Origin of the sequence: Bacteroides sp. AR29 (assembly GCF_900217715.1) — a bacterium.
Lineage (GTDB): Bacteria > Bacteroidota > Bacteroidia > Bacteroidales > Bacteroidaceae > Bacteroides > Bacteroides uniformis.
In genome coordinates, this window is sequence record NZ_OBMS01000006.1 from 173,015 (window position 1) to 213,770 (window position 40,756).

General features: G+C 44.4%; 35 protein-coding genes and 1 pseudogene. 25 read left to right on the forward strand and 11 right to left on the reverse strand.

Features of this window, described 5'->3' with window-relative positions; genetic code table 11:
- Nucleotides 1-49 precede the first annotated feature (49 nt).
- The 21 genes from CSD97_RS05940 (at nucleotide 50) to CSD97_RS06045 (ending at nucleotide 21,492) form a co-directional block, all read left to right on the forward strand.
- Nucleotides 50-496, forward strand: a complete 447-nt coding sequence (locus tag CSD97_RS05940; RefSeq protein WP_098032111.1) for a serine acetyltransferase — start codon at nucleotides 50-52, stop codon at nucleotides 494-496.
- A 9-nt stretch (nucleotides 497-505) separates the two neighbouring features.
- A complete protein-coding gene (locus tag CSD97_RS05945) occupies nucleotides 506-1,201 on the forward strand; it encodes a glycosyltransferase (protein WP_098032079.1) in 696 nt (231 codons plus the stop codon).
- A gap of 5 nt (nucleotides 1,202-1,206) precedes the next feature.
- Nucleotides 1,207-1,539, forward strand: a complete 333-nt coding sequence (locus CSD97_RS19185) for an acyltransferase (RefSeq protein WP_098032080.1) — start codon at nucleotides 1,207-1,209, stop codon at nucleotides 1,537-1,539.
- Between the two features lie 19 nt (nucleotides 1,540-1,558).
- Nucleotides 1,559-2,245, forward strand: coding sequence for an acyltransferase family protein (locus CSD97_RS05955; protein WP_098032081.1), 687 nt, complete (start codon nucleotides 1,559-1,561; stop codon nucleotides 2,243-2,245).
- Between the two features lie 138 nt (nucleotides 2,246-2,383).
- Nucleotides 2,384-2,749, forward strand: a complete 366-nt coding sequence (locus CSD97_RS05960; RefSeq protein WP_098032082.1) for an HNH endonuclease signature motif containing protein — start codon at nucleotides 2,384-2,386, stop codon at nucleotides 2,747-2,749.
- A gap of 25 nt (nucleotides 2,750-2,774) precedes the next feature.
- A complete protein-coding gene (locus CSD97_RS05965; RefSeq protein WP_098032083.1) occupies nucleotides 2,775-3,965 on the forward strand; it encodes an AAA family ATPase in 1,191 nt (396 codons plus the stop codon).
- Complete coding sequence (locus CSD97_RS05970) at nucleotides 3,962-4,849, forward strand: DUF4435 domain-containing protein (protein WP_098032084.1); 888 nt, start codon at nucleotides 3,962-3,964, stop codon at nucleotides 4,847-4,849. The genes CSD97_RS05965 and CSD97_RS05970 overlap by 4 nt, the downstream gene beginning before the upstream one ends.
- Nucleotides 4,850-4,922: 73 nt before the next feature.
- Complete coding sequence (locus tag CSD97_RS05975) at nucleotides 4,923-6,236, forward strand: UDP-glucose/GDP-mannose dehydrogenase family protein (protein ID WP_098032085.1); 1,314 nt, start codon at nucleotides 4,923-4,925, stop codon at nucleotides 6,234-6,236.
- Entirely contained in the window at nucleotides 6,237-7,406 is a 1,170-nt protein-coding gene (locus CSD97_RS05980) for a glycosyltransferase family 4 protein (RefSeq protein ID WP_098032086.1), read from the forward strand.
- 150 nt (nucleotides 7,407-7,556) lie between these two features.
- Nucleotides 7,557-8,789 carry a glycosyltransferase family 4 protein gene (locus tag CSD97_RS05985; protein ID WP_159461925.1) on the forward strand — a complete coding sequence of 411 codons (1,233 nt, stop codon included), beginning with the start codon at nucleotides 7,557-7,559 and terminating at the stop codon, nucleotides 8,787-8,789.
- A 21-nt stretch (nucleotides 8,790-8,810) separates the two neighbouring features.
- Nucleotides 8,811-9,128, forward strand: a complete 318-nt coding sequence (locus CSD97_RS05990) for a hypothetical protein (protein WP_098032088.1) — start codon at nucleotides 8,811-8,813, stop codon at nucleotides 9,126-9,128.
- 200 nt (nucleotides 9,129-9,328) lie between these two features.
- A complete protein-coding gene (locus CSD97_RS05995) occupies nucleotides 9,329-10,630 on the forward strand; it encodes an AAA family ATPase (protein ID WP_098032089.1) in 1,302 nt (433 codons plus the stop codon).
- Nucleotides 10,627-11,244, forward strand: coding sequence for a hypothetical protein (locus tag CSD97_RS06000; protein ID WP_098032090.1), 618 nt, complete (start codon nucleotides 10,627-10,629; stop codon nucleotides 11,242-11,244). The genes CSD97_RS05995 and CSD97_RS06000 overlap by 4 nt, the downstream gene beginning before the upstream one ends.
- 91 nt (nucleotides 11,245-11,335) lie before the next feature.
- Complete coding sequence (locus CSD97_RS06005; protein ID WP_098032091.1) at nucleotides 11,336-12,508, forward strand: glycosyltransferase; 1,173 nt, start codon at nucleotides 11,336-11,338, stop codon at nucleotides 12,506-12,508.
- A 20-nt stretch (nucleotides 12,509-12,528) separates the two neighbouring features.
- Complete coding sequence (locus CSD97_RS06010; RefSeq protein WP_098032092.1) at nucleotides 12,529-13,533, forward strand: radical SAM protein; 1,005 nt, start codon at nucleotides 12,529-12,531, stop codon at nucleotides 13,531-13,533.
- Between the two features lie 11 nt (nucleotides 13,534-13,544).
- Nucleotides 13,545-14,627 (forward strand): glycosyltransferase family 4 protein, encoded by a 1,083-nt coding sequence (locus CSD97_RS06015; RefSeq protein WP_098032093.1) that lies wholly within the window; start codon nucleotides 13,545-13,547, stop codon nucleotides 14,625-14,627.
- A 482-nt stretch (nucleotides 14,628-15,109) separates the two neighbouring features.
- Nucleotides 15,110-17,293 carry a P-loop NTPase fold protein gene (locus CSD97_RS06020; protein ID WP_159461926.1) on the forward strand — a complete coding sequence of 728 codons (2,184 nt, stop codon included), beginning with the start codon at nucleotides 15,110-15,112 and terminating at the stop codon, nucleotides 17,291-17,293.
- 338 nt (nucleotides 17,294-17,631) lie between these two features.
- Nucleotides 17,632-18,333 carry a YjbH domain-containing protein gene (locus CSD97_RS06030; RefSeq protein ID WP_173675099.1) on the forward strand — a complete coding sequence of 234 codons (702 nt, stop codon included), beginning with the start codon at nucleotides 17,632-17,634 and terminating at the stop codon, nucleotides 18,331-18,333.
- Between the two features lie 85 nt (nucleotides 18,334-18,418).
- Complete coding sequence (locus CSD97_RS06035; protein WP_173675101.1) at nucleotides 18,419-19,657, forward strand: YjbH domain-containing protein; 1,239 nt, start codon at nucleotides 18,419-18,421, stop codon at nucleotides 19,655-19,657.
- A gap of 40 nt (nucleotides 19,658-19,697) precedes the next feature.
- Nucleotides 19,698-21,023 (forward strand): carboxypeptidase-like regulatory domain-containing protein, encoded by a 1,326-nt coding sequence (locus tag CSD97_RS06040; protein ID WP_098032097.1) that lies wholly within the window; start codon nucleotides 19,698-19,700, stop codon nucleotides 21,021-21,023.
- A 46-nt stretch (nucleotides 21,024-21,069) separates the two neighbouring features.
- Nucleotides 21,070-21,492 carry a hypothetical protein gene (locus CSD97_RS06045; protein WP_098032098.1) on the forward strand — a complete coding sequence of 141 codons (423 nt, stop codon included), beginning with the start codon at nucleotides 21,070-21,072 and terminating at the stop codon, nucleotides 21,490-21,492.
- A gap of 187 nt (nucleotides 21,493-21,679) precedes the next feature.
- On the opposite strand, the gene CSD97_RS06050 is transcribed toward CSD97_RS06045, so the two are convergent.
- From CSD97_RS06050 to CSD97_RS06080, 7 genes are all read right to left on the reverse strand, one after another.
- Nucleotides 21,680-22,441 carry a creatininase family protein gene (locus CSD97_RS06050; protein WP_098032099.1) on the reverse strand — a complete coding sequence of 254 codons (762 nt, stop codon included), beginning with the start codon at nucleotides 22,439-22,441 and terminating at the stop codon, nucleotides 21,680-21,682.
- A 62-nt stretch (nucleotides 22,442-22,503) separates the two neighbouring features.
- Nucleotides 22,504-23,382, reverse strand: a complete 879-nt coding sequence (locus CSD97_RS06055; RefSeq protein WP_098032100.1) for a helix-turn-helix domain-containing protein — start codon at nucleotides 23,380-23,382, stop codon at nucleotides 22,504-22,506.
- Between the two features lie 74 nt (nucleotides 23,383-23,456).
- Nucleotides 23,457-25,781, reverse strand: coding sequence for a TonB-dependent receptor (locus tag CSD97_RS06060; protein ID WP_098032101.1), 2,325 nt, complete (start codon nucleotides 25,779-25,781; stop codon nucleotides 23,457-23,459).
- Between the two features lie 151 nt (nucleotides 25,782-25,932).
- On the reverse strand, nucleotides 25,933-26,271 hold the full coding sequence (locus CSD97_RS06065; RefSeq protein WP_009036859.1) for a hypothetical protein: 339 nt from the start codon (nucleotides 26,269-26,271) through the stop codon (nucleotides 25,933-25,935).
- 45 nt (nucleotides 26,272-26,316) lie between these two features.
- Nucleotides 26,317-28,062, reverse strand: coding sequence for a bifunctional metallophosphatase/5'-nucleotidase (locus CSD97_RS06070; RefSeq protein ID WP_057097967.1), 1,746 nt, complete (start codon nucleotides 28,060-28,062; stop codon nucleotides 26,317-26,319).
- 23 nt (nucleotides 28,063-28,085) lie between these two features.
- Nucleotides 28,086-30,020 (reverse strand): HAMP domain-containing sensor histidine kinase, encoded by a 1,935-nt coding sequence (locus CSD97_RS06075; RefSeq protein WP_244284017.1) that lies wholly within the window; start codon nucleotides 30,018-30,020, stop codon nucleotides 28,086-28,088.
- Complete coding sequence (locus CSD97_RS06080) at nucleotides 29,989-30,552, reverse strand: hypothetical protein (RefSeq protein ID WP_098032103.1); 564 nt, start codon at nucleotides 30,550-30,552, stop codon at nucleotides 29,989-29,991. Before CSD97_RS06080 ends, CSD97_RS06075 begins: the two co-directional genes overlap by 32 nt.
- A gap of 133 nt (nucleotides 30,553-30,685) precedes the next feature.
- Between CSD97_RS06080 and CSD97_RS06085 the strand changes: the two genes are divergently transcribed.
- Nucleotides 30,686-32,821 (forward strand): Tex family protein, encoded by a 2,136-nt coding sequence (locus CSD97_RS06085; RefSeq protein ID WP_098032104.1) that lies wholly within the window; start codon nucleotides 30,686-30,688, stop codon nucleotides 32,819-32,821.
- A 67-nt stretch (nucleotides 32,822-32,888) separates the two neighbouring features.
- Here CSD97_RS06085 and CSD97_RS06090 read toward each other — a convergent pair whose 3' ends face one another.
- Nucleotides 32,889-33,785 (reverse strand): type II CAAX endopeptidase family protein, encoded by an 897-nt coding sequence (locus CSD97_RS06090; protein ID WP_098032105.1) that lies wholly within the window; start codon nucleotides 33,783-33,785, stop codon nucleotides 32,889-32,891.
- 112 nt (nucleotides 33,786-33,897) lie between these two features.
- On the opposite strand from CSD97_RS06090, the gene CSD97_RS06095 reads away from it, so the two are divergent.
- A complete protein-coding gene (locus CSD97_RS06095) occupies nucleotides 33,898-34,950 on the forward strand; it encodes a leucine-rich repeat domain-containing protein (protein ID WP_098032106.1) in 1,053 nt (350 codons plus the stop codon).
- A gap of 236 nt (nucleotides 34,951-35,186) precedes the next feature.
- On the opposite strand, the gene CSD97_RS06100 is transcribed toward CSD97_RS06095, so the two are convergent.
- The gene (locus tag CSD97_RS06100) at nucleotides 35,187-36,806 is read right to left on the reverse strand and encodes an ATP-binding cassette domain-containing protein (RefSeq protein WP_005827934.1); all 1,620 of its coding nucleotides are present in this window, start codon (nucleotides 36,804-36,806) and stop codon (nucleotides 35,187-35,189) included.
- 221 nt (nucleotides 36,807-37,027) lie between these two features.
- Here CSD97_RS06100 and CSD97_RS06105 point away from each other — a divergent pair, with 221 nt between their 5' ends.
- Nucleotides 37,028-37,660: a nucleotide exchange factor GrpE gene (locus CSD97_RS06105; protein WP_005827933.1), complete on the forward strand. Its 633-nt coding sequence runs from the start codon at nucleotides 37,028-37,030 to the stop codon at nucleotides 37,658-37,660.
- Nucleotides 37,661-37,671: 11 nt separating this feature from the next.
- Complete coding sequence (gene dnaJ, locus CSD97_RS06110; RefSeq protein ID WP_098032107.1) at nucleotides 37,672-38,844, forward strand: molecular chaperone DnaJ; 1,173 nt, start codon at nucleotides 37,672-37,674, stop codon at nucleotides 38,842-38,844.
- Between the two features lie 64 nt (nucleotides 38,845-38,908).
- Here the strand turns inward: dnaJ and CSD97_RS06115 are convergent, their stop codons facing one another.
- Nucleotides 38,909-40,411 (reverse strand): DUF4434 domain-containing protein, encoded by a 1,503-nt coding sequence (locus CSD97_RS06115; protein WP_173675100.1) that lies wholly within the window; start codon nucleotides 40,409-40,411, stop codon nucleotides 38,909-38,911.
- A 58-nt stretch (nucleotides 40,412-40,469) separates the two neighbouring features.
- Nucleotides 40,470-40,756: pseudogene (locus CSD97_RS06120) on the reverse strand (IS4 family transposase); the annotation flags it as partial.

A 40,756-nucleotide genomic window follows, 5' to 3' on the forward strand; every position in this document is an offset into this window, starting at 1 on the left:
ATATATTTACTATGTGATATTTATTCCTGAATACAAAGTTGTATTTTGGATGAGAATCGTCTCGTATTTCAGGCAAAAAAAAGCGTTCTTTATCATCTATTTATTAGCGAAACTAATGCACTATCATTATTATAATAAATATGGTATAGCACTCCCCATCGGACAAAAAATTGGTACTCCATTCATGATAGGTCACATACCAGGCATCATTATCAATGGCAATGCAACTATTGGCAATAATGTTTTAATAATGCAAAATGTCACTATTGGAAGCACACGAGGCAAAGGTGCGCCAAGAATAGGCAACAACATACTACTGTGTGCCGGCGCAAAAATAGTAGGAAATGTCAACATAGGAGACAATGTAGTAGTAGGAGCAAACGCAGTTGTTGTTCATGACATACCAAACAATTCTATTGTAGCAGGCATACCGGCAAAAGTCATAGGGAATGACCCCGAAAGAATTTTGAAATTCTATTTACCAAACTATAAATAATTATCAATCATGATTCCAAAAATTATCCACCAAACAGCAAAAAACAAAAAGCTCTCATGGGAAGAGCGAATGCTAAGAAAACGTGCTATGAAATTGATGCCCGACTATGACTTCAAACTTTATGACGACCAAGAGAATAGAGCCATTGTTGCAAAGCACTTTCCTGAGTACCTTTCAAAATACGACAACATCAACAAAGGCGTTGCCAAAGCGGACGTTATTCGCCTGATTTACATGTATTTATGGGGGGGGTACTATTGCGATACCGACTACAAATGGTTAGCCTCTCCAGACAAATTCAGCCTGAATGAGTGTATTTGCATTTTACCAATTTCAAGAGGACAAAAAGATAATATAGAGTGTTTGGGAAATGCGGTATTCGGTTCTGAACCGAAAATTGAATTTTGGAAAGACTTTATCGATTACTTGTTTCAAGATAGCGAAATTTCACAACTACAAGAAAATAGAATTGAAAAAGTAACCGGTCCGGAAGGACTTACCAAGTTTTTCTTGGCCAACAGAACCAAGTACCCATACATCACCCTCCCGCAAAGCAATATGTTTCACCCACGCCTCAAAGGAGTATCCGCATTAACAGACAGTTCAAGCATCGGGATTCACCACTGCTGGTCATCCTGGAGAAGCGGTAGTTTCAAAGACAAATTAAAAATATACATCAAACGAAAAATCACAGCTATTAATTAAAGCCTATGACAACTCGTAAAGATATTTATCATAGAATAGAATGGATTGACCAATGTAAAGCCTACGCCATCTTCGCCATGGTGTTTGCTCATTGTGGAGGCAGGATGGTGAATGCCGATGCGCAAACTGACCACTGGATTCATCTATGGCACATGCCACTGTTCTTTATCGTCAGTGGTATGGTGCTGAACGAAAAGAAGTGGATGGGGTGGAGCAACTATGGTCGCTTCGTGAAGAGCAGGCTGAAGACCCTGATTCTCCCCTTCTTATTTTGGGGAACAGTGTGCAATGTATGGATTTATCTAATTCTCAATTATTTACACATGGGGGGGGGGTAAATCCGCAGATTTAGGCCTGATGCTTGAAAAATATTACAATTTCCACGTAACGACCATCAGCGCCACGGGATGGTTTCTACCGGCCATATTCTTGACAGAACTGCTGTTTGTAGCAATGGCCAATGTAATAGGTGCCGGCAAGCGCACGACAATCTTCTATCTTGCATTGGTAGCAGCGGGACTTTTCTTCCTCGACTTCGACCGAACCCCACTGCTGTTCTCGCTCGACGTGGTGCCTTTCACTATAGCTTTCTTTGCATTCGGCTTTCTCTTCAAGCAACAGCTGACTGCAAACAAGCGTTTATCCCCTATCACGGTGATTGCACTGGCGGCAGCAGTGGCGGCTTGCTACTGGCTACCGGTGGAAGCCAACATCCGCGTGTGCCATTACAGCCCACGGTATATAGCATGGTTGGTCTGCCTGCTGGTGAGCTTCGCCTTGATTTACATCATAAAGAACAGCGAAGCCCTCATAAAACACTTTCCGGGTTATAAATGGATAGGTGAAACGGGCAAAAACACGCTGGTCATCTACCTGTTGCATGGAGAGATTCTCCGTGTATTACCCTTTGGAAGCATCGCAATAAACAGCCCACTTGCAACAACCGCCTGCCAACTGATGGTTACGGCAGGAGTAGTGGCACTTTGCCTACTGGCTGCACACTTCATCAACCGATTCCTACCGTGGAGTCTCGGAAAATTCTAAGAATAAGAACACAAAACCGATAAATGAATGCGAAATAGAAAAACGTCTTCTTGAAGCACTGTAGAAATAATGCAGGAAATTAGGAAAAGCAAAGTGAAATTCGTTTCTTTGCAAGAAGAATAGTTTCAAAATAACAAAATGGCGTTTACAGAACAAGAAAAACGGGCAGCTTGGAACAAGGCACGCGAAGTGGACGGGTATGATAAGAATATGTTCAGAAAAGACGCGTGCGGCGCATGGATAGCTTGGAGCAAATATGGCGCAAGAGACAATGATTACGGATGGGAAATAGACCACATCTACCCAGTGGAACGTGGTGGAGACAACCATCCGGAAAACTTACGTGCCCTTCACTATCGAAACAATACGAGCAAGGCCGATGATTATCCATCGTATATGGCAGCCGTACAAGCAGATAGCAATAGAAACGTGGTTTACGAGCGCCCGCTGACAGTAAACAAAGCCAAACAAAAGAGGCTATCCGACATTTATCATATAGACTGATAATACATCAAAATCTCAATAGAGTATGCTTCGTTCGTTACATATCATTTCATTATTCGGCATCTATACTTACACCATAGACTTTGCCGACTCTCAAGGCAAAGGTTTGAAATTCATTACCTCCCCAAACGGGTATGGGAAGACAACTCTTTTAAATCTAATTCATGCTTTTTATTCACAAAATTGGAGTTTATTTTTGCAAACCCCTTTCAAGAGTATCACCTATACGCTTGACGAATGTGTTATCCGAATCACCCGACTTCAAAACAATGAAGAGGAAGAGAATTCTGATGAAGAACCGGGCTATGACAAATACATGGAAGTAACCATTCTTTCGGCAGACGGACAATCCCCCATCGAAAGTATCAGATATGACTTGGAGAAAGAAACGAAAGAACAAGAAAGGCACAAGCAAGCAAGCAACTCTTTATTACAAATGTATTCGAACATACAGCCGTGCTACTTCATCCATGACAACCGCTTGCATAAAACAAACACTCCTCTCTTAATAACCGAAGCGAACTCCAAAGAGCAAACTTCGATTACAGCTGATGCAGAAGACTTAACAGTCAAATTGGCTGAAACAAGAAACGGGATTTCGCAAATGACCACGGATTTGGAATTCACTGTCTCCATAAGCCGTGAAGAGTATCAAAGTGCCACGAAAGAGCTAGCTGAGTTCAATGCCCTATTAATGAAATACGGGCTAATGGAAAAAAACCTTATCACGGATTACCGAGAAGACAACGCCTTGTACTTAGGTGCCTTGATTAAGGCTCTTCGCGCAGCCCAAAAAAAATATGGTTCTTTTGTCCAAAAGTTAGCACTGTTTGAGAGAATTATCATCCGAAGCGAATTAGCATATAAACAGATGGAAATCCATCCACGCTATGGTTATCGGTTCATTGCCGAAAACAAGGAGCGAACCATTTTACGCTCAGATACCTTGTCCTCGGGCGAACAGCATCTGATAATCATGACCTATGAACTATTGTTTAAAGCTCCGGAAGAGTCGCTGATACTGCTTGATGAACCTGAACTTTCGTTTCATTTCCTTTGGCAATCCAATTTTCTGAATAACCTGCAAGACATTCGCGAACTGCGCCCTCGACTGCAATGGATAATCTGTACCCACTCTCCACAGATATTCGGAAGAAAATGGGATTTGTCTGTAGACCTCTATGAACTGCAACAGCACAAAGATTCAGTAGAATGAACACTTTACAAAATTCTATATCCGATACCGGCACCGCCTATACCGTTGACACCATATTGATGCAACAGAGGACACCAGCGGCAGCCACACATACATGGATAGTGGCAGAAGATATAGATGACGTGCGAGTGTATGAAAAACATACGGACAGAAACAAAGTCAGCGTACTTCCGTCAACCGATTATCCGGCTGGTGACAAAGGATGCGAACACGTGGAGAACATTGTAAGCCTCGTCTTGACTTCATATCCCAACGCTCATGTATTGGGTATTCGAGATTGTGACTACACACGATACGAAATACCGGAACACATCCATCCTGCGAATATCCTTGCGACAGACGAACGTGATGTGGAAATGATGTTATTCAATGCACCTTCCGTCCGGAATTCTCTGATGGATTGGTCAGAAAAGTTACTCCCGAATCTGAATTTGGCTATTTCCCATACCCGGTTTATGGGTTATCTTAGGATATGCAACCATGTCTGCAAATTGGGATGTAAATTCAAGAAAAAAGTAAAACTATCCGGGACATGGGATGACAATACGCATCGTTTTTCTGAAGACTGGCAAGAGACTCTGCTGCAAAGATTCATGAGTAATTGTGGCAACGAGGAACCGATGCTATACATCACAAGCAAAGAAGACCTCAATGATTTTATCAATGGCTGGGAACTAGAAAAAGAACCTTGGGGAAATATTTGCCAAGGGCACGACACCGTCTGGACTCTTTCTGTCCTGATGAAAAAAAACAGCATCTTCAGCGAAACAAGCATCATGAAACGCATGACCGAAAGTTATTCCACAGAGGATTTTAAAAGAACCCAACTCTATTCCAATATAGAATCATGGGCTGTATTGAAAGGAGTCGGCATCCTAAAATAGTCATTTGATTTCTGCAAGTTGTTTAACGCAGAAAATCAGATTGTTTTGCAAAATTTTCAAATCAATATCACATATGAATGTAGCAATTGTTGGCACCGGTTACGTCGGCCTGGTGTCCGGTACCTGTTTCGCGGAAATGGGAGCGCACGTCACTTGCGTGGACGTGGATAAAACAAAAATAGAATCATTGCAGAACGGTCAAATACCTATTTATGAGCCGGGGCTGGACGAAATGGTAGCCCGCAACCATCACGAAGGGAGACTGAACTTCTGCACCGACCTGACTTCCTGCCTGGACGAGGCAGACATCGTGTTCAGTGCCGTGGGGACACCGCCCGACGAGGACGGAAGTGCGGATTTAAAGTATGTACTTGCCGTAGCTGAAAAATTTGGTCGTAACATCCGGAAATATACCATCCTCGTAACCAAATCGACCGTTCCGGTAGGTACGGCAAAAAAGGTGAAAGCCGTTATCGAGGAAGAGTTGAAAAAACGGGGAGAGAATATTCCGTTTGACGTAGCAAGTAACCCGGAGTTCTTAAAAGAAGGCTCGGCCATCAAAGACTTCATGTCTCCCGACCGCGTAGTGGTGGGAGTGGAATCGGAGAAAGCCAAAGATGTGTTAAGCAAACTCTACCGCCCGTTTCTACTGAACAATTTCAGGGTGATTTTTACTGATATACCCAGTGCGGAAATGATAAAATACGCAGCCAACTCCATGCTTGCCACCCGCATCAGCTTTATGAACGACATCGCCAACTTATGCGAACGAGTAGGCGCCGATGTAAACATGGTGCGCAAAGGTATCGGTTCGGACAGTCGAATAGGCAACAAGTTTCTCTATCCCGGATGCGGCTACGGGGGCAGCTGTTTTCCAAAAGACGTGAAGGCCCTGATTAAGACTGCGGAGCAAAACGGGTATTCTATGCAAGTGCTGGAAGCTGTGGAGAAAGTGAACGGACTACAGAAAGAAATTCTCTTCAACAAACTGGACAAACACTACAACGGTGAACTGAAAGGTAAGACTGTAGCCATCTGGGGATTGGCTTTTAAACCGGAAACTGATGACATGCGCGAAGCGACCGCACTAATCACCATACAACAACTGATTGAAGCAGGATGCAGGATAAAAGTATTCGACCCTGTAGCAATGGACGAGTGCCGGCGGCGCATAGGCGAGCGAGTGACGTATGCCACCGACATGTATGATGCCGTATTGGATGCAGATGCCTTATTGCTATTGACGGAATGGAAACAGTTCCGCCTGCCCAGCTGGGGCGTGATAGCCAAAAGCATGAAGACTCCTTTGGTAATAGACGGGCGAAATATCTACGATGCCGAGGAGATGAGAGTACACGGATTTGAATACTATTGCATCGGTAGATAAATGATGAAAAAACAAATACACTTGGTAATTGTACGCTCAGGCGGCAGCATCATCAATTTCAGCTCTTACAACTGCCAGGAACTGGGTTTGGCAAAAGCATTGAGTAAAAAAGGCTGGAAAGTAAGCATCATACTGGCCGGGCACACTTATCGTGAAGAACGAATAGAAATAATGGGGGGCAAAGAGGTAACCGTCTACTCCATGACCTTCAAGGCACTAAACCAGCAACTGGCACAATTTGAAGGTATGGAAAGATTGCTGGAAAAGCTGCATCCCGACTTGATACAGATTCATGAATTCGGCATGTGGATGTCGTTCACCGTAACGCGATGGGCACAAAAGCACCAAGTAAAGACCTGCTTGATTCAAGGCAGCTATCGCCCCACACAAAAACCGATATTCAAGCAACTTGAACTGCTGTTCAACGCTACTTTTGGGAAATATGTACTGAACCGCGTTCAAGGCATAGGATATAAATCTCCGCAAGCTGAAAAGTATATCCGCCAATACACCGGCAAGAAATGCCTACCTACCTATATAGGACTGGATGAAGAGCGTTTTTACCACACAGAAAGCAAAGAGTGGAGAAAAATGCCGGAAACAGAAAACAAGCACCTATTACTTTATGTCGGTACTTTGGAGAGCAGACGAAATCCTCTTTTTCTGCTCGACGTGATGGAACGCCTGCCCGACAACTATCTTCTGATGATTGCAGGCGATGGTATCCTAAAAGAAAAATTAAAAAAAGACATCCAAGACAGAAATTTGGAACAAAAATGTGTCATACTCGGCAAGCTAAGACAAGAGGAACTTCCTGCGCTCTACAAAGCGTCTGATTTATTTCTGTTGGCTTCGGACTACGAAATATACGGCATGGTGATTCTTGAAGCGATGTACTTTGGCACACCGGTCATCAGTACTCTAACAGCAGGTGCTGAAGTCCTGATTACATCCGGAGAAGACGGAATGATTATCCCAAACAAAAAAGCCGACACATGGAGCCACGTCATTGCAGAACTCTGTAACGACACAACAAAGTTGACAGCCATGAGCAGCCGCGCTTCCAAAAAAATAACGGATGAACTGGTTTGGGACAAAGCGTCCGAAAGGTTTATTGAACTCTATAATAATATAACAGAAATGAAAACAAAAGGCTTCTACCCCCATTGATATTTGTTAATGATACATATCCCGATCACTGGCTTTCTTGGTGAATACGCGCAAAGACAGAAGCTGTCGAACTTCCATCAGGCACAATGCTGATTGGCGAATATGATAGATACAAATAATGAGAACAAACTAATATACAAAAGCACAATTATGAAACAAAAAAAAATACTGCTGGTGACTTATGACATTTCTCCTTATAAGGGCAGCGAAGCATCGGTCAGCTGGAACTATGTGTTCAGCATGCAACACTATCACAAGCTGACAGTGCTCTATGGCAAAGGAAAAGAAGACATAGAACATTACTTGCAAACCAATAGTATGAAAAATGTGACATTCTACAACCTTTCACCACTGCCTACTACAGGAAACAAACTGGCACACCATATCAGCTACAACCTAAACTACATGAAATGGCAGAAAAACGCATACCATCAAGTTAAGAAATGGCTAAAGGACGGAAGAATAGACATTGTGCATTACCTGAATCCTATCGGATTCAAAGAACCAGGCTTCCTATGGAAACTTCCCATACCCTATATATGGGGACCTTTACAAGCAGTGGAAAACCGCCCTCTTTCCCTTTTCCCGGCATTAAGCTTTAAGGAAAAAATCAATGTGCTATTTAGGAGAATTGTCCATAATGGGGCTTTTGTTCTGCTGCCTCGCGTCCGCCAAGCCATGCACCGGGCAGATTATCTGTTTGCAGCCACACCAAACACTGTACGGATGATAAAGAAATTCTACGGTCGGAAAAGCTTTTATCTCCCCGAAAACGGTATCTTACAGATGAACCGCACGCAGCCCATTGAACGCCAAAAGGAAGAGATATTGCAAATAGTCTGGATTGGCGCCCTCTGCCCGCGCAAGGCACTCATCATCCTACTGGATGCACTGAGCCACACACGTAGCCGCCAATGGCATTTGGATGTCATAGGGGTGGGTAATTTATTTCAACAATTAAAAGAGAAGTCCGAGCAACTGGGTATTGACTGTCACATCACATGGCATGGAAGTATCCCTCGCACAGAAGTATTGCAACTGATGAAAACAGCACATCTGCATGTCATCTCATCGCTGGGCGAAGCCACTACCACTGTACTTTGGGAAGCTATGTCGTGGGCAGTGCCTACCATGACTCTGGACCACTGCGGCATGGCAGGCGTGGTGTGCGAGAAATGTGGCATTAAAATTCCCATACATTCATACAAACAGGTAGTAACAGATATGGCCGAACATATAGATTATCTGATAGAGCAGCCTGAGATAATCGGTCAATTGTCACAAGGAGTTATAGAGTGTTCGGAAAAATTCATGTGGAGCAACCGGATAAAAATATTCAATGAGGTATATGAAAGAATCTGCAACAAATATTCTATTCATTAATAAAAAACAACATTATCAGATATGGAACAATCAGAAGAACTAAAAGAGTTAAAAGACGCATTGGAGATATTAGAGTATCATTATTCAGAATATAAGGAATACAAGTCCAAGTCCAAACGTGGTAGGTCGAAAGACAGAGAATATGCACTGTCTGAAATGATGGCACATGCAAAGTTCTTGCAGAATTGCCTGTCAACCCCCACCATATTTCCCCTTATTGCAAACGGCAGTCCATTCCAACTTGAAAGCTTTTGGAAATTCGCCGACAGTGATATGCCGGAGTACTTAGAAAAAATAAAGAGACGAATAGAGGAGCTTGAAAAACAATTCCCAGTTTGAGCTTGTTGTTGTCAGAAAAAGATGTATTTTTGTAAAGGATTCCATCAATTGCAACAATATGCAATCACATAATTTCAACTTTGAAGAAGAAAAGGCCGAGCCGTAAAATTTAAAAAAACAAGAATAACACCGCCTATTAACCGTTTTTTATTACTAAATTCGCAAAAAAGAATAAGAACGGAACCCAAACAAATAACAGTATGGCACAATTAATCATCAAGAATATAGGCCCCATTAAGGATGTAGATATTACACTGAATAAAGTGAATGTCATCATCGGACCGCAAAGCTCCGGCAAAAGCACCATCAATAAAATTGCCTGCTACTGCACTTGGGTGGAAAAGAAGGTATCCCTTGACCAAAGCTTTGACTTCTTCCTCACAGGAACCAATTTCTTGGATAGACTTGTGGAATTCCATAAGATGAAAGGGTATTTCCGACAAGAATCGTACATCGAATTCAGTTCAGAAGTGATTAAGATTACCTATGCTTATCAGGCTGATGCCATTCCCACATTCGAGTGGGTTAATCAATACGGCTATCAACGTACCAAAATTTCATATATACCCGCCGAACGTAATGTGGTATCGCTCATTGCCGGATGGGAAGAGGTAAAATTGCCCAACAACAACATTTTCAATTTCATGATGGACTGGAACATGGCTCGCAAGGCGTACACACCTGCCCACAGTCTGCTCATCGACTATATCAAGGGTAATTATTACTATGATGAGGAAGCCGAAACGGACTTTTTGCAAATGGAAAACGGAGACAAAATCCAACTGACGAATGCTTCGAGCGGACAGCAATCAATGATTCCGTTGTATCTGCTGATACGCTACTTCACCCAATCCATCTATGAGAAAAAGGAAGATACCAATGTAAAAAATAAGGAGAGAGAAGTTAATCTGATTCAACAACTGTTTTTACATGCCTTTCAGAGCATAAAAAACAACACCTCCATCTTGAAGGAAAACGAAAGCATACAGGATTTTATAGAAACCAACTTGTTCAACGACAATAGCAGCAACAGTGAACTCACCGAAAAAGGCGCACGGTTCTTGGATTCATTGTCGAAAAGTTTTTCTAATTTCATCGACACCAAATTCACAAGTCTATTTATTGAGGAACCCGAACTGAACTTGTTTCCCTCCACCCAACGCCAATTGTTTTATTTCATTCTTCAAGCCATACAAAAAGGCGGTCATAGGCTCTTCGTCACCACACATAGCCCATATATACTCTACGCACTCAACAATTGCATGATGGGGGCGCTGGTGAAAGATGAAATGCCTGAAGAGATGGCGCAAACCTTGGAAAGCTGTCAAGCATGGATAGCACCCGAATTGGTGTCTGCCTGGCAGATTGAAAATGGACAGCTGGTATCTATACAAGAGGAACAAACACGTAACATCGGCAAGCACTATTTCAACCGCATCATGAACGATACTCTGGATGAATACTACACGATGCTGAACTTCTTCAACCCCCAAAAGAAATGAAAGAGAGAATCGTCCGTACATTTCGCCGGGTATACAATCGCCATTCTTTCATTGAAACAGATGGTCTGAAACTTTATGTGGTGGATAGAGCAGAGAGCGAAGATGGTGAGGTAGAAATAATGGACAAGGAAGATGATAGCATAAAAGCTGTGTGTTTGGAAAATGAAAACAACATAGAGGTGTTTTTTGATGGATTTAAAAAAAATGCACTACCCATTACAAACAAGCTGTATTCCAAACAGTGTGAATGTGCCATTTTACCTCGCGAAGCTGATACAGAGGAGTGGTTGCTGTTTATCGAAACAAAATATGCGACAGACTTGGCAAGAGCTCAAAAAGCAGAAGCTGATTATCCCAATAGGATGGTTGAGCAAATTAAAGCAACAGTGCAATATTTTCGTTCCAAGGGCATTATTGACTCAGAAAAAGTAGTGCATGCCATTATCTCTTTTCCTAATTTAGTGAATGAATTCAATTCATGGGTCTTTCCACTGATTCACAAAGACGGCACAGAAGAATCCGTTTTGGATATTCGCTTGAATGACAAGATTATTATCCGCGCCACTAATCATGCAAAGATTGTAAACGAAAAAACACTTCTCTTGTTATCCTAAAAATCTATTAGAAACTTTCTGTAAAAATACGCACATTTATCATCATGAGGAGAAATCAAAATCCTCATGACACTTTATCATATTGTTCAAAATGAAAATCTTACTTGCAAACAAGTTCTACTACAGACGTGGTGGAGACTGTGTGTGTACCATCAACCTGGAAGAGTTGCTGAAGTCACACGGGCATGAAGTGGCGATATTCGCCATGCAGCACCCCGATACGCTCCCTACTCCATGGAGCTGGTATTTCCCCAGTGAAGTGAAGTTTAAACCCGGCCCGGGAATGATTGAAGCCTTCCTGCGACCATTCGGTACAAGGGAAGTAAAGAATAAATTCAATGCACTGCTGGATGATTTCCAACCTGACGTGGTACACCTCAATAATATTCACTCGCAACTGTCACCGTTGATAGCCGAACTGGCACACCAAAGAGGCATCAAAGTCGTATGGACTCTGCACGACTACAAGCTGCTATGCCCACGCTACGACTGCCTGCGCGACGGGAAGAAAGCCTGTGAAGAATGCTTCACAAACAAGCATAAAGTACTGGAATACAAATGCATGAAAGGTTCGGCCGTAGCCAGTCTGCTCGCCTACAAAGAAGCCATGAAATGGAACAGGGAACGGATAGAAAAATGCACGGACATTTATCTTTGTCCCAGCCGATTCATGGCAAACAAGATGACAGAAGGAGGATTCTCTCCCGATAAGATACACAAGCTGTGCAATTTTATCGATGTGGAGAAATGCCGGAAAGACTCATACTCCAAAGAAGATTACTATTGCTTTATCGGAAGATTGTCTCACGAAAAAGGTATAAAAACACTGATAGAATCAGCCAATAGCCTTCCATACAAATTAGTGATTATAGGTGGCGGCCCTCTGGAAGAGGAAGCAAAAGCACAAGCCGGAAACAAGGTGGAATTTGTAGGGTTCAAACAGTGGGAACAAATAAAGGAAATAGTGGGTAAAGCGCGATTCAGCGTAATTCCATCAGAATGTTATGAAAACAATCCGCTATCCGTGATTGAAGCCCAATGCTTGGGAACTCCTGTGCTGGGTGCACGAATCGGAGGTATTCCGGAACTGATTGAAGAAGGTGTAAGTGGCATGACATTTGAAAGTCGCAATGTGAAGGACTTGAAAGAGAAGATAGAGAGCATGTTTGCTACTTCGTTCGACTACAGAGTAATCGCAGAATCCTCGCAAAGACGATATAATGCAGAAAATTACTATAACCAAATAGTAGAAATATATAAATAAAATTATCAATAAAACAAATTATGAGAACAGTAGTACAAGGAAGTCTGATTACAACTTTTCGTTGTAATGCAAAATGTAACATGTGCAACATCTGGAAAAACCAAACCAAACCGGAAGAGGAAATAGATTATCATTATTATGAAAAGCTTCCAAAAGGATTACGCATAAACATAACCGGTGGGGAATCGACCATCCGCAAAGATATTGACGAGATTTTTAGAGTGTTATATCCTAAAGCTTCTTTATTGGAACTCAGTACAAATGGATTCAATACCGATACAATTGTAAGATTGGCAAACAAATACCCCAATATACTTATTCGTGTCAGTCTTGAAGGTCTGCCACAACTGAATGATAGTAAAAGAGGTACAGTAAATGGTTTCGACCACGCATTGAGGACTATGCTGGAGCTAAAAAAAACCAAATGTAAAAATATAGGCTTCTCGGTAGTCATTTCTCCCGATAACTATAAAGATTTGCTTTATTTGTATGACCTATGCGTAGCCCTTGACGTAGAATTAGGTAATTCGGTTGTACATAACTCATGGTATTTCCATAAGGATGACAACCTGCTGACCAGCCAGAATGCTCTTACTGAACATGAAAAATTCGTAAAAGCTTTACTGACATCCAAAAGACGAACATTGAAAAGCAGACTGAAAGATTATGGCAGAGCCTATTTCAACAAAAGTATCCATAGAAGATTGAGAGGGGATGAACCGGGCTACAGACCGGAATGCGGAGCATTACATGACTTTTTCTTCATTGACCCGTGGGGAAATGTATCTCCCTGCAACGGTTCTTCTGAAGAATGGATAATAGGAAATATAAAGAATGATTCTTTTGAAAACATCATGAACTCAGACAAAGCCAAAGAGGTAGCACAGAAAGTAAAAGAGTGCAAATGCAATTGCGCTTTCATCGTAACTGAGCGACATGATATGGTACGCAAACCCTGGAAACCGATTTTATGGATTATCAAGAACAAGATAAGAATTGCACAAGGTAAAAACATCTGCTGGTAACACAAAAAGACATGAAAATATATGTTTTAGGAACCAGAGGATTTCCGCAAATACAAGGAGGCGTAGAAAAACACTGCGAATCCTTGTATCCTCTTTTTGACAATGAATTCAAGTTCACCGTATTTCGAAGAAAACCTTATATAAACTCATCACTGACTTACCCAAACATTAAGTTCATTGACCTCCCTTCTACCAAAATAAAAGGATTTGAAGCTGTATTTCATTCTTTTTTAGCCACCATATCAGCGTGCTTTGGAAAAAGCGATGTGGTGCATATTCATAACATTGGTCCCGCACTTTTTGCTCCATTACTCAGATTGCTTGGTAAGAAAGTGGTACTTACCTACCACAGTCCCAATTATGAACATGCCAAATGGGGAAAAGTGGCAAAACATATATTGAAATTCAGCGAAAGTATTGCATTGAATTGTTCGCAGGCAATTATTTTTGTAAATAAATTCCAAATGCAAAAATATCCGGCAAAAGTACAAGAGAAATCTGTTTATATTCCTAACGGAATACCCAATGTACAACCGACCTCGAAACATGATTACATTAGTAGTTTAGGATTAACACCCGGAAAGTATGTAATCGGCGTGGGACGTATTACTCCTGAAAAGGGTTTCGATGTATTGATTCAAGCATTCGAGAAACTGAATACCGACTATAAGTTGGTGATAGTTGGTGGTGTGGAGGCAGAATCGGATTACGAAGAAAAACTTAAGAAGTTGATAAAGTCCAACCGGGTGGTCTTTACAGGATATATCTTTGGCGAGAAACTCAACGAAGTGTATAGTCATGCCGGAGTGTATGTGCTTTCTTCGTATAACGAAGGATTCCCGTTGGTATTATTGGAAGCTATGAGTTATCAATTAGATGTACTGGTGAGTGATATTCCAGCCACTCACTTAATAGATTTGAAAGAGTCTGATTATTTCAAACCAGGTGATGTGCATGATTTGGCTTGCCACTTGCAACAAAAATTAGCGCCCCCCCAAAAACGTACATATAACTTGTCGGCTTTCGATTGGGAGAAAATAGCACAACAAGTAATGGAAGTATATAAAGAAGTAAGAATACGAAAAGGGACTTGATTACTCTCTACTTGTGAAAAAAACATCCTAAACTATGCCATTATGGAAGATTTTCAATATACCTTTGCCGTAAAATAAAATAAGAATCCATGTGTAACGATAAAGGCTTAAAAAGAATATACAACATTCAACATCATTATTTTCCGATTATAATACTGTTGTTATTGTTCTGCATGAGACATACTATTATTTACAGTTGGATGACGGTAATAGGCAATCCGCTATTTGGAAAAATTAAAGACACGCCATTTAATGACATTCTTTTTATACTTCTCGTACTTATTCCTTTAATAAGTTTTATATGTATTTGTAAGAACATCACCAAACGCTTCATCTGTAAAACAATCTACTTAATGCTTGGCATACTAACATTTTATATATATGTTCGAATAACACCTACATATAGGGAATTATGTACGCCTTTTTATAGTGAATACCTCAATGGTTTTTATTATGTCGACGCGAGCATGTTCTGTTTACTAATGCAAATAGCCATCTTATCGTGCCTTTCACACAAAAAAAGAGAGAAACCCTCTTCACCTCTGGCAGTACCCGCAATAACCCTGCACGATGACACTTGTCCATCCGATGATATTCTACATAGAAAAGAAGAAGCCAATCAACTGGTCGAATATTTGGAAAAGAATCCTGTATACTCCGGTGCGATAGGAGTGTCTGTAGAGGGTGAATGGGGATGTGGAAAAACCACTTTTCTACACTATATGGAGGAAGAATATATCAAAAGAGAAATACATCCTATTTGGTTTAATCCATGGAAAGACAATATCAAAGACATCAAATCGTCTTTCCTAAATCTATTGTACAGTAAATTTGAAAACAACGATGTAACAACTTCTCTACTGCGTAAGTATGAATCGAAAATCAAAGTGACCAACATCACCAATTGGTTCTCTTTAATAATACTTTCCGTGAAGCACTTATTGGGAAAAGAAGAGAAGGACTTTGCTGACATTAAGAAGGAACTAAATCAACAAATGTCAATGGAAAAATATACAACCGTAGTTTTCATTGATGACTGTGACCGACTGGAAAACAACATATTCGTGGAAGTAATTTCACTTATTCGAACCGTGGCTGACCTACCTCGCTTCACTATCATTGTAACTTTTGACCCTAACCAAGCCGACCGGGTTCTTGGAAATAATGGTGGAAAAATGTACTTAAAAAAGATGTTCAATGTAAGCCACAAACTTTTTACTCTAAGCAATGGAGAACTGAGTCTATATCTCTACGAAGAGATGAAAAAGATGAATATGCCTCTACCAGAGCAAGAGAATCCGTTTGAAACACTCTCAATCAAGGAATTCTTACCCACCATACGAGATGCCAAGCATTATCTCAATCTTCTCAGCCAAGATATAAAGAGCTATCTTGGCAAAGAAGATTTCAAGAATCTGGTATGGAGTAAATGGTATTTGGTAGAGTTACTAAAACACTGTGATTCATATCTCTATACCCAACTAAAAAGCACGCCTGCCCGATGGCTTGACACATCCAAAAAAGTATGCAAGAATTGGGAATTTGTAGTACCCCGGCAAGAATGGATAGAAGCACAAGATAAAGATATAAAAAGGATTCTCCAATCCCTGTTCTGCGACACGACTTCATCATTCAGACCATTCGACATTACCAATACCCTATACTATCAGCGTTATTTCACTCCATCTATGCCATCGTATTTTCTCTCTTATAAAGAGTTCGCCGAAATAGATACAGATAAAAATCTTCGCGACACTTTTGAAAGCCTAATAAAAAGTGGTAAACAGAATCTACCGCATCTTATTATGGAAACCAGTCAATCTCAAGGCTATTATTATGTGCTCCCTATTTTAGAAGCGTATGTATCCGCAAAACAGAAAATTTCACACTTCAATACAATAACATCCTTCTATACCAGTACCTATTACAGAGAAACTGCAAATATTATAAAAGATGAACCATGGCTATGTCAAATGACATGGGAATCATTGGGCAACACTGGATTTAATGAATATAAAGAAGAAGACAAAAAAGGAGTTCCCTTTTTTGAACATTACTTGAAAAACACAAAAGACATAACAGCACTTACGGCACTTTTCTGTTCTGTAATGCATCAATATAGTCCTACTGAATATTTAGATGCCAACCATTTCTTTTACCTATTACTGAAAAAAGAAATGACCAGTTCTTCTCCAGATTACGCAAACATGTTATGGATGATAGCGGATTGTGTAGATCCAAGCTTAAACGAACTATTTCTCGATAAATTTCTTGATGAGCACTTCCTTGATATATTACCTCATATCCTTACATTCGTAAAAAATGAAAATGACCTATACATCTTGGCAAAACACGACGGTTTAAGAGGTATCTTTGATACAAGCAGACATTTTAAACAGAAAATAAACAAATGGCAACAAGAAAAAAGATACCCGGAAGTATTGCTCGAAGAAGTGTCATCCCTTGTATTCTTCACGGGAATATATCGGAAAGGAAACTATCAAAACCTGCATGCTTCACATCATCCACAACTAATGAAGTACAAGCCTAATACTGTGTTAAACACTCCAATCACCTCCCTAAAGATAAAATATGACTTTTGGAATGCGGAAACACGTTTTAACCTAACTGAAAACTTTTACTTTGAGATTGACCCAAACAGTTAAGAAACAAAATTACAGGTACCAACCTCGTCGAACCTATTTCAAAAATATTTTCAGTGGGAATTAATACCCAATGTATACTCATAAAAAGAGGTAAAATGCAAAGTAGCAGAAGTATACAGAGGCTGTGTGTCACCCCGGTAATATGAAAAACAGCACTATTGGAGCAACAGTTTAGTGTTATTTCCCCTTTTTCTCTTGCATATCAAATACATTTGACGTAATTTTGTCACATATAAGATATATCCAGATGCCGGCACAAACCTCTTTTCCATGTGACCGGCAATAGCGTAGCGTACTTTAGACTCATCGGACAACAACGCTTTAAAATCAAGAATTACATGAAATTCAGACAAGGACTTATGGTCTGTTGCCTGTTGTGCTGTGCCCTCAAGGTACAAGCTCAATATTCCATGGGTAACACCGGGCAGCTAAACATACCCACTGCCGAGATGCAAGAGGCAGGTACTTTTATGGGGGGAGGAAACTATCTCCCGAACGGCATGACACCGTTTAACTTCAACACCGGAAATTATTTCGTCAACATCACATTTCTATCCTTTCTGGAGTTGAGTTATCGGTGTACACTATTGAAAACCAAACGGTATGACGGCAAGAAAGGCTACTTCCAGCAAGACCGCTCAATGACTGCACGCATACGACCCCTGAAAGAAGGAAAATACCGGCCCAGCTTGGTGGTAGGTGTAGATGACCCTTTTAAAAATACCGGAACCAACTACTTTGCCTCAGTTTACGGTACTCTGACCAAAGGTTTCTCCATCGTAAAAGGTGACCGCCTGGCACTGACAGCAGGCTACTATATCCCACTAAATGACCACAGCATAAAAGACGGCCCCTTCGGAGGCATCAGCTACTCCCCCGCTTTCTGCCGGGAGATGACTGTCATGGCGGAATATGATTCGGAAGGTTTCAATATGGGAGCTGCCGCCAGATTATGGAAGCATCTCTCCATCCATGTGTTTACCAGAGAATTCAACAGCATATCGGGAGGAATACGGTATGAATGCAGGCTGTTGCATTAGGAGAAGGATTAGGGATTAAATTAAGGAGAAGGATTAGGGATTGGAGAATAGAATGGATATTAAGAGAAAAGGCGGTTTGAAGTGGATGCTTGCGGCAGTGTTCGGTTGCTTTTTTGCAACGGCAGATGCTCAAGTGACAGAGAGCTTGAAAGCCATCGGGATGGAAAACATCCGATGTGTACAGACACCGGGGATGACTACCGTAAGCTTTGAGAACAATGTGTATAGAAGTTCCTGCACCGGGGTGGGCAAAGCCATAGATGCCTGCTTGGGAAGCAAGACGAAGGGAGATTTGCAGTTAGTGGTACTGGAAAACCTGATACCGAAGCTTTGCATCAATCTGCCGGACACGCTGACGGAAGCATACAGAAACGGGGAAATCAGCCTGATACAGGTATATCGGCAGATGGGGATTACAGCGGATACAGACCCTGCCATGAAGGTATTGAAAAACGCCGGTCGGGAAGAAGCGCCGTCTGCCTGGAAGGTGGATTTGGTGGTATATCCCGATTTGTTTTTAGAGAACAATACGTTTGACGAACTGTATACGTATGCCATCAACCTGAATCCGGCTGTGGAAATGGCTCTGTGGAAAGGCGGGAAAATGACCGCACAAGTGATACTGCCCGTAGCCACCAACCTGAGCGGAGAGATGAACCGGATAAGACCGGGAATCATCGCTTTATCTCAGGAAGTACGTTTCAGGCATAATATCTTCGGGAAAATGACGGTGGGCAACTTTACCAACAACCGCTACGGTGCGCAACTGGAAATAAAATACCGCACCGACAACGGACGCTGGGAACTGGGCGGAACGGCAGGCTCCACCGGTTTCTCCGCCGTCACCCGGGAAGACGGATGGTATATGGGCAGAAAACAACGTATCAATGCCTCGCTGAACGCTTCGTACTACGAACCGCACCTCAACTTGCAGTTCGACCTGAAAGCAGGGAGGTATATTTACGGTGATTATGGAGTGAGAGGAGACTGTACGCGGCACTTCGGAGAGTATGCCATCGGCTTGTATGCCCTCTGTACGGACGGAGAGATAAACGGAGGATTTCATTTTGCCATCCCCCTGCCGGGAAAGAAATGGAGCCGGAAAGGATTCTTCAGGGTAAAGCCTGCCGACTACTTTACATGGACATACGGCATGGTGGCAGATGGAGAATACATAGAAAAACGACTGGGAAGAAGTTACAGCACACGCCCTGACGAGAACCGGAGCAGCAACTTCTACCAGCCGGACTATATACGCTACTTCCTTATAAAAGAAATACAACGGGAACTATCAAAAGAAATACAACGGGAGTTATCAAAATAAATATTAATTAAACACTTGAATTTTATTAATTGACAAAGTTATGAAAAAGAAAAATTTGTTTTTTGGAGGTCTGCTGATGTTTGCCATGGCCTTTAGTACTGTAGCACTCATCGCCTGTGGTGACGATGACAAAGAGAATGAAGAAGTAGTAGATCCGCTGGAAACGGAAAAGGAATATTACATTGTGGGCACAGTGACAGCTACCGGCGGTGCATTGACCGGTGCCCAGGTAGATGCCGGAAACAACCTGACAGCTACTACCGATGCACAAGGCGTGTACATGCTGACCGTGAAAGAAACCGGTGAATATAACCTGAAATTCACAGCTACCGACATGGAAAGCATGGAAAGCAAAGTGACCATTGCCGCAAGCACCGCCAATCGTACACAAACCACTCTGAATGTGAAAATGGCGAAAGCCATCAGCTTTGAAAATGTAGAAGAAGTGACAGTAGAAGCTGACAAGGAAACCAACGTGGAAGCTGCCCAGAACGAAACCTCTGCGGAAGAAGCAGCCACTACCACAACCGTATCCGTACCGGCACAAGCTGCTGAAGAAGGCACGACTATTGCCGCCGTAACTTACGAAGAGCCGAAAGCCAGCACAAGCGAAGAGGTGGCAGAAACTCCGAAAGAAGAAGCGGTGCCCGTGACGGCAGTAGCCATCAAAGTGACACCGGAAGATGCGGTGGCCAAAGCTCCTATTGAAATAAAGACAGCGGTAACAGGTAGTGCAAGCACCGGCTCTTACTTTGACCCTGCCTCCATGGAAGCGTTGAAAGATGCTGTTGTCACAAGAGCTGCCGTACACTTTGGAGACGTAACCTACAAAGACGGCAACTACGTCATTACAATTCCCGAAGGCGAAAAAATACAAGGCAAGTATCTGACCAATATCCTGCCAAGCAAAACTGTAAGCAAAATACAGCAAGGCGGATATAACACCGTGAACGGAGAAAACGGTGTAATCAAGATTGAAAACAGAGATTACTCGGCACTGACCGCCACTCTGAAGGTAATCACCAAGTGCGGCTGGGACTACACCACTACCCCGGAAGCTGCATTGCAAGCCGTGGGAGCCTCTAAAGGACTGGCTTCTGTCATCGAAAAGTGTATCACCAACGCCGAAGGCAGCAAGAATGGCTATTACACCGTAGAAAAAGAATTGAAGACCGCCATCAGCGGAAACAACCAACTGGTTTTCGGCAGCCGCAGCAAAACCCAGACGAAGACATATACATTCCCCGTATTCGTAAACGGTGCGAAAAAACAGGTTGTTGTCCAACTGAATTGCTACACGGGCTATACCGAAGAATACAGCAATACCCCTATCAACAAGCATTCAGGCGGTACAACCGGAAAATAAAGCGAACGGCATAACCTATAATCCCCTTTAAGCAATTTATCTGCCTATGACCATAGCCATTGATTTTGACGGTACCATTGTAGAACACCGCTATCCCCAGATAGGAGAAGAAATTCCCTTTGCCACCGCTACGCTGAAGATGCTGATAAACGAGCGTCACCGGCTGATTTTATGGTCGGTACGTGAAGGGAAGCTCCTGGAGGAAGCTGTGGAATGGTGTAGGAAACGGGGTGTGGAATTCTATGCCGTCAACCGGGACTATCCGGAAGAAGACATCGCACACACCGGTTTTTCACGCAAAGTAAAAGCCGATCTCTTTATCGATGACCGCAACCTGGGCGGACTGCCCGACTGGGGAAGCATCTACCGCATGGTGCATGACGGGCTGACCTACGAAGAACTGTTTCGCGAAAACAGTGAACCGGTCCGGCAGAAAAAGAAGGGCTTTTGGGCACGTTTGAAAAAATAATATCCGAATGAGATTTTTGACTTATGTCAATTCATAACCCGCAAAAACCTTCTAATTTTGTACTCGAAATAGAGAAAGATTAGTTTTTATAAGAGTAAAGAGATTAGTTTTTAGGGTGCACTAAAAAAATAGGCAATATCCACAATGGTTATTGCCTATTTTTATATATAGCCGGAAGCCAAGTACATCAATACAGACTTCCTTGACCGACTTCCGTAAAGAGCTTCGACAACTTCTCCACCACCGGTTTCATATAACGTTCTCCTTTCTCGGCAGAAGCTTTTTTGGGGTTCCCTACCCCGCTGTCGACTGTAGCCTTATCCCAATGGCGAGGAGCCCAGCCAACCTTTTCATTCAAGGAAGGAATGGCAAACGGTTTGGATTCCCCGTCACCGGCCTCAGCCAAATTCACCAGCTCGGGATGGTAATGCATCATAACGGAAGTCTCAGACTCGCCGGCATGGTCGTCGACAACAGCCTCAAAGTAGTCTTTGGGAGGGACGATGCTGAACCAGTCGGCAGCGATAATCAGAAAATCGGGATACACAAACGCCAGGTCACGAATCATTCCCTTGAAGTTGTTGCCGCCATGACCGCTGAGAATAATCAGCTTACGCATGCCTTGTGCATAGAGGGAGGCAACTATGTCTTCCAGAATGGCCTGCTGGGTGGAATAGCGGGTATGGATGCAGAACGGAAGTTCGCGCTGCCCCGGATTGTGTGCACCGAAAGGTACGGGAGGCATCACCATACAGCGTACACCGGAATTCTGCAAAGCCAGTGCAGCCGCATCTACGGCAATATCATGCGGCAGAATACAATCAGTGAGATAAGGCAGATGCAGATTATGGGGCTCCGTAGCTCCCCAAGGTAGGATGACAACGTCATACTTCACTCCTTTCACCTTTCCATAGCAGGAAACAGTAAGGTCAATTTCTCTTTTTTCCATGATAGTTTATTTTGGGGGTAAATCTTTACCGCAAAAATAAACATTATTCCGTCACATTGAACCTATTGCCGGCGATATTCTTTAGGTGACATACCGGTGTGATGCTTGAAATACTTGCCAAAGAACGACTGGTTGGCAAAGTGCAGCTCGTCTGCAATTTCCTGAATGCTCAGCTCGGAAGACTTCAACAAGGCTTTGGCTTCCAAAACGACGAGACTGTCAATCCATTCGCCCGCCGTCTTTCCGCTGATTTCCTTCACTACGGTGGAAAGGTGCTTGGCAGTGAGGAACATCTTATCAGCATAGTAGGACACACTGCGCTCTTCCTTATAGGACTCGGAAATAGCACGGATAAAGCGCTCGAACAAGTCTTCCTTCCTGCTTTTGGGAATGCGTTCCTGGATGACATGTCCTTGATAGATATTATATATCTCATAAAAAAGGGCCAACAGCAACCCCTGAGTGATTTCCTTACGGAAAGGATTGTCTTTCAGCTTCACCTTGCTCCAAAGAAAAGAGTGATACTCCTGAAACGATTGGGATTCCTCCGGAGTGATGTGAACGAGGGGCCGCTCCTTAATCATGAAAAACATAGGGAAAAGCTGTTGCATGGTAGGTATCACCATATCCATAAAATCCCTTGAAACAGCAATGAAAAGTCCGGAAAAATCTTCGGAGCGTTCCCGTTGCAGAACAATCTGGTCGGGAAGAATAATGCCCAACATACCTTCCCGCATTTCACATTGCTGCAGGTTGAGTTCCAGTTTGCACCACCCTTTCAAACAGACAGTCAGGCAAGCAGCATTCAAACGGGTGGGATAAGAGCTCAAAGGCATATCCTTGATGTCATTAAAAATAGCAAAATCATTGCCGATGAAATCAATCATCGGCAAATGATGTATCTGGGAAATGTCTACATTCCGTATTCTCTTAGTATCCATGGTTTTTGTGCTTTGGCGACAAATGTAGGACTATTTTGCGGAATTTAGCTCTAAAAATTCTTAAATGGAAACTTTTAGTTCATTATCTTGAAACCGATAAAAAAGGTTCTCGGCTGCGTCGGTCCGTAGAAATAACCCGCATCGCGGAATTCCCCTTTATCCAGGTCTTTCTGGAAACTGTTGAAGATGTTCTGTACACCCGTGTTCAACTGGAGTTTGATATGGTCGTGAAGCACAAAGGTGTAGTTCAGCTTCACATTCAGGTCCAGGAATTGGGGAGTATGCTCCATGCGGTCTGAAGTGATATTACAGAAGGCACCCTCGGGAGCATCTTCCGGTGCGTAGTGCGGAACAATCATCTTTCCCGTATAGGTACCGGAAAGAGAGAAATCAAAATTCTTTACCGGTGCGGAGGAGAAAGTGAAGTACCCGTAATAATCAGGTGTACGGGGCATGCGCTTGGTGGTAAGGTCTTCTCCGTCCACCTTCGTCCAGGCTTCCTCATGGGTATAGCGGCTGCGCTGTGCCGTAAATCCGAGCTGGAACTGCGCCTCCTTGCCATGGGCAATCTTTACATCCAGATTGGCACCATATACGCGTGCACCGTTTCCGTTGCGGCGCTCCTTGATGACATCCCCTACTTCGTTCTTGCCGATATCTTCGAGCACAAAGACGTGGCGCAGGTCTGTATAGAAACCCTCCACCAGGATGTTTGCCTGCCAGTGTCCCAGATGGGCAGTCCAGTCCACCGAACCGCTGTAACTGTTGGAGCGTTCTTCACTCAGGTTATCGGCGAGTTTGATTTGGACTCCCTTGCCGCCTACTGCCGTCACGTGCAAGTCCTCATCGTATGCCTGCGGAGCGCGGAAACCGGTAGAGTAAGTCAAGCGTGCCTGAAAATCATCTGCCGGCTTGTAGAGCAGGTTGACGCGGGGGCTGAAAATAAGCTTGTCTATCAGGTTGTGTTTGTCCAGGCGGGCGCCGACCAGCATGGTCAGTACGTTCATCTTCCACTCATTCTGCACGAAGGCGCTGGCAATGCGGACATCCTGCTCCATGTCACGATGATAGCCGGTCATGATGTCGTGCAGGGAGTTGTTCTGATATTCCAGTCCGCCGGTGAAGGTGGCGGGGGCAAAGAAGCAGTTGTCCATATTGCCCACGTACATGCCGCCGGCAACCCAGGTCAGGTCTTTCGTCTTGCCGTAGGCATTCATGTTCTTTTGGGCACCATAGTAGCTGTTGCGGTCGGTGTGCTGGATGGAGGTGTAAGCCGAAATCTTATGCTTGTACTCTTTCCAGAACAAATCATAGCTCACGCCTCCGCTATTGATGATATGCTTGGTCTGCTCGGTGATGTCCGTCTCGTGCGGCTGCAAATCGAATTTGTTGCCTCCGCGACGAAGTTCGTTAGTGGTATGGTATTCCAGATTGATGCGGCTGAAATGCGTAGGACGGTAATAGGCGCGGAAACCGAAGGTATTCATGTTCAGCTTGCCCAGCTCGGAAAAGCCATCGCCATCGCGGTCGTAGGGGTTACGGTTGCGGTAACTCTCATAAAAGGCGATGCCGTAAGAATTGTCTTTGGCTACCAGAGACACATTGCCACCCATATATTGCTCCCAGGACTTGCCGTCCATATTGGAGAACATGCTCGATACCTGGAAGGAATTGTTGATGGGGTCTTTGGTTATAATATTGATAGTTCCTCCCACAGCATTGGCGCCAAACAGGGCAGAGCCTCCGCCACGCACCACTTCTACCCGTTCAATCATGTTCACGGGGATTTGCTCCAATCCGTACACACCGCTCAATGCACTGATGATGGGACGGCTGTTTATCAATATCTGCGAATACGGACCTTCCAAGCCATTGATGCGCACCTGGGGGAAACCACAGTTCTGGCAGTTATTCTCCACACGCAAGCCCGACTGGTAGTTCAGTGTCTTGGCAAGGTCGGTGGAGTTGACCATCTCGAACAATTTGGTACTCATCACATTTACAACTACCGGAGCTGCCTTGCGGCTTACCTCGTTGCGGTTGGCGGATACCACCACTTCATCGGTCATGAAACTCTCCTCTTCCATCGGGAAATGTATGACGGCAGTAAAGTCCTTGCTCACCGTCACTTCCTTCTCTTGGGTCTTGTAGCCCACTGCCGACACACGGAGCTTGTATTTTCCCGCCGGAAGCTTGCGGAACTCAAATTGTCCTTCTTCATTGGAAACCGTTCCCTGACCACTGCCGATAATCAAAACCGTGGCATACGGTATATTTTCCTCCGTACCTTTCACTATCACATGGCCGGAAATCATATTGCCTTCTTTTATAGAATTTACGGCAAAAGCTACGCTGGCACTTACCACTGCAAGTACCAACGCCAAAATGTATTGTTTCATCAAATTAGCGCTCTAAATAAAAAAAATAATTCAAGTCTGAAAAAAGATAATCATCCGAGATGCCGCACTTCGTTCACTGAAATGCCGGACTTCGAGACTAAAATGCCTGGTATCTACATACAAAAAATCCAGGCGTTTTTAAACCTAATGACTATGAAAAAAGAGCGGGAGGAGCGCGAAGGGAAAGGGTACGTATCACTTCCCCCTTAACAGTAGGTGTTGCCGGTTTGGCTCTGAGCATGGCCAGCAAAGGACGCATCGGGTGCTGAACCTCATACACATCCACTCCGGAAGAGTAGAATGCCGACAAATGCCCGATGACCAGAAGGGAAGTCTGGGAGTGAGAGTGTGTGCCATGAAAAGGGTGCGAGTGCGTTATCATCACCCCATTCACATAATGGACGTGAGTGAACGCGGTGATGCTTGCCTGGTACATGATAAACAGTACCAGCAAGCTCAATGCGCCTATAATTTTTTTCTTCTGCTTCACGTCCAAAAACTTACATTATAGATTCTGAGCCGCAAAGATAGTGAATTATTCTTTAACTTTGCCAAACAAGAACTCATAATCACGCATGGAAGCCGGAGCCACCCATTCTTCGGGAATAAACTTCCACTGATTCAGCGCACGCGGTTCAATCACCTTCTTTCGCTCGATGTACTGCATCAGATAATAGCGTAAGTCCTTATCCGTAGAGTGGATGATGCGCTCCTTCAATTCATCCTGCGAGATGCCGGAACCCTTTGTCAGCAATTCGCCGCCACCGTTTCCGCGATAAGAATTCACCGCTACCTTATACATTTTATCCATATCGAACGGGGTACCGTCTGCCATGCTGAGAATGGTTACCTTCTCCCCATCCGGCTTGGTCACATCCACCGTGTAGATAATACCCGCCGCAGAATCGAAGTTGAAACTGAAATTCTTGAATGAGGCCCTATCCGTAGCACCTTCGCGGCGCTTCTCACGGAAGAGAAGGATATGGTCGTCCGGAGACTTCATCCGATTGGTCCACAAATCATACGACATCTCCAAGGCATCGCGTATCTCCTTCCCCGTCAGACGCATGGTGTAAAGCATATTTTCGTACTTATACAGATTGAACATATCGTTCACAAAAATGTCTCCTTTACGGATTTCCGTATCATAGGACAAAGGAGCCGCAAAAGAAATATCCGCTCCGCTGATTGCCAACTGCAATTCGTGGATAAGGTCTATAAAAGCGGAAGAACCGAAATAAGCAGGACGTGTGGAGATAGTCTCGGTAAAAGAACCAATTTTCTTGGAAACAAAATTCTGCACAGCTTCATTTTCGGGGGCAAAGCGTTGCATGAACTCTTCGCTGACGCCGTAGTCTTGCGTATCGGACAGTATGCCGTCTATCTTCTTGTCTATAACTTTACCATCACGCAGTTTCAAGGTTATATCCACATTACTCACAACGACACCGTTGCTGGCAGGGTCCATCACCAGTACCGAGTCACCGGCTATGTTGCACACCCTCTTGCATTCGCGCGCATGGTCGTGCCCCATCAGGACAATATCGAATCCCGGCACGTTGCACGCCACTTCCACCGAAGCGTTTTCGCGATACTTGCCTCCCATCAGCTGGGCATCCTGGCCGGCATGGAACATACCGATAACCAAATCAGGCTTTTCCTGCTCACGGATAATCTTCATCCATTTGCGGGCAGTCTCCTCCATATCGTCGAAACGCAGCCCTTTCCACAGATTCTCTGAAAGCCACACGGGGATGGCAGGAGTTATCATACCGAGAACCACAATTTTCACTCCGTCACGTTCCAGCACCTCATAGGGTTTGAAATGGGTTTCTCCGGTAGCAGTATCCACAATATTGGCACCCAATATCGGAAAACGGCAGTCACCTGCCCAACGGTCGAAAACGGTACGGCCGGTCTCTACGTCATGGTTACCCATATTGCCGGCATTATACCCCATGAAATTCATCATCTCCGCTGCCAGATGAGGGGCAACGGTATCTATGTAATTATAATAATAGGCTGTGGGCTGTCCCTGCAGAATGTCACCATTGTCCAAGAGAATCAGATTTTTGCCATAAGCCTCACGTTCTTTTTGCACCAAAGCATGCACACGTGCCAGACTGCCGGTTGCCTCCCGGCGGCGTATAAAGTCGTAGGGATAGTAGTTTCCGTGTATATCACTGGTCTGTACGACTTTCAGTTTCACCTCTCTTTCCTGCGCAAGCAGTATGCTTGTCAGGACAAAAATCCAGATAAAAAAACAACTAAATCTTTTCATATTTCCTTATTTCTTGTCGGTTCTTATAAGTTCATAGGATGGGTAAACATAAACCGTGCTCCATCCGTATAGGCAGGATCTATCCAAATCTCGCCGCCCCACTTCTCAACGGTCAGCTTACAGATAGACAAGCCCAAGCCGGTTCCCTGCACATATTCGTTCAGCTTCTCGAAACGTTCGAACACCCGTTTCTGTTTGTCCAATGGAATGCCGCAACCGGTGTCAGTCACCGAGAATACTGCAACATTCCTCGCCGTATCCAGCTCCAGCTTCAAGGTTATCGTACCTTCTTTTGTAAACTTGTCCGCATTGGAAAGCAGATTTATCACAACCTGCTGTAAACGCTGCACATCCGTCCGCATCTCCACTACCTCACGTTCACACTCAAATAAGAATTGATTGGTCGACCTGCGTGCCTGGGCCACGGAAGCTACTACCTGCTGGCATATCTGCACTACATTGCAGCTCTCCAAAGAAAGGATGACGCGGTCGGCCTCCAAACGGGACACATCCAATATGTCATTAATCAACCGAAGCAGCAAATCAGAGTTGGTCCTAATAATCTCGAAATAGCCACGCTGTTCTTCTTCCGAGGCTCCTCCGGCAGACAGCACGTCCGAGAAGCCCACAATCGCATTCAATGGCGTACGGATTTCGTGGCTCATATTGGCAAGGAAAGCACTCTTCAGACGGCTGGATTCTTCGGCACGGTCTTTTGCTTCGCGCAAGGCACCCTCGGATACCTCCAGTTCATCCTTCAACTTCTTTGTATGATAATAAAAGTAAAGGGAAACGAACAAACCGCCCAACAGCACCAACAGAACAGCACCGACAGACCAGATATGATACTTGTACTGTTCGTAGAAAGAAGGGGTTACGTTCTGCATCTTTACCGGCTGCGGAAGGCCGGTGATATTCAGTTTCTTTTCCTTCACAAGTTTACCGTCCAGTATGGTCTCATTCGGAATGATTTCCATATGGGTCTCACTATCCTGAGGGGTGGTCAGCAGGCGGTAGGACTGTCTTGCCATCTCCTTGCCCAAAGCACGGTAGGCAGGAACGACACCTGCCACAGCCCAATATCCCAAGCCTACGGAACTGAGCGAGAAAGTGGGCAAAGTGGGAGCTGCTTCCATCATGGCGTAGGTTGCATTCCGCATGAAGTAACCATCGTTCATGTCCACACGCCATGTCCCCATCAATATAGCTGTATTTTCCGGTAACTCATGCAATCTGTCACAAATGGTATATATGGTATGGACGCGTCCGTCCAGCAGAATCAGGTTGAGTTCCGGAAACTTCTGCATCTCCTTCACTACATAGGCTTGCATGGCAACGCCGCCATAACTGTTGTCTGAGACAAAAGCGATATTCTTGGTGCCGGGATACATCTGCTTTATCATATTGATGTTGGCCTCCACATCATACTCATAAACGAAGCCAGCCTTGATAGGCGAACTGGGGAAATCCGTGAAGAAGTCGACGGATTCGGGCATCCAGGTCTTTAAGTCGACCGTATCGCCCGGCAACAATATGGCGTTACGGCTGGACAATGCACTTACGACCGGAGTATTGCCGCGTATAGAGTCGGGCAGAGAAAGATAGGCAGCCCAAGCCTCCTGCCCAATAAGGACGGTCAGCGCCGGACTGTTATCGCCCTGGTATTTGGACAATAGCTCCACCATCCTCCGTTCCCAAAGGGGAGATTCGGAGAAGCTTTTGCAGTTCATGTTTTCCAATGCGATGGTGTTTGTCCCGCCCAGGCGTTGGAACTCCTCCATAAAGTCTGAGATGTTGCCGGAAGTACGGCCGGCATCCGGATTATAGGAGCTGATAATCAGTACCGGATGTTCTCCTGTGATAGAGAACACCGGTAACAGACAGCAGAATAATGCTATGATACATGACAATATGGCACGAGACACATCAGTCATTAAGTTTGTAGTCATTAATGCCATAAAGTATGGCGTAGGACTTTGCTAAATTTGCTTTTTCAAATTTAGCCATAAATGTGGTGTCACTCTCGGCATTGGTATCACGATGTTTTGCTTCGTTAAAGTCATAAATATCCTTCAGGCCTACGGGAACGCCCTCCTCATCAAAGAAGATTGTCGCACAGCCCAAGGCATAATCAAATTCATCATTCTCATAGAAAGAAATGGTTTGGGAATAATAGACCTTTCCTTTAATGATTACCTTCTGTGGGCCATGAAACAGCTTCTCGCTTGCCGCACGCGAGGCAACAGCCGCTTTCGCAATCCGCTCAAAGACTTCTGACGACACGGTCATAGTTTGACCTTTTTTTGTAAAATACCAAAGCAGGCATTGTTTTTCAAAATCGCTATTCACTTTTGCCATGAAATGCTTCAATACCTCCTCAAGGTTTTTGCCGAAATGTGTTTGAGCCTCATTTTCGGCTGCTTTCACTAACGTATTGATAAATGTAGTGAGCATTTTATCTAAAATCGATTGACCTTTAGCTTCTTCCATATTTATTGTTTATTAGTTCGTTATAGTTGACAAACTTCGCAATAATAAATGATTTTTCCAAGAATATGGGGTTTATTTTCGTACGACGATTGTTTTTCGTACTTTTGGCATCCATTATAAAAAGAGAGAACCGATGATACAACATTTCCACCGCATGATATCTGCCGCCCTCGGCATATCAGAGAAACAAATAGTACAGACCCTCGGATTGCTGAACGATGGTGCCACCATCCCCTTCATCAGCCGCTACCGAAAGGAAGTGACGGGAGGACTGGACGAAGTGCAGATTGAATCCATAAAGACCCACTACGAAAAGCTGAACGAAATCGCCAAACGTAAAGAAACCATCCTGAACACCATACAGGAACAAGGTAAACTGACCACCGAACTTCAGAAACGTATCGAGGAGACTTGGGACAATACCCTACTGGAGGACATCTACCTCCCCTACAAACCCAAACGGAAAACACGTGCCGAAGCAGCCCGCCAAAAAGGACTGGAACCCCTCGCCACCCTGCTGATGCTGCAACGTGAGCCCCATCCGGAGGAACGCGCCGCCAGTTACGTGAAAGGAGACGTGAAGAACGTGGAAGATGCACTGAAAGGTGCCCGTGACATCATAGCCGAGCATGTTAGCGAAGACGAACGTGCCCGAAACAGCGTGCGCAACGCATTTGCCCGCCAAGGCACACTGACCGCCAAGGTGGTGAAAGGCAAAGAAGAGGAAGCGACCAAATACCGTGACTACTTCGACTGCTCCGAATCGTTGAAGCGATGCAGCTCCCACCGCCTGCTCGCCATCCGGCGTGCCGAAGCGGAAGGCCTGCTGAAAGTCAGCATCAGCCCGGACGATGAGGAGTGCGTGGAACGGCTGGAACGCCAATTCGTGCGAAGCAACAACGCCTGCGGACAGCAAGTGGCAGAAGCCGTGCAGGATTCCTACAAACGCCTATTGAAGCCATCCATAGAGACGGAATTTGCCACGCAAAGCAAAGAGCGTGCCGACGAGGAAGCCATCAAGGTATTTGCCGAAAATCTCCGTCAGTTGTTGCTGGCTTCACCACTGGGGCAAAAGCGTGTGATGGGTATAGACCCCGGATTTCGTACGGGTTGTAAAGTTGTGTGCCTCGATGCACAAGGAAATCTGCTCCACAATGAGAACATCTACCCCCACCCTCCGGTCAGCAAGCAAAAAGAGGCATTTGCCAAGCTGCAAATGATGATAGAGTCTTATAAGATAGATGCCGTAGCCATAGGTAATGGAACTGCCAGCCGCGAGACGGAGGAGTTCTTGAAACATCAGCGCTTCAACCGTGACATACAGATATTCATCGTCAGCGAGCAGGGAGCTTCCATCTATTCGGCCTCTAAAATTGCACGGGACGAGTTTCCCGACTACGACGTCACCGTACGCGGTGCTGTGTCCATAGGCAGACGACTGATGGACCCGCTGGCAGAGTTGGTAAAGATTGACCCGAAATCTATTGGTGTGGGGCAATACCAGCATGATGTGGACCAAACCAAGCTGAAAAAATCACTGGACCAGACCGTAGAAAACTGTGTAAACTTAGTAGGTGTCAACCTGAACACCGCAAGCAGCCATCTGCTGACCTACATCTCGGGATTGGGTCCGCAACTGGCACAGAACATTGTGAACTATCGCGCCGAAAACGGTGCCTTCACCTCGCGCAAGGAACTGATGAAAGTGCCGCGCATGGGTGCCAAGGCGTTTGAGCAATGTGCCGGCTTCCTACGCATTCCGCAGGCAAAGAATCCGCTGGACAACACTGCCGTGCACCCGGAAAGCTATTGCATCGTAGAACAAATGGCAAGGGACTTGGGTTGCAGCGTAGCCGAGCTGATAGCCAGCCGGGAGCTGCGTCTGAAGATTAATCCGGAACGCTACCTCTCCCCCACCGTGGGCATGCCGACACTGAAAGACATCCTGCAAGAGCTGGACAAGCCCGGACGTGACCCACGCGGACCGATAAAAATATTTGAATTTGATAAGAACGTGCGCACTATCAACGACCTGCGCGAAGGCATGGAATTGCCCGGCATCGTAGGAAACATCACCAACTTCGGCGCATTTGTCGATATAGGCATCAAGGAAAACGGACTGGTACACCTCTCCCAACTCGCCGACAGATTCATATCAGACCCTAATGAAGTAGTGTCCATTCATCAACATATACGCGTAAAGGTACTCAGCATAGATATGGACCGGAAACGCATACAGCTGACAATGAAAGGAGTGGAACAGAATTAGGGATTAATGATTAGGGATTAATGATTAGTGGTTAATGGTTTCCGTATTAATCATTAATCATTAATCCCTAATCATTAATCCCTAATCCCTTATAATAGTGTCTTAAGATAATTACTGTACCAAGCACTAAAAGTAGTGAACACAGAATGGAACCTTCGAACCCGAAAGTTCCTCCATTTATCAGATTTTCTTCCGGAAAGTGAAGAATCAGCAGATTCTCATTGCTAAATTCATTTCCACTGACTTTATATCCCAAAACAGAACCTTGAATCCAGTTCCAGAACCAATGCAAGGCAATGGGGAAACAGAGGTTGCGCGTGTATATATAGGAAGCTCCCAAGAAACAACCCGCCAGCATGATATTCAAAAACGGGACGAAGGCAAAGCTGGGATTGAAAAGATGCATCAACGAAAATAACACCGCAGAGATAAACAATGCCACAAACTTATTGACGCCTCCATCCAGCATACGCCCTAAAATGAAACCGCGTCCAATAACTTCTTCCGTAACTGCCACTAAAAAATAAAGCAAAAGACTCGACAACAACGAAATGGGAGAAAACAAGCCCCCTGCCACTTCCACAGCCCCCAACAATAAAGACAAGCCAAAACCAACTGCATACAAGAACACGACAAACAAAGCTCCGTTCAGCAGGCTTCTACCCCATCCCTTCAAAGACAAGCCCAAGCCCGAAAAAGGAAGTTTCCTGAAACCCAGCACCATACAAGCGGCAATAAGCCCACTGGCCAACATCAAGACTTCATTCAACATCATTGAATAGACGCTCATCCCACCAGCTTGTGTCTTCAACTCAGGGAAAGCAATCGCAAAAGGTATGGCAAACAAAAACAGAAAAATCATAAAAAGTACAGTAAACAGTACTATATCAACGAATGCCAGCCAAATACGTTTTGTTTTACTCATAGCAACACACTCTTCCTTCACCGTTTCTTCCGTCTCCATTTGTATCTCATTTTGATTAATATCCGACAAAAATAATAATAAAAAGAAAAAACTTCATGTATTCCTGCCGGTTTCTTCTTATATTTGAAAAATCAATCTGGAATCGACAAACATGAAACTAAGAAAAATACTTTTAGCCGTTGCCGGACTGGCGTTAATGCTGAATGCCTCGGCACAAAAATCCAAAAGATACTACGTGGCCAAACCTGGTACCCTGGTGGAACTGATGACAGAAGCGGAAGCCAATGAAATCACCCAACTGACCCTGCAGGGCAAGCTGAATGCCGTAGATTTCAGGCATCTACGGGATGAATTCAAAAACCTGCAACTGCTGGACATTTCCAATGCCTCCATCAGCATGTATGCAGGCAAGAACGGGACTTATCCAAACCGTTTTTATGTATATCCTGCCAATTGCATTCCGGCATATGCCTTCTGCAAGCAAATGGACGACAGTACATTTGTAGGTAAGGAGACGCTGACCAGGATTATCCTTTCCGACAAGACCAAGAACATCGAAGATGCTGCCTTTAAGGGATGCAAAAATCTCAAGATATGCCAGATACGGAAGAAAACGGCTCCCAATCTGTTGTCCGAAGCATTGGCCGATAGCGTTACAGCCATATTTGTTCCATTGGGATGCAGTGACTCCTATCGTACCAAAAAGAAATGGGAAACCTTTGCATTCATTGAAGGAGAACCACTGACAGTAAATGTGCAGATTGGTAAAATGGGCAGCCTTGCCAGCGAACTGTTAAGAGCCGGATTTCAGCCCAAAGACGTTAACTTTCTGACCGTTGAAGGAAAAATGGACGAAGCCGACTTCACATTGATACGCGACTATATGCCCAATCTGGTTTCCATCGACATGACCAACAGTAATGCCACTGCAATTCCCGACTATACTTTCACCCAAAAGAAGTATCTGCTGGACGTACGGCTCCCGCAAGAGCTTAGAAGCATTGGACAGCGTGCATTCAGTGGCTGCGGCCGTTTGTGCGGCACGCTGGTGCTTCCTGCCAGTGTAACCGCCATTGAGTACGGAGCATTTATGGGATGCGACAACCTGCGCTATGTGCTTGCCACGGGGAATAAGATTACCACGCTAGGCGACAACCTTTTCGGCGAAAGCCAAGGCAAAATTATATATAAGGAGAAACAATAACTCAGACTATTCCCCGCCTTAATAAGAACAAAGAGACTCTTTTAATAGCAAAAGAAGGCGTGTCAGAATGATAGCTAAAAATCATTCTAACACACCTTCTTCTTTTTTTCAATATCGCACAAGCCTTTATTAAACCAAAAAGATATGAAAGAAGAATCGTTCCACCATGGTGGAACGATTTTTTCCTCATGATGGAACGATTTAAAATATGCTTATTTAGTCCTTAGCTTCCGTTATCACTTTGTTGCGTACATACGTGCACGCAACTCCTTGATGTGGTCTGAAGTGATGTATTCGTCATACTCCATCATCTTGTCGATAATACCGTTCGGAGTCAATTCGATGATACGGTTGGCAACCGTCTGAATGAACTCGTGGTCGTGGGATGAGAAAAGGATATTGCCTTTATAGGTCTTTAGATTATTGTTGAATGCCTGGATAGACTCCAAGTCGAGGTGATTGGTAGGTGTATCCAGAATCAAGCAATTGGCATTGCGCAGCTGCATACGTGCAATCATGCAACGCATCTTCTCACCTCCCGACAATACGCTTGCTTTCTTCAGCACCTCCTCGCCGGAGAACAGCATACGTCCCAGGAAGCTCTTCATATAGACTTCATTGCCTTCACCGAACTGGCTCAACCAGTCCACCAGATTCAGGTCTGTATTAAAGAATGCAGTATTGTCCAGCGGCAGGTAAGCGGTGGTGATAGTCACACCCCAGTTGAAAGTACCTGCATCCGGTTTCATATTCTCGTTGATAATCTCGAACAGGGCGGTCATGGCACGCGGGTCGTGCGAAAGGAATACAATCTTGTCTCCCTTCTCTACGTTGAAGTTGACGTCGCGGAACAGCACCGTACCATCTTCCAGCGTTTTCGTCAAACCGGAAACTTCCAGAATCTGATTACCCGGTTCGCGTTCGGGCGTAAAAATGATGCCCGGATACTTACGGGATGACGGCTTGATTTCTTCTACATTCAGTTTCTCCAACATCTTCTTGCGGCTGGTAGTCTGCTTGCTCTTTGCCACATTGGCACTGAATCGGCGGATAAACTCTTCCAGCTCTTTCTTCTTCTCCTCGGCCTTTGCCTTCTGGTTCTGCTGCTGACGGAGCGCCAGCTGGCTGGACTCGTACCAGAAGCTATAGTTACCGGCAAAGAGGTTAATCTTTCCGTAGTCGATGTCCACCGTATGCGTACAAACGGAGTCGAGGAAGTGACGGTCGTGGCTTACCACCAGCACCGTATGCTCAAAGTTGGAGAGGTACTCTTCCAGCCAAGTCACGGTCTCCATATCCAAGTCATTGGTAGGCTCGTCCAGCAGCAAGTTATCAGGATTTCCATAGAGAGCTTGCGCCAGCATGACACGTACCTTTTCTTTGTTGTTCAACTCACCCATCAACAGATAATGCTTGTCTTCCTTGATACCCAAACCACTCAACAAGGCGGCAGCATCGCTTTCGGCATTCCAGCCGTCCAACTCGGCAAATTTCTCTTCCAATTCGGAAACCTTCAGTCCATCCTCGTCTGTGAAATCCTCTTTGGCATACAGCACTTCACGCTGCTTCATGATATCCCACAACACCGTGTGTCCCATCATCACCGTGTCCATCACCGTAAAAGCATCCCACTTGAAGTGGTCCTGGCTCAAAACGGAAAGACGCTCTCCCGGAGCCAGCATGATGGAGCCCGTCGTAGGGTCCAGCTCTCCGGAAATCGTTTTCAAGAAAGTAGATTTTCCGGCGCCGTTGGCACCGATGATACCATAACAGTTACCACTTGTAAACTTCAAGTTTACGTCATTGAACAACACTCTTTTACCAAACTGTACTGAGACATTAGAGACTGTAATCATCTTTATATTTACGATTTATTTATTTACAATTTACTATTTAATACCTATTAGTCTGCGAATTGCGAGTGCAAAGATAGTTATTTTTCCATGAATAGACACAGAGAAGCGCTGTCAATCTGACATAAAAGTATTACCTTTGCAGCGTTTTCGGCAAAAACATCCATTTTGGCAAAGTTTTTGCTGGGGTACTGATATCGTATTAACTTAAACCCTTAACAGCAATGAAAGCAAAATCATTTTACAAGAATAATAAGCATAACAATATGAATCCGAAAGAAAAAGAAAACAACCAGGAAGAGGAGCTGAAAACTCAAGCTACTCCTAACGAATGTGACGAAGAAACTGTCGGACAAGAAACTTCACAAGAAAACGAAGCTCCCCTGACAGAAGAAGAAAAGCTCGCCCAGGAACTGGAAAAGGCCAATGAACAGATTGAAGAGCAGAAGGACAAATACCTGCGCTTGTCTGCCGAGTTTGACAATTACCGCAAACGTACCATGAAGGAGAAAGCAGAACTCATCCTGAACGGTGGTGAAAAGAGTATCAGCAGTATCCTACCCATTGTGGATGACTTTGAACGCGCCCTCAAAAACATGGAGACAGCCACCGACGTAGCCGCCGTAAAAGAAGGCGTTGAACTTATCTACAACAAGTTCATGTCTGTATTGGGACAAAACGGCGTTAAGGTAATAGAGACAAAGGAACAACCGCTCGATACAGACTATCACGAAGCCATCGCCGTGATTCCGGCACCCAATGAAGCACTGAAAGGCAAAATTCTGGACTGTGTACAAACCGGTTACATCCTAAACGACAAAGTGATCCGTCATGCCAAAGTGGTAGTCGGAGAATAACATAAAACTGTATGGAAAAAAGAGATTACTACGAAGTATTGGAAGTCGAAAAGACAGCAACGGTAGAAGAAATAAAGAAAGCCTATCGCAAGAAAGCCATCCAATATCATCCGGACAAGAATCCGGGCGACAAAACAGCCGAAGAGAAATTCAAGGAAGCGGCAGAGGCATACGACGTACTAAGCAATCCGGACAAGCGTGCCCGCTACGATCAGTTTGGTCATGCCGGACTGGGTGGTGCCGCCGGTAATGGTGGTCCGTTCGGCGGCTTCAGTGGAGGCATGTCCATGGACGACATCTTCTCCATGTTCGGTGACATCTTTGGCGGACACAGTGGAGGAGGTTTTGGCGGTTTTGGAGGTTTCGGCGGAGGTGGCGGCACACAACAACGCCGTTACCGTGGTTCGGACTTGCGCGTCAAGGTAAAACTGAACCTCAAGGAAATCTCTACCGGTGTGGAAAAGAAATTCAAGCTGAAGAAATACGTGCCTTGTACCCACTGTCATGGTACGGGAGCCGAAGGCAACGGCGGCACCGAAACCTGCCCGACTTGTAACGGCAGTGGCACGGTAATCCGTAACCAGCAAACCATACTCGGCACCATGCAAACAAGAACCACTTGTCCGACTTGTGGCGGTGAAGGCAAAATCATCAAAAACAAGTGTAAGGAATGTGCCGGTGAAGGTATTGTATACGGTGAAGAAGTAGTAACCGTAAAAATCCCGAAAGGTGTTGCAGAAGGTATGCAACTCTCTATGGGGGGAAAAGGAAATGCAGGCAAGCACAACGGTATGCCGGGTGACCTGCTGATTCTTGTAGAGGAAGAGCAAGACCCGAACCTGATACGCGACGAAAATGACTTGATTTACAATCTGCTCCTCAGCTTCCCGACAGCAGCCTTGGGTGGTGCGGTAGAAATTCCCACGATTGATGGAAAGGTGAAAGTAAAAATTGACTCAGGTACGCAACCGGGAAAAGTGCTCCGCCTGCGCGGCAAAGGTTTACCCAACGTGAACGGATACGGCACGGGAGATTTGCTGGTAAATGTCAGCGTATACGTACCCGAAACGCTGAGCAAGGATGAGAAGAGAGCATTGGAGGAGATGGAAGAATCGGATAACTTCAAGCCGAACACTTCGATTAAGGAGAAAATATTCAAGAAGTTCAAGAGCCTGTTCGACTGATAAAAAAATAGAGATAATAAAGAAGGCCTCCCAATATGCACTAAAATATCGGGAGGCTTTCCTATTATCTGATTACTGGATTAACAAATAATTCATCCATATACACCGGCGTATCTGCCTCAAAAGCAACTTTGAGATAGCGGGTATTGACATCTATACCTTCAAACAAGACTCCGTCAATCCAGGCATCATGCTTGGCATTCTGGAAGGAAGGAGTGTCTTTAATAGATAATAAACGATGCGAGTCTCCATCTAGTGAAGCATATAAATAGACTTTCGAGGGCAGTCTAATACCTCCCGGCCTATAATTTAACATACGCAGTAAAACGTCATGGAGCTCCATTTCCTTTTGCAAATCAACCTGCAGCTCATGATATCCCTTATTAAAGATTATCCAACAAATGTCTCCGGTGTTTTCCTCAGCAATCAAGCCATCCAATAATGCCGATGGAGTCTTTTCGTCCCTTATCATCTCAGGTGTCGCACCATTAGCCAATTTATCAAGGAAAGAAGCTTCAAGCAATTTCCAATATCTCGTACCCCGCTTCCAATCCATATAGTTCTGAAAAGCACAATTGGACCAAATAGGTTGTCCTAACTGAAAAGATGACATCGGATTCTCAATGATGCCACAAAACATGAAAGAAACAATATTCTCCACTCCCGCTGCCGATGCTGCTGCTTGCTGAGAAAGTAAGCGTGAATAGGCAGCCGGAATCAAAGCGGAAGTACGGTCGTTAAGTCTATTTTCCCATGTGAATGTTTCACAATTTGCCCATAAAGCTATATCCAACCGATCATGAATAGTACGCAGTTTCTTCCAGTTTTCCTTTAAACGGACCAGAGGAAAATCCTCTCGTACACATCCAATCTCATCCTGGTATGCTATGATATCAACTTTCAACTTGGCTAACTGCTTCTCGTATTCCGAGCTATCAAGGTCAGAGTTCACAATACCATAAGGGGATATTAAAATTTTCTTATCCGGTGTCAATGCACGCGCCTGCTTGGTCAGAGCATTGACGGCAAGCACCGCATGCTCCGGAAATATCGGGCACAGACAATCCTCAACCGGCAAATACCATCCATAAAGCGCCTCATGCGTTCCATATATCGACGCCAATTCTTTCATCATGTCCAACTGTCTCTGCTTTACCACCGGGTCACGCAAATTGTCATCCTGATCTTTAGCCCATCCGGTACTCATAAAAACTTTCATCCCTAATCGGGCTGCCGCATCCATAATGGCATCCACCGGACTTTTCCTATTTGCAGGATATACCCACGGCATCAGTTTGGAAGGATAATATGCCTTTCCTTCATTGGCTACTGCCATAAAAACCAAGTATTCCATCCCCATATCTGATAACTCTCGTATCTTTTGTTCCCACAAATCCGGATCTGTATTGTCAAAATACCGAGGATTGGTATACTTATTACGTACATCCTGATATGCCAGATTTATCCATGTACCGGTGATTGGCTTTACCGACACATCCTTGCAATGGCCTGCTCCTGAGTACAACAAAAAGAGCAGTAGAACTATAGAACCGCTAAAATTTTTCATCTCATGCATATAAATATTTCTACATTAGTGTCCCGTTAAAATGGGACGAGTTAAACAATTAATCAAATAGCCCCGGAATAAGGGGATTATTTAGATCTTTGACATCATTGAAATTAGTCTTATCGAACAGGTCACGCAAGTGGGTTTTGTCAGTCAATGATATGCTGAGAATTTGCAAAACTTCATAGGTTGAGCGTTTCAACTTCATATCATGTTGGACAATAGCCACAAGGCAGTATGTGATAATAGCCACACTGATTTGTATGCGAACAGCGTTCTCTGTTGTGCCCCAAAATTTCTTTATCTTGAGATGCTGCTTGAGCCATTTGAAGAACAGCTCGATTA

Bases quoted from the DNA above. Each gene is read 5' to 3' on its own strand.
- CSD97_RS05940 (WP_098032111.1), top strand. From the start codon at position 50: ATGAGAATCGTCTCGTATTTCAGGCAAAAAAAAGCGTTCTTTATCATC.
- CSD97_RS05945 (WP_098032079.1), top strand. From the start codon at position 506: ATGATTCCAAAAATTATCCACCAAACAGCAAAAAACAAAAAGCTCTCA.
- CSD97_RS19185 (WP_098032080.1), top strand. From the start codon at position 1,207: ATGACAACTCGTAAAGATATTTATCATAGAATAGAATGGATTGACCAA.
- CSD97_RS05955 (WP_098032081.1), top strand. From the start codon at position 1,559: ATGCTTGAAAAATATTACAATTTCCACGTAACGACCATCAGCGCCACG.
- CSD97_RS05960 (WP_098032082.1), top strand. From the start codon at position 2,384: ATGGCGTTTACAGAACAAGAAAAACGGGCAGCTTGGAACAAGGCACGC.
- CSD97_RS05965 (WP_098032083.1), top strand. From the start codon at position 2,775: ATGCTTCGTTCGTTACATATCATTTCATTATTCGGCATCTATACTTAC.
- CSD97_RS05970 (WP_098032084.1), top strand. From the start codon at position 3,962: ATGAACACTTTACAAAATTCTATATCCGATACCGGCACCGCCTATACC.
- CSD97_RS05975 (WP_098032085.1), top strand. From the start codon at position 4,923: ATGAATGTAGCAATTGTTGGCACCGGTTACGTCGGCCTGGTGTCCGGT.
- CSD97_RS05980 (WP_098032086.1), top strand. From the start codon at position 6,237: ATGATGAAAAAACAAATACACTTGGTAATTGTACGCTCAGGCGGCAGC.
- CSD97_RS05985 (WP_159461925.1), top strand. From the start codon at position 7,557: ATGAAACAAAAAAAAATACTGCTGGTGACTTATGACATTTCTCCTTAT.
- CSD97_RS05990 (WP_098032088.1), top strand. From the start codon at position 8,811: ATGGAACAATCAGAAGAACTAAAAGAGTTAAAAGACGCATTGGAGATA.
- CSD97_RS05995 (WP_098032089.1), top strand. From the start codon at position 9,329: ATGGCACAATTAATCATCAAGAATATAGGCCCCATTAAGGATGTAGAT.
- CSD97_RS06000 (WP_098032090.1), top strand. From the start codon at position 10,627: ATGAAAGAGAGAATCGTCCGTACATTTCGCCGGGTATACAATCGCCAT.
- CSD97_RS06005 (WP_098032091.1), top strand. From the start codon at position 11,336: ATGAAAATCTTACTTGCAAACAAGTTCTACTACAGACGTGGTGGAGAC.
- CSD97_RS06010 (WP_098032092.1), top strand. From the start codon at position 12,529: ATGAGAACAGTAGTACAAGGAAGTCTGATTACAACTTTTCGTTGTAAT.
- CSD97_RS06015 (WP_098032093.1), top strand. From the start codon at position 13,545: ATGAAAATATATGTTTTAGGAACCAGAGGATTTCCGCAAATACAAGGA.
- CSD97_RS06020 (WP_159461926.1), top strand. From the start codon at position 15,110: ATGCAAATAGCCATCTTATCGTGCCTTTCACACAAAAAAAGAGAGAAA.
- CSD97_RS06030 (WP_173675099.1), top strand. From the start codon at position 17,632: ATGAAATTCAGACAAGGACTTATGGTCTGTTGCCTGTTGTGCTGTGCC.
- CSD97_RS06035 (WP_173675101.1), top strand. From the start codon at position 18,419: ATGCTTGCGGCAGTGTTCGGTTGCTTTTTTGCAACGGCAGATGCTCAA.
- CSD97_RS06040 (WP_098032097.1), top strand. From the start codon at position 19,698: ATGAAAAAGAAAAATTTGTTTTTTGGAGGTCTGCTGATGTTTGCCATG.
- CSD97_RS06045 (WP_098032098.1), top strand. From the start codon at position 21,070: ATGACCATAGCCATTGATTTTGACGGTACCATTGTAGAACACCGCTAT.
- CSD97_RS06050 (WP_098032099.1), bottom strand. From the start codon at position 22,441: ATGGAAAAAAGAGAAATTGACCTTACTGTTTCCTGCTATGGAAAGGTG.
- CSD97_RS06055 (WP_098032100.1), bottom strand. From the start codon at position 23,382: ATGGATACTAAGAGAATACGGAATGTAGACATTTCCCAGATACATCAT.
- CSD97_RS06060 (WP_098032101.1), bottom strand. From the start codon at position 25,781: ATGAAACAATACATTTTGGCGTTGGTACTTGCAGTGGTAAGTGCCAGC.
- CSD97_RS06070 (WP_057097967.1), bottom strand. From the start codon at position 28,062: ATGAAAAGATTTAGTTGTTTTTTTATCTGGATTTTTGTCCTGACAAGC.
- CSD97_RS06075 (WP_244284017.1), bottom strand. From the start codon at position 30,020: ATGGCATTAATGACTACAAACTTAATGACTGATGTGTCTCGTGCCATA.
- CSD97_RS06080 (WP_098032103.1), bottom strand. From the start codon at position 30,552: ATGGAAGAAGCTAAAGGTCAATCGATTTTAGATAAAATGCTCACTACA.
- CSD97_RS06085 (WP_098032104.1), top strand. From the start codon at position 30,686: ATGATACAACATTTCCACCGCATGATATCTGCCGCCCTCGGCATATCA.
- CSD97_RS06090 (WP_098032105.1), bottom strand. From the start codon at position 33,785: ATGGAGACGGAAGAAACGGTGAAGGAAGAGTGTGTTGCTATGAGTAAA.
- CSD97_RS06095 (WP_098032106.1), top strand. From the start codon at position 33,898: ATGAAACTAAGAAAAATACTTTTAGCCGTTGCCGGACTGGCGTTAATG.
- CSD97_RS06100 (WP_005827934.1), bottom strand. From the start codon at position 36,806: ATGATTACAGTCTCTAATGTCTCAGTACAGTTTGGTAAAAGAGTGTTG.
- CSD97_RS06105 (WP_005827933.1), top strand. From the start codon at position 37,028: ATGAAAGCAAAATCATTTTACAAGAATAATAAGCATAACAATATGAAT.
- dnaJ (WP_098032107.1), top strand. From the start codon at position 37,672: ATGGAAAAAAGAGATTACTACGAAGTATTGGAAGTCGAAAAGACAGCA.
- CSD97_RS06115 (WP_173675100.1), bottom strand. From the start codon at position 40,411: ATGAAAAATTTTAGCGGTTCTATAGTTCTACTGCTCTTTTTGTTGTAC.